61 protein-coding genes and 1 pseudogene (2 of these 62 running past the window's edge) are annotated in these 55,318 nt (G+C 54.2%); 27 read left to right on the plus strand and 35 right to left on the minus strand.

Features of this window, described 5'->3' with window-relative positions; genetic code table 11:
* Positions 1-323 carry the 5' end (the start) of a cyclopropane fatty acyl phospholipid synthase gene (gene cfa / locus H7K52_RS04415; protein ID WP_003850297.1) on the minus strand. Its footprint begins 826 nt before the window's first position, so 323 of the gene's 1,149 nt are visible here — the first part of the coding sequence; its start codon is at positions 321-323; the stop codon falls past the left edge of the window.
* Between the two features lie 309 nt (positions 324-632).
* The gene (punC, locus tag H7K52_RS04420; RefSeq protein ID WP_039660344.1) at positions 633-1,835 is read right to left on the minus strand and encodes a purine nucleoside transporter PunC; all 1,203 of its coding nucleotides are present in this window, start codon (positions 1,833-1,835) and stop codon (positions 633-635) included.
* A gap of 107 nt (positions 1,836-1,942) precedes the next feature.
* On the opposite strand from punC, the gene punR reads away from it, so the two are divergent.
* Complete coding sequence (punR, locus tag H7K52_RS04425; protein ID WP_003850292.1) at positions 1,943-2,848, plus strand: DNA-binding transcriptional activator PunR; 906 nt, start codon at positions 1,943-1,945, stop codon at positions 2,846-2,848.
* On the opposite strand, the gene purR is transcribed toward punR, so the two are convergent.
* Positions 2,845-3,870, minus strand: coding sequence for an HTH-type transcriptional repressor PurR (gene purR / locus H7K52_RS04430; RefSeq protein ID WP_003850290.1), 1,026 nt, complete (start codon positions 3,868-3,870; stop codon positions 2,845-2,847). The two genes, punR and purR, sit on opposite strands and share 4 nt — an antisense overlap.
* A 281-nt stretch (positions 3,871-4,151) precedes the next feature.
* On the opposite strand from purR, the gene cydH reads away from it, so the two are divergent.
* Positions 4,152-4,241, plus strand: coding sequence for a cytochrome bd-I oxidase subunit CydH (gene cydH, locus H7K52_RS04435; protein WP_010245592.1), 90 nt, complete (start codon positions 4,152-4,154; stop codon positions 4,239-4,241).
* 43 nt (positions 4,242-4,284) lie between these two features.
* Here cydH and H7K52_RS04440 read toward each other — a convergent pair whose 3' ends face one another.
* Complete coding sequence (locus H7K52_RS04440; RefSeq protein WP_078804509.1) at positions 4,285-5,094, minus strand: C40 family peptidase; 810 nt, start codon at positions 5,092-5,094, stop codon at positions 4,285-4,287.
* Positions 5,095-5,458: 364 nt separating this feature from the next.
* Between H7K52_RS04440 and H7K52_RS04445 the strand changes: the two genes are divergently transcribed.
* Positions 5,459-5,794 (plus strand): Grx4 family monothiol glutaredoxin, encoded by a 336-nt coding sequence (locus H7K52_RS04445; protein WP_170933470.1) that lies wholly within the window; start codon positions 5,459-5,461, stop codon positions 5,792-5,794.
* 43 nt (positions 5,795-5,837) lie between these two features.
* Here the strand turns inward: H7K52_RS04445 and rnt are convergent, their stop codons facing one another.
* The 4 genes from rnt to H7K52_RS04465 form a co-directional block, all read right to left on the minus strand.
* Positions 5,838-6,506 carry a ribonuclease T gene (rnt, locus tag H7K52_RS04450; protein ID WP_003850282.1) on the minus strand — a complete coding sequence of 223 codons (669 nt, stop codon included), beginning with the start codon at positions 6,504-6,506 and terminating at the stop codon, positions 5,838-5,840.
* A 120-nt stretch (positions 6,507-6,626) separates the two neighbouring features.
* Entirely contained in the window at positions 6,627-7,034 is a 408-nt protein-coding gene (gloA, locus tag H7K52_RS04455; protein ID WP_008926200.1) for a lactoylglutathione lyase, read from the minus strand.
* 116 nt (positions 7,035-7,150) lie between these two features.
* Complete coding sequence (nemA, locus tag H7K52_RS04460; protein ID WP_003850277.1) at positions 7,151-8,248, minus strand: alkene reductase; 1,098 nt, start codon at positions 8,246-8,248, stop codon at positions 7,151-7,153.
* A 50-nt stretch (positions 8,249-8,298) separates the two neighbouring features.
* The gene (locus H7K52_RS04465; protein ID WP_008926201.1) at positions 8,299-8,895 is read right to left on the minus strand and encodes a TetR/AcrR family transcriptional regulator; all 597 of its coding nucleotides are present in this window, start codon (positions 8,893-8,895) and stop codon (positions 8,299-8,301) included.
* 183 nt (positions 8,896-9,078) lie between these two features.
* Between H7K52_RS04465 and H7K52_RS04470 the strand changes: the two genes are divergently transcribed.
* From H7K52_RS04470 to H7K52_RS04485, 4 genes are all read left to right on the plus strand, one after another.
* Positions 9,079-9,318 carry a DUF1289 domain-containing protein gene (locus H7K52_RS04470; RefSeq protein WP_003850275.1) on the plus strand — a complete coding sequence of 80 codons (240 nt, stop codon included), beginning with the start codon at positions 9,079-9,081 and terminating at the stop codon, positions 9,316-9,318.
* A gap of 68 nt (positions 9,319-9,386) precedes the next feature.
* Positions 9,387-10,283 (plus strand): aldo/keto reductase, encoded by an 897-nt coding sequence (locus H7K52_RS04475; RefSeq protein WP_003850274.1) that lies wholly within the window; start codon positions 9,387-9,389, stop codon positions 10,281-10,283.
* Between the two features lie 84 nt (positions 10,284-10,367).
* Positions 10,368-10,886 (plus strand): superoxide dismutase family protein, encoded by a 519-nt coding sequence (gene sodC, locus H7K52_RS04480; protein ID WP_003850273.1) that lies wholly within the window; start codon positions 10,368-10,370, stop codon positions 10,884-10,886.
* Positions 10,887-11,016: 130 nt separating this feature from the next.
* Positions 11,017-11,484, plus strand: coding sequence for a hypothetical protein (locus H7K52_RS04485; RefSeq protein WP_003850272.1), 468 nt, complete (start codon positions 11,017-11,019; stop codon positions 11,482-11,484).
* On the opposite strand, the gene H7K52_RS04490 is transcribed toward H7K52_RS04485, so the two are convergent.
* Genes H7K52_RS04490 through H7K52_RS04500 form a run of 3 tightly spaced genes read right to left on the minus strand, consistent with a single transcriptional unit; the run spans position 11,485 to position 14,581 of the window.
* Complete coding sequence (locus H7K52_RS04490; RefSeq protein ID WP_039660341.1) at positions 11,485-13,485, minus strand: FUSC family protein; 2,001 nt, start codon at positions 13,483-13,485, stop codon at positions 11,485-11,487.
* A complete protein-coding gene (locus tag H7K52_RS04495; protein ID WP_003850270.1) occupies positions 13,482-14,339 on the minus strand; it encodes an efflux RND transporter periplasmic adaptor subunit in 858 nt (285 codons plus the stop codon). The genes H7K52_RS04490 and H7K52_RS04495 overlap by 4 nt, the downstream gene beginning before the upstream one ends.
* Before the next feature lie 5 nt (positions 14,340-14,344).
* Positions 14,345-14,581 carry a DUF1656 domain-containing protein gene (locus H7K52_RS04500; RefSeq protein ID WP_003850269.1) on the minus strand — a complete coding sequence of 79 codons (237 nt, stop codon included), beginning with the start codon at positions 14,579-14,581 and terminating at the stop codon, positions 14,345-14,347.
* Positions 14,582-14,731: 150 nt separating this feature from the next.
* Between H7K52_RS04500 and slyA the strand changes: the two genes are divergently transcribed.
* Positions 14,732-15,169: a transcriptional regulator SlyA gene (slyA, locus tag H7K52_RS04505; protein ID WP_003850268.1), complete on the plus strand. Its 438-nt coding sequence runs from the start codon at positions 14,732-14,734 to the stop codon at positions 15,167-15,169.
* 40 nt (positions 15,170-15,209) lie between these two features.
* Here slyA and slyB read toward each other — a convergent pair whose 3' ends face one another.
* Positions 15,210-15,677, minus strand: coding sequence for an outer membrane lipoprotein SlyB (gene slyB, locus H7K52_RS04510; RefSeq protein ID WP_003850267.1), 468 nt, complete (start codon positions 15,675-15,677; stop codon positions 15,210-15,212).
* A gap of 282 nt (positions 15,678-15,959) precedes the next feature.
* Here slyB and anmK point away from each other — a divergent pair, with 282 nt between their 5' ends.
* Positions 15,960-17,081: an anhydro-N-acetylmuramic acid kinase gene (gene anmK, locus H7K52_RS04515; protein ID WP_003850265.1), complete on the plus strand. Its 1,122-nt coding sequence runs from the start codon at positions 15,960-15,962 to the stop codon at positions 17,079-17,081.
* 47 nt (positions 17,082-17,128) lie between these two features.
* On the opposite strand, the gene H7K52_RS04520 is transcribed toward anmK, so the two are convergent.
* From H7K52_RS04520 to H7K52_RS04530, 3 genes are all read right to left on the minus strand, one after another.
* Complete coding sequence (locus tag H7K52_RS04520; RefSeq protein ID WP_003850264.1) at positions 17,129-17,362, minus strand: DUF4060 family protein; 234 nt, start codon at positions 17,360-17,362, stop codon at positions 17,129-17,131.
* A 228-nt stretch (positions 17,363-17,590) separates the two neighbouring features.
* A complete protein-coding gene (locus H7K52_RS04525; RefSeq protein ID WP_003850263.1) occupies positions 17,591-18,802 on the minus strand; it encodes a diguanylate phosphodiesterase in 1,212 nt (403 codons plus the stop codon).
* Between the two features lie 98 nt (positions 18,803-18,900).
* A complete protein-coding gene (locus tag H7K52_RS04530) occupies positions 18,901-19,425 on the minus strand; it encodes a GNAT family N-acetyltransferase (RefSeq protein ID WP_182629758.1) in 525 nt (174 codons plus the stop codon).
* Between the two features lie 288 nt (positions 19,426-19,713).
* On the opposite strand from H7K52_RS04530, the gene H7K52_RS04535 reads away from it, so the two are divergent.
* On the plus strand, positions 19,714-19,947 hold the full coding sequence (locus tag H7K52_RS04535) for a hypothetical protein (protein ID WP_003850261.1): 234 nt from the start codon (positions 19,714-19,716) through the stop codon (positions 19,945-19,947).
* Positions 19,948-20,101: 154 nt separating this feature from the next.
* Here the strand turns inward: H7K52_RS04535 and H7K52_RS04540 are convergent, their stop codons facing one another.
* Positions 20,102-21,250 carry an MFS transporter gene (locus H7K52_RS04540; protein ID WP_182629759.1) on the minus strand — a complete coding sequence of 383 codons (1,149 nt, stop codon included), beginning with the start codon at positions 21,248-21,250 and terminating at the stop codon, positions 20,102-20,104.
* Positions 21,247-21,789, minus strand: a complete 543-nt coding sequence (locus tag H7K52_RS04545; RefSeq protein WP_003850258.1) for a TetR/AcrR family transcriptional regulator — start codon at positions 21,787-21,789, stop codon at positions 21,247-21,249. Before H7K52_RS04545 ends, H7K52_RS04540 begins: the two co-directional genes overlap by 4 nt.
* A 542-nt stretch (positions 21,790-22,331) precedes the next feature.
* Between H7K52_RS04545 and H7K52_RS04550 the strand changes: the two genes are divergently transcribed.
* Positions 22,332-22,607 (plus strand): hypothetical protein, encoded by a 276-nt coding sequence (locus H7K52_RS04550; protein ID WP_003850257.1) that lies wholly within the window; start codon positions 22,332-22,334, stop codon positions 22,605-22,607.
* A gap of 100 nt (positions 22,608-22,707) precedes the next feature.
* Here the strand turns inward: H7K52_RS04550 and budC are convergent, their stop codons facing one another.
* The 4 genes from budC to treZ form a co-directional block, all read right to left on the minus strand.
* Positions 22,708-23,472 carry a meso-2,3-butanediol dehydrogenase gene (gene budC, locus H7K52_RS04555; RefSeq protein ID WP_182629873.1) on the minus strand — a complete coding sequence of 255 codons (765 nt, stop codon included), beginning with the start codon at positions 23,470-23,472 and terminating at the stop codon, positions 22,708-22,710.
* 127 nt (positions 23,473-23,599) lie between these two features.
* Positions 23,600-25,675 carry a glycogen debranching protein GlgX gene (glgX, locus tag H7K52_RS04560; protein WP_003850253.1) on the minus strand — a complete coding sequence of 692 codons (2,076 nt, stop codon included), beginning with the start codon at positions 25,673-25,675 and terminating at the stop codon, positions 23,600-23,602.
* Between the two features lie 56 nt (positions 25,676-25,731).
* Entirely contained in the window at positions 25,732-28,260 is a 2,529-nt protein-coding gene (gene treY / locus H7K52_RS04565) for a malto-oligosyltrehalose synthase (RefSeq protein ID WP_182629760.1), read from the minus strand.
* Complete coding sequence (gene treZ, locus H7K52_RS04570; RefSeq protein WP_182629761.1) at positions 28,257-30,041, minus strand: malto-oligosyltrehalose trehalohydrolase; 1,785 nt, start codon at positions 30,039-30,041, stop codon at positions 28,257-28,259. The genes treY and treZ overlap by 4 nt, the downstream gene beginning before the upstream one ends.
* A gap of 426 nt (positions 30,042-30,467) precedes the next feature.
* On the opposite strand from treZ, the gene H7K52_RS04575 reads away from it, so the two are divergent.
* Positions 30,468-30,761 carry a hypothetical protein gene (locus tag H7K52_RS04575; RefSeq protein ID WP_003850246.1) on the plus strand — a complete coding sequence of 98 codons (294 nt, stop codon included), beginning with the start codon at positions 30,468-30,470 and terminating at the stop codon, positions 30,759-30,761.
* Positions 30,762-30,816: 55 nt separating this feature from the next.
* On the opposite strand, the gene H7K52_RS04580 is transcribed toward H7K52_RS04575, so the two are convergent.
* A complete protein-coding gene (locus H7K52_RS04580; RefSeq protein ID WP_003850244.1) occupies positions 30,817-32,073 on the minus strand; it encodes a mechanosensitive ion channel family protein in 1,257 nt (418 codons plus the stop codon).
* Positions 32,074-32,295: 222 nt separating this feature from the next.
* On the opposite strand from H7K52_RS04580, the gene H7K52_RS04585 reads away from it, so the two are divergent.
* Positions 32,296-33,954, plus strand: a complete 1,659-nt coding sequence (locus H7K52_RS04585) for a methyl-accepting chemotaxis protein (protein WP_003850242.1) — start codon at positions 32,296-32,298, stop codon at positions 33,952-33,954.
* Positions 33,955-34,051: 97 nt separating this feature from the next.
* Here H7K52_RS04585 and katE read toward each other — a convergent pair whose 3' ends face one another.
* Entirely contained in the window at positions 34,052-36,316 is a 2,265-nt protein-coding gene (katE, locus tag H7K52_RS04590) for a catalase HPII (protein WP_003848945.1), read from the minus strand.
* Between the two features lie 392 nt (positions 36,317-36,708).
* On the opposite strand from katE, the gene zinT reads away from it, so the two are divergent.
* On the plus strand, positions 36,709-37,359 hold the full coding sequence (zinT, locus tag H7K52_RS04595) for a metal-binding protein ZinT (protein ID WP_143756070.1): 651 nt from the start codon (positions 36,709-36,711) through the stop codon (positions 37,357-37,359).
* Positions 37,360-37,425: 66 nt separating this feature from the next.
* Here the strand turns inward: zinT and H7K52_RS04600 are convergent, their stop codons facing one another.
* A complete protein-coding gene (locus H7K52_RS04600; protein WP_008926210.1) occupies positions 37,426-37,791 on the minus strand; it encodes an MmcQ/YjbR family DNA-binding protein in 366 nt (121 codons plus the stop codon).
* 102 nt (positions 37,792-37,893) lie between these two features.
* Here H7K52_RS04600 and H7K52_RS04605 point away from each other — a divergent pair, with 102 nt between their 5' ends.
* Positions 37,894-38,904: an apurinic/apyrimidinic endonuclease family protein gene (locus H7K52_RS04605; protein WP_182629763.1), complete on the plus strand. Its 1,011-nt coding sequence runs from the start codon at positions 37,894-37,896 to the stop codon at positions 38,902-38,904.
* Here H7K52_RS04605 and H7K52_RS04610 read toward each other — a convergent pair.
* From H7K52_RS04610 to H7K52_RS04620, 3 genes are all read right to left on the minus strand, one after another.
* Positions 38,897-39,760: a glucose 1-dehydrogenase gene (locus H7K52_RS04610; protein WP_140033483.1), complete on the minus strand. Its 864-nt coding sequence runs from the start codon at positions 39,758-39,760 to the stop codon at positions 38,897-38,899. The two genes, H7K52_RS04605 and H7K52_RS04610, sit on opposite strands and share 8 nt — an antisense overlap.
* Positions 39,761-39,822: 62 nt before the next feature.
* The gene (locus H7K52_RS04615) at positions 39,823-40,671 is read right to left on the minus strand and encodes a manganese catalase family protein (protein ID WP_003848955.1); all 849 of its coding nucleotides are present in this window, start codon (positions 40,669-40,671) and stop codon (positions 39,823-39,825) included.
* 279 nt (positions 40,672-40,950) lie between these two features.
* Positions 40,951-41,145: a biofilm development regulator YmgB/AriR family protein gene (locus H7K52_RS04620; protein ID WP_223296455.1), complete on the minus strand. Its 195-nt coding sequence runs from the start codon at positions 41,143-41,145 to the stop codon at positions 40,951-40,953.
* 607 nt (positions 41,146-41,752) lie between these two features.
* Here H7K52_RS04620 and H7K52_RS04625 point away from each other — a divergent pair.
* A complete protein-coding gene (locus tag H7K52_RS04625; RefSeq protein WP_003848959.1) occupies positions 41,753-41,977 on the plus strand; it encodes a hypothetical protein in 225 nt (74 codons plus the stop codon).
* Between the two features lie 107 nt (positions 41,978-42,084).
* Here H7K52_RS04625 and H7K52_RS04630 read toward each other — a convergent pair whose 3' ends face one another.
* Positions 42,085-42,336: a hypothetical protein gene (locus H7K52_RS04630; protein ID WP_003848961.1), complete on the minus strand. Its 252-nt coding sequence runs from the start codon at positions 42,334-42,336 to the stop codon at positions 42,085-42,087.
* 337 nt (positions 42,337-42,673) lie between these two features.
* Between H7K52_RS04630 and umuD the strand changes: the two genes are divergently transcribed.
* Both umuD and umuC read left to right on the plus strand, forming a co-directional pair.
* A complete protein-coding gene (gene umuD / locus H7K52_RS04635) occupies positions 42,674-43,093 on the plus strand; it encodes a translesion error-prone DNA polymerase V autoproteolytic subunit (RefSeq protein WP_003848963.1) in 420 nt (139 codons plus the stop codon).
* Between the two features lie 2 nt (positions 43,094-43,095).
* Positions 43,096-44,364 carry a translesion error-prone DNA polymerase V subunit UmuC gene (gene umuC / locus H7K52_RS04640; protein WP_003848965.1) on the plus strand — a complete coding sequence of 423 codons (1,269 nt, stop codon included), beginning with the start codon at positions 43,096-43,098 and terminating at the stop codon, positions 44,362-44,364.
* A gap of 40 nt (positions 44,365-44,404) precedes the next feature.
* Here the strand turns inward: umuC and H7K52_RS04645 are convergent, their stop codons facing one another.
* On the minus strand, positions 44,405-45,289 hold the full coding sequence (locus tag H7K52_RS04645; protein ID WP_008926215.1) for a LysR family transcriptional regulator: 885 nt from the start codon (positions 45,287-45,289) through the stop codon (positions 44,405-44,407).
* Between the two features lie 281 nt (positions 45,290-45,570).
* Between H7K52_RS04645 and H7K52_RS04650 the strand changes: the two genes are divergently transcribed.
* The 5 genes and pseudogenes from H7K52_RS04650 (at position 45,571) to H7K52_RS04670 (ending at position 48,906) form a co-directional block, all read left to right on the plus strand.
* Positions 45,571-45,783, plus strand: coding sequence for a hypothetical protein (locus H7K52_RS04650; RefSeq protein WP_008926216.1), 213 nt, complete (start codon positions 45,571-45,573; stop codon positions 45,781-45,783).
* Positions 45,784-46,040: 257 nt separating this feature from the next.
* Positions 46,041-47,291, plus strand: coding sequence for an MFS transporter (locus tag H7K52_RS04655; protein WP_110411462.1), 1,251 nt, complete (start codon positions 46,041-46,043; stop codon positions 47,289-47,291).
* A gap of 147 nt (positions 47,292-47,438) precedes the next feature.
* Positions 47,439-47,594: pseudogene (locus tag H7K52_RS04660) on the plus strand (DUF4113 domain-containing protein); the annotation flags it as partial.
* Between the two features lie 402 nt (positions 47,595-47,996).
* Complete coding sequence (locus H7K52_RS04665) at positions 47,997-48,611, plus strand: TetR/AcrR family transcriptional regulator (RefSeq protein ID WP_008926218.1); 615 nt, start codon at positions 47,997-47,999, stop codon at positions 48,609-48,611.
* A 154-nt stretch (positions 48,612-48,765) separates the two neighbouring features.
* Positions 48,766-48,906 carry a hypothetical protein gene (locus H7K52_RS04670; RefSeq protein WP_223296456.1) on the plus strand — a complete coding sequence of 47 codons (141 nt, stop codon included), beginning with the start codon at positions 48,766-48,768 and terminating at the stop codon, positions 48,904-48,906.
* A 22-nt stretch (positions 48,907-48,928) separates the two neighbouring features.
* Here H7K52_RS04670 and ycgZ read toward each other — a convergent pair whose 3' ends face one another.
* The 5 genes from ycgZ to H7K52_RS04695 form a co-directional block, all read right to left on the minus strand.
* Positions 48,929-49,168, minus strand: coding sequence for a regulatory protein YcgZ (gene ycgZ / locus H7K52_RS04675; protein WP_003848978.1), 240 nt, complete (start codon positions 49,166-49,168; stop codon positions 48,929-48,931).
* 229 nt (positions 49,169-49,397) lie between these two features.
* Positions 49,398-49,670: a hypothetical protein gene (locus H7K52_RS04680; RefSeq protein WP_008926219.1), complete on the minus strand. Its 273-nt coding sequence runs from the start codon at positions 49,668-49,670 to the stop codon at positions 49,398-49,400.
* Between the two features lie 464 nt (positions 49,671-50,134).
* Complete coding sequence (locus H7K52_RS04685; RefSeq protein WP_003848985.1) at positions 50,135-50,365, minus strand: YgdI/YgdR family lipoprotein; 231 nt, start codon at positions 50,363-50,365, stop codon at positions 50,135-50,137.
* A 15-nt stretch (positions 50,366-50,380) separates the two neighbouring features.
* Positions 50,381-50,614 carry a YgdI/YgdR family lipoprotein gene (locus H7K52_RS04690; protein WP_003848987.1) on the minus strand — a complete coding sequence of 78 codons (234 nt, stop codon included), beginning with the start codon at positions 50,612-50,614 and terminating at the stop codon, positions 50,381-50,383.
* Between the two features lie 352 nt (positions 50,615-50,966).
* Positions 50,967-51,170, minus strand: coding sequence for a hypothetical protein (locus H7K52_RS04695; protein WP_003848989.1), 204 nt, complete (start codon positions 51,168-51,170; stop codon positions 50,967-50,969).
* A 189-nt stretch (positions 51,171-51,359) separates the two neighbouring features.
* On the opposite strand from H7K52_RS04695, the gene H7K52_RS04700 reads away from it, so the two are divergent.
* The 4 genes from H7K52_RS04700 to pdxY all read left to right on the plus strand — a co-directional run bounded on the left by H7K52_RS04700 (position 51,360) and on the right by pdxY (position 54,688).
* On the plus strand, positions 51,360-51,674 hold the full coding sequence (locus tag H7K52_RS04700; protein WP_003848990.1) for an MliC family protein: 315 nt from the start codon (positions 51,360-51,362) through the stop codon (positions 51,672-51,674).
* Between the two features lie 26 nt (positions 51,675-51,700).
* Positions 51,701-52,357: a pyridoxamine 5'-phosphate oxidase gene (gene pdxH, locus H7K52_RS04705; protein ID WP_003848991.1), complete on the plus strand. Its 657-nt coding sequence runs from the start codon at positions 51,701-51,703 to the stop codon at positions 52,355-52,357.
* Positions 52,358-52,497: 140 nt separating this feature from the next.
* Positions 52,498-53,772: a tyrosine--tRNA ligase gene (gene tyrS, locus H7K52_RS04710; protein ID WP_008926220.1), complete on the plus strand. Its 1,275-nt coding sequence runs from the start codon at positions 52,498-52,500 to the stop codon at positions 53,770-53,772.
* Positions 53,773-53,827: 55 nt separating this feature from the next.
* The gene (gene pdxY / locus H7K52_RS04715) at positions 53,828-54,688 is read left to right on the plus strand and encodes a pyridoxal kinase PdxY (RefSeq protein WP_003848993.1); all 861 of its coding nucleotides are present in this window, start codon (positions 53,828-53,830) and stop codon (positions 54,686-54,688) included.
* 32 nt (positions 54,689-54,720) lie between these two features.
* Here the strand turns inward: pdxY and gstA are convergent, their stop codons facing one another.
* A protein-coding gene (gstA, locus tag H7K52_RS04720; RefSeq protein WP_003848994.1) for a glutathione transferase GstA crosses the window boundary here: on the minus strand, positions 54,721-55,318 show its 3' portion. Its footprint extends 8 nt past the window's final position; 598 of the gene's 606 nt are visible here — the last part of the coding sequence; its start codon lies off the right edge, out of view; the stop codon is at positions 54,721-54,723.

Raw genomic sequence — 55,318 nt, forward strand, 5'->3', positions numbered from 1 at the left:
GATTGCAGATTCGTTAAGCGAGCGGCGGCAATGCGCAACGTATCTTTAAAGTGGTGAGGCAATTGCTGATCGAGTTTATGTTTAAGTACGTGGTGAAAGAACATATCCAGCCGGTCACACTCCCACCATCCATCCATATAGCTCTCACCGAGCCCAAGTGAACCCTCCTGCAGAACACGTTTAAAAAAACCTGGATGCGTAACATGAATATCCCATGGACGTGAACCATTGATTTCGACATCCGCTGATTCCAGCAGTTCATGAACGATGCGATACCAATGGTTCTCTTCCGGGCTCACTACTTCAGCATAAGATGAACTCATAGCTTTTCCACCACCTGTCCAATCTGAACCTGAACAAAGAGTAGCCAATTTCGTCAGGCATTGAGAAACGTTACGGATGACTCCGCACACCGGTTATTGTGTGATACAGAGGACTGGAATAGCCTGCAGCTGGACGGGCAAGATGAGAATAACGCGCGCGAATACCGTCCCGGCAACAGGGTGCCAATCAGATTATTACGTTATTATATTGTTGATTTATTACAGATTTGTTGACCCGAATGAGTATATTCTCACGCGGGTCAATATTCAATGACTTATTGTTAGGATGCTAACTAAGAAGTCAGTGTGTCAGTGATTATCCTGGCAGGCAGGTTGCGCTGAGGCAACAACACTTTGTGCGCTGGCGGCACGCTGCATGGCGAAGCCGAACAGCGCGAGCACAATGGTCGCCGTCATCGTGAGTGTGGTGGTAAACAGCGCCTGAGTTAATCCGGCTGATACTGCCAGGCTTGCGGCGAAGCACAGACCTAACTGCAGTGTGTTCTGCAATGCGGCCGCTTTGCCGGTAGCATTCGGGAAGGGCATTAATGCACTGGAGACCACAATCGGATAGATCGCGCCGTTCGCCAGCGCCATGCCGCAGAATGGAACCATCAGGCTAACCAGCGTGCTGTTGCCGGCAAGCGCAACAGCAAACAGCGCCAGAATGCTCAGGCTGTAGATACCCAGTAACCAGGGCAGCAACTGTGAACCGTTAAAGCGGTTGAGCAGGGCGCGACAGCCGAAGCCACCTATCAAAAAGGCGAGGGTCTGTGGCACATAACTCAGGCCGATGTCGGCAGGCGAGAGACCTAAATCTGCCAGAATAAACGGCGAACCCGTCAGCCAGGCAAAGAAGCTGGCAGAACAGGCTGAGTAGATCAGCACGTTGCCGCTATAAACCCGCGATTTGAGCAGGGTAAAGAAACCTGGCTGTGCCTTTTTTTCACCTGCGACTTTGCGAACAGTGGGCAGACGCAACGTGGTCAGAATCAGCGCTACCGCAATCAGGGTCAGCACCAGGAAGATTGAACGCCAGTGGAAATGACCAATCAGCCAGGCGCCCAGCAACGGGGCCAGTGCCGGAGAGAGTGCAACCAGCGGCATAATGGTGGCAAAGACTTTGTTTGCACGTGCGGCAGGGTAGCGATCCACGACCAGTGCCTGCCAGCTAACAGCAGCAGCACAGACGCCAATCGCCTGAACAAAACGCAGCGCCAGCATCAGATAGATATCATTGACCCACAGCATGCCTGCACAACCGACCCCAAACATGGCCAGCCCGGTCAGCAGCACAGGTTTACGGCCGATGCGATCGGAGAGGGGTCCCCAGAAGAGCTGACCCACAGCGAAGCCTCCCAGAAAGAGACTCATACTGGCGCTGATCAGGCCGGGTGAGGTGTTAAACGTTTGCTGCATCGCGCCGAAGGCGGGCAGGTACATATCGGTGGCTAAAAAGCCGAGCATGCTCAGCAGGGCAAGGTAAGGCATAAATCCTTTATTCGACAACATCTCATTCTCATTTTTGCAGGATAAACGCGGCAGAGTGTAAAAGGTGCGTTTGCTGCTGTGAAACGGTAATATTTGCCGCTTGCTGTTAAAAATTTTGAAGGCAGATTATGTGGTCAGAATATGCATTAGAAGTGGTTGACGCAGTCGCCCGTGGCGGCAGCTTTAGCGCTGCTGCGCAGGAGTTACATCGGGTGCCCTCTGCCATCAGTTACACGGTGCGGCAGCTGGAGAGCTGGCTGGCGGTGCCGCTGTTTGAGCGTCAGCACCGTGAAGTGGTACTGACTCCGGCAGGCGAGCATTTTGTCCGTGAAGGGCGCAGCGTCATCAAAAAAATGCTAGCCACACGACGACAGTGTCAGCAGCTGGCCAACGGCTGGCGCGGTCAGCTCAGCATCGCGGTTGACCGTATCGCTAAACCTCAGCGCACCCGGCAACTGGTTAAAGATTTCTATCGCCATTTCCCCGACATGGAGCTGATCATCAGTTATGAAGTTTTTAACGGCGTCTGGGATGCGCTGGCCGATGGCCGGGTAGAAGTGGCCATTGGGGCCACCCAGGCGATTCCGGTGGGCGGACGTTTTGCGTTTCGCGATATGGGCACACTCAACTGGCGCTGCGTGGTCGCGCCCGATCATCCCCTGACGCAGGCGAGCCAGATCGATGACGACACGCTGCGTAGCTGGCCGTCACTGGTGCTGGAAGATACTTCACGCGCACTGCCGCGCCGAATGACATGGACGCTGGATAACCAGCGCAGGCTGGTGGTGCCGGAATGGCAAACCGGGCTGGAGTGCGTGCAGGCGGGATTGTGTGTGGCGATGGTGCCCGGTCATCTTGCCAGGCCACTGCTCGACAGCGGCGATCTGGTTGAACTGACTCTGCCGGTGGCGTTTCCGGACAGTCCCTGCTGTGTCAGCTGGGCTGAGGATCGTGCATCACCGGCGACTGGCTGGTTGCTCAGCTACCTGGGTGATGCGCAAACGCTTAATCAGGAGTGGTTAAGCGAGGATTAACGGCGATAGTCGCGGAATGGACCGTCGGCCACCGAGCGGCGCTCAATCAGCGTAGGGTGTACTTCAATCGTCTGTGACACTTCACGCTTACTGGTGATGCGGTCCAGCAGCATATCCAGCGCTTTTTCACCTAACTGAGCTTTAGGCTGATGCACGGTGGTCAGGGCCGGTGCGAAATAGCGGGCGTTGCGCACATTATCATAACCGATCACCGAAATATCCTGCGGTACGCGCAAACCCATTTCGTCGGCGGCGCAAATTGCACCCATTGCCATGATATCACCACCGCAGAACACCGCCGTCGGGCGCTGTTTCTGTGACAGGATCTGCTGCATCGCCTGATAGCCCGACTCCGGCTCAAAGTCACCCTGGACAATCCACTCGGCGCGCGGCTGAATGCTGGCTTCTTCCAGCGCCTTCAGGAAACCGGCATGACGTCCGCCACCGGTATTACGCTCCATCTGACCGGGGATAGCACCAATGTCGCGGTGACCGCGTTCAATCAGATAGCGTCCTGCCAGATAGCCGCCCTGGAACGCGTTATCCAGAACCGTGTCGGTGAAGTCGGCGCGCGATTCGCCCCAGTCCATTACCACCATCGGGATGTTACGGTTCTCTTCCAGCATCTGCAGCAGGTCGTCTGGATATTCTGAGCACATCACCAGCAGACCATCGACACGCTTCTGCGCCATCATGCTGAGATAGGCGCGCTGTTTTTGCAGATCGTTATGCGAATTCCCCAGAATCAGCGTATAGCCTTTGTCAAAACAGTGATTCTCAATCGCTTCAATAATCTCTGCGAAATAGGGGGCTTCGCTGGAGGTCGCCAGCAGGCCCAGCGTTCTGGTGTGATTCACTTTCAGGCTGCGCGCCACGGCGCTTGGCGAATAGTGCAGTTCTTTTATCGCCTGCCAGACCGCGTTGCGCGTCTCTTCTGCGACAAAGCGGGTTTTATTGATGACGTGCGAAACCGTCGTCGTTGAGACGCCAGCGCGTTTCGCCACATCTTTAATTGTTGCCATGAAAATCGGACTCCAGTGCTTATCTAACTCTATGATAAGCGTAGTGTTAAACGTTTGCGTCTGCTCAGGGTTTTTTCCGCAAAAATGCCGCGTTTTTGGCCGGTTTACAGGCCGCTGGCGAAAATAAAACGCCTGAAAACCGGCGCAAACGGAATCAGGATTGCGCGCGTTGCGCAACAAAGGCGGGATTCTAACAAGGCTGAACGGATAAAACGAGATTTTTACCGGGCCCTGTGGGAAAATGCGATATCCCCACAAATTGTGTGACTAAGGAGCAAACAATGAGTACCGATCTTAAACTGGCTTTAATGACGACTGCGGGCTGTCTGCTGATGATTGTAGCCTTTAGTTTTACCGCCATTCTGCACTAAAAAAAAGCCGGGAATCTCCCGGCTTTTTACGACTGTTTTCTGGTTAGCGTATGGTTTTCGGCGTCATCACACGGCGGGCACCAATGTAATGACGCTGCCAGTAATCTTCCCCTAATGCGCTAATCTGAATGTCTTTTCCGGTACGCGGTGACTGGATAAACTTGCCATCTCCCAGGTACACGCCAACGTGATCCGCTGTACCGCGACCATTAATACGGAAGAAGACCAGATCGCCTTTCTCCAGCGACTCACGCTTGATGGGTGCGGCGTCACGCAGGTGATACATCTCATTAGCGGTACGCGGAATCTTAAACTTCACCAGATCTTTATAGGCGTACCAGACCAGGCCGCTGCAATCGAAGCCGGTATGCGGCGAAGTGCCGCCCCACTGGTAGGGTTTACCCAGCTGGCCCATCAGTTTGGTCATCGCGGTTTCGCGAGCCTTCTGATAACGCTGACGGTGGGATTTGCTCATTTTAATCGTGCCCGGCTCGCTGGTGGTGACCTCAGCGGTTTTTAGCAGGCGCTGATGGCCATAGCGTTTCTTCTCTTTGTTCTTTTGCTGGCTTTTGCTTATACGGGCGGTTTTAAGCGAGGTCTTCTTAGCAGGCGTCTGTTTGGCAGTGAGTTCAACTTTTTTCTGTTTTTTCGTTTTAAGTTTTTGAACAGGGCTGAGGCGAGTCTTTTTCGTCACCGTTTTTACCTGGCGACGTTTGCGGCGTTCATCGTCGCGCGCACTCTTTTTTTCTGCTTTATGCGTACTGACGTTCACCGGCGTGTGCGGTGAAGCAGCAGCGACGTTGAAAAACAGTTGCGCAATGGCCAGCATGAAAAGCGTAATGATTAAACGCATAGTCCGTTGATTAGTTAAGTTGTCAGGGCCACTACGCACCGCGACAAAGTTGAGATTAATCTGATCCAGGATCAGGGCCCAGGCCATTCTAGTCCAGTTCGTTTAAAAACTGTAATGCCTTTTAATATTAATCTGTGCAACCCACGTAATCGCGCTGAAAATGAACATTTTCAGCGTCTTATATCAGCGAAATTATTACGAATTATTAAACTGTTACCCGCTGTTAATAATCAGAGGGTCGTGCATCCCGCTGCAGGACTTAACAATGATGGCGGTATAATCGGTAGCGGACAAAATCTCGTTTTCAGTCACGCTGCGAAGTCGCTACAATAAACAAACACGAAGTCACGATTTAAGGAAGGCAATTATGAGTACTGTAGAAAAAATTCAGCGCCAGATCGCAGAAAATCCGATCCTGCTGTACATGAAAGGTTCCCCGAAACTGCCTAGCTGCGGTTTCTCTGCACAGGCGGTACAGGCGCTGTCAGCCTGTGGTGAGCGTTTTGCTTACGTGGATATTCTGCAGAACCCGGACATTCGTGCCGAGATGCCGAAATTCGCTAACTGGCCAACCTTCCCGCAGTTGTGGGTTGATGGCGAGCTGGTCGGTGGCTGCGACATCATCGTTGAGATGTTACAGCGTGGTGAACTGCAGACGCTGATCAAAGAGACTGCAGAAAAATTTAAAGAAGCAGAATAAAAAAAGGCCGACATCACGTCGGCCTTTTCCATTGCAGCATCCCTTATGCGGATGCACTGGCTTCTGCATCGCCTTCCGCGAAAGGCAGTGGCCAGCCGCCTAAGCGTTTCCAGCGGTTCACCAGCTCGCAGAACAGTGTTGCTGTCTGCTGCGTGTCATAAAGCGCCGAATGCGCCTGGGTACTGTCAAACTCCATTCCCGCCGCAATACAGGCTTTCGCCAGAACCGTCTGACCCAGCACCAGTCCGCTGAGTGCCGCGGTGTCAAAGGTGGCAAAGGGGTGAAACGGATTGCGCTTCAGGCTGGCACGCTCTGCCGCTGCTGACATAAAGTTCAGGTCAAAAGTGGCATTGTGCGCCACCATAATGGCGCGATTGCAGCCACTGTCCTTAATCCCCTTGCGCACCATTTTGAAAATGGCATGCAGCGCTTCATATTCACTGACTGCTCCGCGCAGCGGATTGCTGGGATCGATACCGGTAAACGCCAGCGCTTCAGGATGCAGCAGCGAACCGACAAACGGTTCGACGTTGAAATGCAGCGTCTGGTCAATCTGAATCCAGCCCTCTTCATCCATTTTCAGCGTGATGGCAGCAATCTCCAGTAACGCATCGGTTTGCGCGTTGAAACCTGCGGTTTCAACGTCGATCACCACCGGATAGAAGCCACGGAAACGTTGATTGAGTGCATTAGGGGAATTCGATTCAGACATCAGGATCTCGTTGCAGAAAAAGGGCAGCGCGTATTATGGCAAAAAACGGGGCCGGGTGCAGCAGATGAAGCGCAGAGAAGGGGATTCAGCCCACCCGAACGGGCAGGCTGAGGGGCAGGTTTAGTTGCCCAGGCCGTTGCCGGCATCTTTGTTTTCGATCAGCTCGATTTTGTAACCATCGGGATCTTCAACAAAGGCAATAATGGTAGAGCCGCCTTTGACCGGGCCAGCCTCACGCGTCACGTTGCCGCCATCTTTACGGATGCGTTCGCAGGCAGCTGCCGCGTCATCCACGCCCAGTGCAATGTGACCATACGCATTACCGAGGTCATACTTATCGACGCCCCAGTTATAGGTCAGTTCGATTACCGCACCTTCGCTCTCGTCGGTGTAGCCCACAAAGGCCAGGGTATATTTATATTCGGTGTTTTCGCTCTGACGCAGCACGCGCATGCCGAGCACACGAGTGTAGAAATCGATTGAACGTTGCAGATCGCCAACGCGCAGCATGGTATGAAGTAAACGCATAACATCCTCTTTTAAATAAAACGCCATCGCCGGATGACCCAAGCGATAAGTATAGCGATGAAAATCGCCATTGAATAATGGCTGCCGTCATCGTCCCGGACGGCAGCCCAAAACGATTACAGCGTCGGGTAGTCGATATACCCTTCAGCGCCGCCGCCGTAGAAGCTTTCCGGGCGCTGTGGATTGAGCGGCGCATCCTGCTGCAGACGCTCAACCAGGTCCGGGTTAGCTATGTAATCGCGACCAAAGGCAACGGCATCGATCAGACCACGACCAATCAGGTCATCGGCTTTCTCAACGGTGTAGGCACCCGCACCGATGATGGCACCCGGGAAGAGATCACGCACTTTCTGGCGGAAAGCGTCGGTGTAAGGCTGACCACCGGCCCAGTCTGGCTCAGAGAGGTGCAGATAGGCGATATTGCGTTTTGCCAGCTCGCCGATGTACCACAACGCCGCTTCTTCTTCGTCCGGACCGTTATCCAGATTCTGGAAGCTACCGATAGGTGATACGCGAATACCAATGCGATCGGCAGACCAGTTAGCAATGACCGCATCAACTACTTCAAGCGCAAAGCGACCGCGTTTTTCAATGCTGCCACCGTATTCATCGGTACGCTGGTTGGAGTCTGGTGCCAGGAACTGGTGAATCAGATAACCGTGCGCCGAGTGCAGCTCAAGCAGATCAAAGTCCGCTTCACGTGCGTTGGCCGCAGCCTGACCGAAATCGGCCACGATCTGCTTGATCTCCGGCACGGTCAGTTCACGCGGTGTTGAGGTATCTTCGCGATAAACGCTGCCATCTTCCGCACGCAGTGAAGTACGGGTGCCTGCAGCAATCGCCGAGGGAGCCACCGGTGCTTTACCTTCCGGCTGCACGCTGTTATGAGAGATACGACCGGTATGCCAAAGCTGCACGGCGGTGTGGCCGCCAGCCTGATGCACGCCTTCGTTAATCGCTTTCCACGCTGCAATCTGTGGCTGCGTATGTAAGCCTGGTGCACCAGCATAGCCTTTCGCCTGGAAAGAGATCTGGGTTGCTTCAGTGATGATCAGACCGGCGCTGGCGCGCTGACGGTAATATTCCGCCATCATCGGGGTAGGGATGTCGCCAGGCTCGATGCTGCGCAGACGGGTCAGCGGTGCCATGAATACGCGGTTTGGGACGGTAATTGCGCCGACTTTCAGCGGATTAAACAGCTGGGTACTCGCCATAATAGCTCCTGATTAGTAGACCAGTCGTCTACAAATGCGTTTTTTAAAAATCAGTGGCTCTTAAGCCACTGTTCGATGGTACTCAATGCCAGGCGCAGTGGCTGCGCCTCGCGGGAAATTTTGCTCTGCAGGCTGGCGCCAAGCCACAGCAACGACAGTAATTCCGCCATCTGCGCGGGAGGCTGTGGCAGGTTCATCGACTCCTGCTGTTCTGCAGCGATCAGCGTCCGGGCGTAGAGGGCCGTGATTTTCGCTGCGCCCTGCTGCAGTGCGTCACGCATTGGCTCAGAAAGATCGCATACCTCAGCGGAGATCTTAACGCCCAGACAACCCATAATGTGACCCTGCTGCACAAACAGCTCAACGGCCGCACGAAAGTGGTTCAGCAGACGCTCACGCGGGGTGCCGCTGGTCTGGTTGAGCTGCAGCTCGACATCCTGCAGGAAACGCGCAAAGTAACGTTCCAGTAACGCCACGCCAAACGCTTCTTTAGAGCGGAAATAGTAGTAGAAGGAGCCTTTCGGCACCGCCGCCTGCGTCAGCAGCTCACTGAGGCCCATTCCGGCAAAGCCGCGCTGAAGACAGAGTGTCTCCCCTGTCTGGAGCAGGTGTTCACGGGTTTCATTACGTTGCAGCGTCTTATTCATGGCTCTGAGATTAGTAGACCAGTCGGTCTAACGCAACTCAGTCTGTTGCATTTGGCACAGAGTGTTCACCCCAGAGAGAAAGAAAAGGATAATTCTGACCGGTCAGGATTTTCTTCCTGCGCAACCAGGCTACGCTTTTGAGTGGACTGATTTTGCTTTTTATTTAATGAATCTGGAGTCGTGGTGGCCGAGCAGCTTGAGTTTTTTCCGGTTCCCAGCCCCTGTCGCGGCATCTGCCAGACGGATGCACGCGGTTACTGCCTGGGATGTTTACGCAGCCGCGATGAGCGGTTCAACTGGCTGCGCTTTAGTGATGCGCAAAAGCGTGAGGTGATACGCCTTTGTCAGCAGCGTCGACAGCGTCTGCAGCGTCAACAGAAAGGCGACGAGCCACCCGAGCCACAACAGCCAGAGTTATTCTGACGACTTTGCGCTTTCCGTTATACTCTCTGACACATTAATTACAGCCCACGCGCAACAGGGAGAACGTCATGTTAGAACCGCAAGCCATCGCTTCACAGGGGCCAGAATTTTCACCGCTGGTTATGGGGTACTGGCGCCTGATGGAGTGGGGCATGTCACCTCAGGAGCGCGTCGCGTTTATTGAGCACCATCTGCGGCTTGGCATTACCACCGTTGACCATGCCGACATCTACGGTGACTACCAGTGTGAAGCGGCATTTGGCGAGGCGCTGAAACTGGCACCCGGACTGCGCGACCAGCTGCAGATTGTGACCAAATGCGGTATTGCTACCCGCGCCCGGCCTGAGCATCAGATTGGCCACTACATCACCGATAAAAACCATATCCTGCAGAGCGCTGAAAACTCGCTGCGCCATCTCCACACCGATCGCCTTGATTTGCTCCTGATCCATCGCCCCGATCCGCTGATGGCGGCTGACGACGTGGCTGAAGCCTTTATGGCATTGCATCAGAGCGGCAAGGTTCTGCATTTTGGCGTCTCAAACTTCACACCCTCTCAGTTCTCCCTGCTGCAATCCCGCTTGCCGTTCTCGCTGGTCACCAATCAGCTGGAGATTTCACCGGTTCAGCAAAGCGTGCTGCTGGATGGATCGCTGGATCAATGCCAGCAACTGCGCATTCGTCCGATGGCCTGGTCCTGTCTGGGAGGAGGCCGCCTGTTTAACGATCCGCACTATCAGCCACTGCGTAACGAACTGGAAGCTGTGCGGCAGGAAACCGGCGCCACCAGCCTGGATCAGGTCGTTTATGCCTGGATACTGATGCTGCCGTCGCGCCCACTGCCCATTATCGGTTCAGGTAAAACATCCCGGGTCAGCGAAGCCGCTGGTGCACTGAATGTCATGCTGACACGTCAGCAGTGGTTCCGCATTCGTAAGGCGGCGCTGGGTTTTGATGTGCCCTGAAGCGTAAAAGTGCGTCAATCTTCAGCAAAATAGCGCAACAGCGACCAGACTTACCTCAATCCCTGGGATGAAAAAGGAGTCATCATGAAAATGAAAGCTGTTGCGCTATTCGCCCTGATCGCCTGCGGTGCAGCACAGGCTGCCAGCGAGCAGGTTACGGTCCATCAGGTTACCGCTGAAGGCATCGGAAAATCGGTTGGTACGGTAAAAATTGACGAGACACAGTATGGTCTGCAGTTCACGCCCGATCTGAAAGGCCTTCAGCCAGGCATTCATGGTTTCCATGTCCATGCTAAAGGCAGCTGTGAGCCGGGCGAGTCTGAAGGCAAAGTGGTCGCCGCCGGTGCTGCGGGCGGTCACCTTGATCCTGCCAACAGTGGCAAACATCTGGGGCCTTACGCTGAGGGACATCTCGGGGATTTGCCTGCGATTTATGTCGATGACAAAGGCAATGCAACCTATCCGGTGCTGGCACCTCGTCTGAAATCCTTAAACGAGATCAAAGGAAAAGCGCTGATGGTGCATGCTGGCGGGGATAACCACGCCGATCATCCTAAACCGCTGGGCGGCGGCGGGGCGCGTTATGCCTGCGGTGTAATCTGAGTGTCAGGGCGGCAGATAATGGCCGCCCGATTTTCTCCTGACTGTTTATGAAATGTTGTACCATCCCTGACATTTCCCCCCTATGATGTTGATTCAGGTAAGAAAGCGTGATGGGGAAAGGAGCAGGATAATGAAATTCAAGGGCGCATTACTGCTATGTCTGCTGCTGGTGGGATGCGATAAACCCAATGATACGCAGCTGGTGACCGAAACCGGTCGGGAACTTCAGCGCACCATTGATACCAGCCCGATGCGTGCCACCTGTGAAAAGATTGCTCAGGGTCGTGAATGGCTGAGTCGCAGCAGGGTGCGTAAGCTGGAGGCACAGGGTTGTGATCAGGTTTTTCGTAGCGCAACCGAAACCAATTTCACGGATACCACCATCTATCGTCGCACCATGACGATGGTGTGTGGTGGCATCCACGGTCAAAGTTTTACCGGCACTGAACTGACACGCCGGTTCATCTTTTCACCCGACGAGAAAGCGCTGGTCATTGAACCGATGACCGAGATGGATAAAACCCGCTTTGAAGGTCATAAAACGCTGCAGCAGTTGCAGGAAGATTTTAACCGGCAGCAACAGCAATATTGCCAGTAATCACGCCGGCACCGCCTGTTTCAGTTGTGCGAGCGAACAGCGCAGACGCCAGATTATGCCAGCCAGTTCGCTGGCTTCGTTGTTTTCCAGCGCCAGTAATGCGGTGATACTCTCCTCCAGTTCCCTTAGCATCTGATCCAGCGAGGTGTGGCGCACGCCACGGCTGCTGATGATCTGCTGCAGATTGTGCAGACTGCTATCACGAAACCCTGTCAGGGCCGCCGAACCGGCGCGCCATTCACGCAGTTGCCAGACAATATGTGAGCAGTTGAGTAGCACTACGCCCCAGCGAAGTAGCCAGGTGCGCGCCTGCTCATCCCGGCTATGGCTGAGCTGGCTGATGCGGTGGTAAATCTGCGATTCGAAGCGACTCTCACTGAGTCGGGGCCGCTGCCGCAGCTGATCGAGAAATGCCAGCCGCAGCGCGCGGATATGGCGTCGGCTGCGCCGCGCATCAGAGCTGGGCCGCAGAATCTGGAACGCCAGCCAGGCGAGCAGCACCCCGCAGACTTTGGCAATGTTATCGTTGAAAAAGTCCTGATAATCCCAGGTCGGTGGGTTTGTCACTGCGATAAACGAGCCCATAAAGACGATGAACTGTCCCCACATCCCGGCGCGCTGTTTCTGCTGCAGCTTGAAGAGTTGTAACGTCACCAGCAGCGGAAAGAGAAACAGTAAAAACGGCCACAGCTGACTGATCTGCACCATCAGGCCAAACTTCATCACAAAACTGAACGCAAACAGCCACAGCAGGGTTTTCAGCAGCAACGTGACGCTGCCGCCGGGTGAGGGCACGGAGGCGTAAAGCACGCAGGCAATAGCGGTCAGGGTGAGCGCGGAAGCGCCGGAAGACCATTGTGTATTGATCCAGAAGGCGCAGCCCAGCACGATCACGCAGAAGGTGCGCAGGGCGCTCCAGCCCGCTTCGGCACTGTCACTGTCGCGCGCCAGCGCCGGAACCGGCGGGGGTTGAAAGCGGGTATCGGCATCGGCACGATCCAGCAGACGAATCCAGCGCAGTACGTTGAGGTACATCCAGCAGAAGTAGCGCAGCCGCTGACAAAACGCGCGCTGCCGGTAGTCGCCGTCTGCGCCAGGCGTCACGCTGCGCAGGATTTGCGCAAGACGATATTTATCACACGCCGGTTTCGCCAGCTCAGCCAGCAGGCGCTGCAAGGCTTCAAACAGCGGCTCTGGCGCATCGGGCCAGTTCAGCAACATGCGCCGCAGGCTCGAAAGCACGCTGGTGAGTCGCAGCTGCTGATGCAGCACATAGTTCAGGACGTTGTTCTGTCGGCGAAAGCGGTAGTGGCTCCAGAACGCCTGAATCCGCAGCAGATTCATGGTCAGGATCTGGCTGATGACGTTTTCATGCGCGACACGAATGGTATCACTGGCCGAGGGCTGCAGCAGTAACACCGCATGCTCCAGCAAACGGGCATGCATCTGCTTCAGTGAGGTAATCAGCGCCTCGCCATCCGAGGTACTCGGCAGCACCATCATCATCAATCCGGCGCAGAGAATGCCGGAGATCACCTCGCAGACGCGTGCCTGCGCAATCGTCCACAGCGTGGTGATATCGGTGATATTCACGCTGCTGAAAGCGATGATGGCAGCGGTGTAACCCGCCAGTGAAAACGCGTAAGCGACGTTGTTCTGGTAGTGGTTCGAAATGCCGGTGCAGAGCGCCAGCCAGCCGGCAATGGCAAAGGTAAACAGCCAGGGCTCGTTCAGGGTGTGGCCGGCGATCAGCAGTGCGGCGGTGGCCCCCAGCAGGCTGCCGACAATGCGGCCAAGACTTTTGCTGATCGCGCCGCCAACGGTGGGAAAGCTGATCACGGCGGCAGAGGTCATCGCCCAGTAGGGTTCATCGAGATCCAGTCCATAGGCGATGCTCAGTGCCAGACACATGGCGATCGCGTTACGTAACGCATAGCGCCACTGGCCTCTGTTCGCTTTAATCCAGGGCAGTTGATCCCAGGCCAGCCACTGAACATTCATGGCTGGATGGTGATGGTGCAGCTGGTGCCGGCCACCAGATCAGCATTGGCCGGAAGCGAATCGAGACGAATGCGTACCGGTACCCGCTGCGCCAGCCGCACCCAGGGCACGTTTGGCTTGATATCGGGCACCAGGCCGCTGTCAGTCTCAATGCTCTGGTCATAGATGGCGCGGCCAATGCTGTCTACCTTGCCCTGCAGCCGCATGCTACTGCTGTAGAGCACCACCTGTGCCGTTGCGCCTGGATGAATATGGCGCAGCTTGGTCTCTTCGAAATAGCCCATGACGTAGTAAGAGTGGCTGTCGACCAGGGCAAACAGAGGCGAACCCGCAGTGGCATAGCTGCCGGGCCGAAGCGTGAGATTAGTGATCCAGCCATCCGCCGGTGCGGTCAGCGTTGTCTGTTGCAGATTCCAGCGCGCCCGTTCCCACTCCGCCTGCGCGGCTTTAGTGCTGGCAGCCGCAGCTCCGGCGCTTAAGCGTGCCGCATCGAGATCCTCGGCAGAGATGATGTTGCGCGGCAGGCTGCTGCGCCGGTTAAACTCGTGCTGCGCTTTCGCCAGGTCCGCCTGCGCTTTGCTGAGCTGAGCGGCGGCGTTGTCGAGCGCAATCTGCCACGGCACCGTGTCCAGCGTGACCAGCAGCTCGCCCTTGTGCACAAATTGATTGTCTTTGACCTTCAGTTCCGTAACCCGGCCCGAGACCTGAGGCGTGATATCCACCAGCTCTGCCCGCACTTTCCCGTCACGGGTCCAGGGCGACTGCATGTAGTAGTTCCACAGCCAGCCGCCGGCCAGTAACGCCAGTGCAAAGACAATGAGCGTTGAAAAATATTTTACCGCGTTAAATTTCATATCGATTATCCATGACCGATGAGCCAGAGAGCGGCGGTGACGCACAGCACAAACAGCGAGAGATCAAACAGGGTGGGATGCCAGATATCACCGGAGTAGATCCAGCCGCGAACCAGCGGGTGAATCAGCAGCCAGAAAAAGAAACCGAGGATCACCGCCTTGAACATCGGCGGGAAAAAGAGTGAGGCGCCAACCACCAGATCGGTCAGCGGGTTCTCACCTGAAAAAGCAGGAGTGAGCACGTGATAACATCCTTCGTTAACCCAAACAGCAGACGGGATGCGCTGCCGCGTTATCGTGGCCTGGCCCGGGATTTGTAATTTGTCCTGTAAACTCGCAGAATAGTGTAAAATCTGGCTTGATAGCTAGCAAGCTAATTATAAGGAGATGAAATGGATACGCCCCTCGGAACGGATTTATCTCGCCTGGTGCGCATCTGGCGCGCGTTGATTGATCAGCGGCTGAAACCGCTTGAGCTGACTCAGACACACTGGGTGACGTTGCACAATATTCATCAACTGCCGCCAGAACAGTCGCAGATTCAGTTAGCCAAAGCAATTGGGATTGAACAACCTTCGCTGGTGCGCACGCTGGATCAGCTGGAAGAGAAAGGACTTATAACCCGTTCGACCTGCGCTAACGATCGTCGTGCCAAGCGCATTAAGCTGACGCAGCAGGCTGAGCCGATTATCGAACAGGTTGAGACGGTAATTGATGAGACGCGGGATGACATTCTTTCCGGCATCAGCCAGGAAGAGATCCGTCAGATGGTGACGCTGATCGCCCGGCTTGAGAAAAATATTCTCGAACTTCAGAACAAAGAGAAATAAAAAAACCGACGCCCAGGCGTCGGTTTTTTGTTTCACAACATCAGCGAGGTGAAACCGTCACCTGGCTGCCGTTGGATGCCATTGCAACACGCTGGCCAACAGAATAGCGCGAGGCGGCCTGCTTCTGAACCACCATGATGGTGTTGCCATCATCCTTACGGATTTCCAGCTCTACGCCATCCGTTTTATTCACTGCGCCCTGAACGCCCTGACCCGCAACGCCACCCAGAACGGCACCACCGGCTGTCGCCAGGCTACGTCCGGTGCCGCCACCAATGGTATTACCCAGGAAGCCACCTAACACCGCACCACCAATGGCACCGATGACGTTGCTCTCATCGCCGCCCTGGATCTTCACAGGACGAACGGAGACTAAGGTACCGTACGAAACGCTCTGGATTTGCTTTGCTTCACTGGCACTGTAGGTATCACCCGACAGCGTACTGGTATTGCTACAACCTGCGAGCATAGCACCGGTCAGAGCGACCACAATTACACGCTTAATCATTTGAAACTCCTTTAGTCGAGAAGGCGCCACGTTTACCGCTGTATCCTGCACACAGTATAAGACACAAACCTGGCAAATTAATCCCTGTCCGAATAAAACACGGTTGAACGAAGCATAGACTATGCAGGATTAACAATAATTCAATCGTGGTCTAAAAATAGTCCCATAACGTTATCAGTGAGCACGATTGGATAAAAACAATTTAATCATAGAATTAGCGATCATTATTTGTCAGGCTAGCCGCAGACGAATTGCACTTCCTGCCGGAAGTAAGGAATAGCTATGAAATCAGGACGCTATATCGGTGTGATGTCAGGCACCAGCCTGGATGGGGTGGATGTGGTGCTGGCTGCCATTGATGAAAATATGGTGGCACAGCAGGCAAGCTACTGCCATCCGATGCCAGCCGCGCTGCGTCAGGCGATTCTGGGAGTGTGTCAGGGGCAAACTCTGACGCTGTCGCAGCTTGGCCAGCTTGATACCCGCCTCGGCCAGCTCTTTGCTGAAGCCGTGGTGACATTGATGAAGCGTGAAGCGCTGGAGGCCAGTGACATCACGGCGATTGGCTGTCATGGTCAGACCGTCTGGCATGAGCCCCAGAGTGACGCACCTAATACGCTGCAGATAGGTGACAATAATCAGATTGTCGCGGCGACCGGCGTGACGGTGGTGGGTGACTTCCGCCGCCGTGACATGGCGCTGGGTGGGCAGGGTGCGCCGCTGGTGCCTGCCTTTCATCAGGCGCTGCTGATGGATGCCACTGAACGCCGCATGGTGCTGAATATTGGTGGCATTGCCAATCTCTCGCTGCTCATCCCGGGTCAGCCAGTGCGCGGCTTTGATACCGGCCCGGGGAATATGCTGCTGGATGCCTGGATCTGGCGCAATCAGGGGCAGCCGTATGACAAAGATGCACAGTGGGCGCGCAGCGGAACCGTGATTCAGCCACTGCTGGAGGCGCTGTTGCGTGAGCCATGGTTTGCGTTGCCGCCGCCGAAAAGTACCGGGCGCGAACACTTCAATCTTGGCTGGCTTGAACAGCATCTGCGCTATTTCCCGGGGCTGGCCCCACAGGATGTGCAGGCCACACTGGTTGAGCTGAGCGCCATCACTATCACGCAGCAGGTGTTACTCAATGATGGCTGCGACCGTCTGCTGGTGTGTGGCGGCGGGAGTCGTAATCCCCAGCTGATGGCGCGCCTGGCGGCGCATCTTCCTGGAACGGAAGTCACCCCTACTGATGCGGCGGGAATCAGTGGCGATGACATGGAAGCGCTGGCATTTGCGTGGCTGGCGTTTCGCACACTCTCCGGCCTGCCGGGCAATCTGCCTGCGGTAACGGGCGCACGGGAAAAGAGTGTGATTGGCGCAATCTATCCGGCCAATTCTCTCTATCGCCGTTAAGCGGGGATGGCGGGGGCACTTTGCCCCCGCGCTATGACAAGCGGCCGTCAGGCGGCGCCGGAGAGGTGCGTCAGATTGCGGACTCCGGTAATGACCGTAGCAACCATGGTTTCGCGTCGGGTAATCACCTCAACCTGGTAAAACCGGCTGCGGTAGGCGATAGAATAGATAATGGGATGGTACTTATTACCTTCTCCGTAGCGTGAGTAGTGCGCTTCAAGCGCACGGGTCGCTGCCAGGATATGGGAGGGCTCTTTATCACCGCGGATGATTTGCTTCATTCAGTTCCTCAAATGCTGTCCCTGGAGTCACGTCGCACGCATGGCGCGTAGCGCTGGCCTAAACACTGAACATCTGACTGCTAAACATTTAATCACTGACTGGGTAAGGTCTGACTGTGATGCGGGAAGATGACAGAAAGATGATCCCCCGGCGCTGTTAATTATTTAGCAGCCGCCGGGAAATCCAGCAAGGCAGGGGATTGAAAATTCATCCAAATCGCAGTGGAATTAAACCAGCTCGGGCCAGGCGACGGCTGCAAGGCCATTAAGTTGCGGTTGTGAGAACAGGAAACCCTGGAACTGAGTCACGCCTGCCGCTTCAAGCCACATCCACTCTTCTGGCTTTTCAATGCCCTCGGCGATAACGCCGATCTCCAGCGAGGAGCAGCATTTCAGAATGGCATGAATGATCGCCTGCTTGGGCCCGCTTTTATGCACATCCGAAATGATGGCACGATCAATCTTAATCTTGTCGGGCTGAATGCGGGTCAGCAGCGAAAGCCCGGCAAAGCCGGCACCAAAATCATCCAGCGCCAGGCTGATGCCGGCGGCTTTCAGCTGCCTGATAGCGGCTTCAAATGCCTCAGGTTGCGAGATGATTTCATTCTCGGTGAATTCCACCATAATCTGCTCCGGTACCAGCCCCTGGGCAGCAATCTCAGCCAGCAAAAACGGCACCGCGTCGGGCATTTCCACCAGAGTCATCGGCAGCAGATTGATCGACAAGGTCATCCCCTCGATCCCCAACTGCTTTGCCTGGGCAAACGCGACCTTTTTAGAGGTCAGATCAACCTGATAGAGCTGCTCCCGAGACAATCGGGAAAAATAGGCCAGCGGGGATTCACCCTGTGGGCCACGCAGCAGGGCCTCCAGCGAGACAATTTCGCAGGCAAAAGGATCGACGATAGGCTGAAAAGCAAAGCTGACGGCATTCTCAGCCAACAGTGCCGCGTCGCCTTCGCGCTGTTCTGATTCGTTACGGATAAACGTCCAGCCGCTGGCGGCTGGAATTTCAAAATAGTTCTCTTTTTCCCGCGCTTCGACAAAAGTTCGCAGGAACTGCAGGGCACGATCAGCGTAGGTCAGCTGATATTTCGTGGTGCATTTTGCCAGCACCGCTTCCAGCACCGTCTCTTTATCATGCAGCCGCAGATCGAACAGCTCCATTCCGACGTGACCAAAACGACGCGCTGGGGCGTAGTCACGCAGCAGTTCGACCAGATTATGATGGCGCGGGTCCTGGCAAATCCGGCTGTAGACCGCCTTAACCGCCGCCTCTGGACCTTCGAGCAGTTGGAAAAAGTGCGTGCCATTGAACAGCAAAATTCCGGTGACATTGGATGATTTATTGATTTTATTCGCTTTTAACGCCAGATCATTCAGGGTTTTCAGCGGCACATTCTCTGTAATGTGGCTGCGATAAATGATTGTCGACAACATAAAGTTTTCCGGAATTTTTAATTTTTGTTAACACACTTTACCAGAAGGTTCTCTACGGGAGAACGTGGGGCCGTGTGCCTTTCTCGCCAGCGCAATATTTAGTCTTTACTCGGTAACGCTGAATCGCCCTGTCCCAGAGTACGCTGCATAAAAACGGTATCCAGCCAGCGGCCCTGTTTAAAACCCACCGATCGCAGAATGCCGGTCATTTCAAAGCCCGCGGCGCGATGCAGGGCAATCGAACCCTGATTCTCGCTGTCACCAATGTTAGCGATCAACTGGCGATATCCTGCCTGCTCAGCCCACCTGATGGCATGTGCTAACAGATGTGAACCGGCTCCACGCTTTTGAAATCCGGGATCGATATAAATAGAGTCTTCCAGCGTATGCCTGTAGGCATGCCGTGGACGATAGGGGGCCAGATAGCAAAATCCACGGACGTCACCTTCACTGACAGCGACGAACCACGGCAGGCCCGCCTGCTGAATCTTACCTATACGCTCGCCAATCGCGTCAGCGTCGGGCGGCACGGTCTCAAAGGAGCCGGTTCCGTTAATGACATGCCAGGCGTAGATTTGCTGAATCGCTGTGATGTGGCGCTCATCAGCCTCAAAAAATTCCATTATCTGGTTTTACCCCAAAAATCTGCACCTGGTGAAAAAACAACGGTATAGCGAGAGGTAAGAGGTCGCAATATAAATATTTCGCCTTTCAATGATTTTTTATAGCGCCGTTCTCCAGGAAAAGTCCTGGCAGGTATAGTTAAATAAAACAGGTGGATTTAGTGCCACGACTCAATGGCGGTTAAGCCTATTCTGAAAACGGTGTTCGTCAGATGATCCGGGCCAGAGTTAACGTTATTATCTTTGCAATCAGGGCAGGGGCGATTATTTATCTGGAGGCGTGGCGTGATGCGATTTGTGGATTTTCTGAATAGTAAGCAGGGGCTGCATGCAGCCAGAAATCACTGCTTTGAATTAAATGGCGTGGTGCTGGGCCATTTCACGGCGCTATTTCTGCACGACAATCAGATTATTTTCACTAAAGACGGTAAGCAGTGCGCTGTGCCTTATTACCTGGGTCCTGAAGACGATTTACTCCAGCAGCAAATTAATCCTCGCATTAAAAATATCCGCGCTATCTGATTCGCGCGGGTGATTGTTATCACGCGATAGAGTCCGCCGCGTAAAATTATTACGCCTCATTCTCCGGATACCTATTTTCGGGCTGTCTGGCATGGCACGTTAGCGACTATTAATTACGTTTGCCGGCGCTTTTATTTCTTTCATCTCCGCCTGTTTATTTAACCGCCTCACCGCTGTTCTCTGCCGGTAAAACAAACAGCAACAGCAGAGCAACGATCACAAAGAGCGTTAAGGCCGTAGTGGCACCCCAGCAGGCGTAGAGCTGGCCAAACAGCAGCGATCCCACAACCTGACCTACCGCCAGCATAAAAAACAGGATGCCGACGCCAGTCGCCGGGTCTTCGGCGGTGGCGCGAGCGCCCCAGACCAACAGCACGCCCGACAGGGTAACGTAACCTGCGCCGCAACAGGCAACCGCGATACCTAAGCCGATAGATTCACCCTGACTCAACGCCAGCACAAGCAGCGGCAGTGCCATACCACACAATGACAGCCGGTAAACGCCATTTAGCCCTATACGGGCAGCGACCAGGCCGGTTGCCGCACCCACAATGCCTGCACTTCCCGCAATCAGCCAGAGTAAGCGGGCGGTATCTGCATCAACACCGACATGCTGACGCAGAAGCGCCGACCCAAAGCTCCACCAGGCTGCACTGACCAGGCCCGACGTCAGCGCGATACCCATCAGCTGACGCATAGCGCGGCGATACAATCGCTGCTGCCAGTGACGCACTCTGGAGGTACGTTCCGCCGCTTGATCCTTTAACACGCGTATTACCGGCAGCACACAGAACAGTGATAGCAGGGCAAACAGCAGGCAGGCCGCGCGCCAGCCGCCTGGCAGCATGCTCAGGATCACTACCGTCAGGATAATGCCCGCGCTGGTACCTGCATTAATCAGCGTATTTATGCGCAGCTGACGTGCTGCAGGAATTCTGTGACTGACTGCCGCGGCCAGTGCGGGTGAAGCCAGACCAGAACTCAATCCGGCGATAAACAGTCCGGCCGCCAGCATCAGTACTGACGAGGCACTGGCGAGCAGAAGCAGACCTGCCGTTGCACTGAGTGAGGCCAGCAGCGCGGTCACGCGTGTGCCATAGCGATCTGTCAGCGCGGCTGAAGTGAGAATAGTGAAGCAGTAAGCCGCAAAGCTGCATGCCGACAGCAACCCCGCCTGCTGTGGGGTAAACGGGATATCTGACGAGATAGCGGGCAGCATCAATCCCCATGAGAAGCGGGCCATGCCATAAGTCGCGGCGATCAGACTGAAGCCGGTGAGTGCCAGGGCGGTAGACGATCTCATCCGGTCACGCCGTTTTGACGCAGTAGCTGACGGGCGACCTGAGCCGCCTGTCGGGCTGCGGCGGGACCGGTGAGCAGCGCCGTAGTAATCGCGCCTTCGAAGAGTATCCAGATGGCATCACTCAGTTGCCGATCTTCAGCACCGTACAGATGCGTCACACACTGTGTTATGTAGTGGCGCATTGTGGCACGGAAGGCCAGTGCCTGAGCGGCCAGCTCACTGTCACGCTCAGCGTATTCCCCCCAGGCTTTCAGGAAGAAGCAGCCGTGGGCACCGTTCGCCCTGGTCCAGTCGCCCAGCACCACAAACAGCTGCTCTATCGCCTCTGGCTGTTGCGGTGGCAGCAGTTCAGCCATAAAACGCTGCTCGCGCGCACTCAGCACGGCAGAGGTCAGTGCTTCGCGTGAAGCGAAATGATGATAAAACGTACGCGTAGAGACGCCGGCTTCCCGACAGAGTTGATCGGTGCTGGTGGCGTGAAAGCCATGTGTGTAGAAGAGCCGCTCGGCAGCCTGAATGATATCGTTTCTCTTTTTCATGACTCAAAAGTAAACCGATCGTTTTACTTTTTCAAGCCCATTCCTATTCTTTGCACACGGCGGTATTGATAAATCCCCGACGGCGGGCACACTGGCGCTTCGCTTAAAGGGGCGCTGGAGGCTGCTTTTTTTCTTTTTCAGTCTCTGTTTATCAATACTCATACTTACCCCGGCGGGGGTTAATTTTGTTAGTTGTGACTCTAATCATAACGGAGGGTACTTACAGGGAATGCTTGCCGGTTTAATCATTAGACTGTTGTTTTTAATGCATTATTTTAAGTTTTGCTGATTTATTGATGCATTAGCATTACAAATACAATCGGGGGTGTAAAACGGGTGGGAATGTTTCAGTGCGTCGAATGCCTGAAGCGATGTAAACGGCAAAAAAGGGTATATTCTCAAAGTCAGTTTGAGTTACGCAATAAAGTGGTTTTAGGGATAATTCTCAGTTAGTTTAATAACACTTCAGATTACAACAAAAACCTCTTACGAATTTTGGTTCGTTTTTTAAGATACATACAGCAACTATCAGGATGACTACCATGCTTAAAGCCAGCTATTATTATCTGTGCCCGCGCCCCATGGGTGGGTGGATTTTACACAAAGAAGGTTGCGTTAATCTGTCAAAGAACGACAAACGCATTTTTATTGGTTCACTTTATACCCGCCAGCAGGCGCTGGCCGTGGCAAAAGTTCATCACGCAAATGCTATGCTCTGTAATGCCTGCCTGAGCACGTTTATTTGCCCGACCAGTAGCAGTACGGCCATTAAAACGGCGCGTGCGGCAACGCCAACCCGTCATACGCCAAGACATTAATGTATTCACATTAATTTGCTGTATAAAAAAGAGAATAAAGCGAATTAATCAGGACAGGTGCTCAGAATATACAGGCAGCGTAATAACGCTGCCCTGATATTTATGCCTGCTTAGGCTGACCATTTGATGCGGTAATTCCGCCATCGACCGGCAAATTAACACCTGTAATATAACTGGCTTCTTCGCTGGCAATAAACAGAATGGCATGGGCGATATCATCGGCTTTCCCGGCGCGCTGCAGCGGAATACGATCGTAAAAGCGCTCCATCAACTCCTGGTCCTGACTGGCATCTTCAGTCAGATCGGTTAAGGTAAAGCCAGGACAGATAGCATTGACCCTTACGCCATCTGCGCCGTAGTCCATAGCCAGCGCACGGGTGAAGTTGGTAATCGCCCCTTTGGCTGCATTATAAATGCTCATGCCCCAGTCGCCGCCTAAGCCGGAAACGGAAGAGATGTTGATCACGTTGCCTTTGCTTTTTAGCAGGGCAGGCATGAAATAGTGCACACCATGGAAAACGCCATCAAGGTCGGTTTTCATCAGGGTTTTCCATGCGTCGAGTCCGACTTCATGAACGCGGCCCTGCACGATAACACCTGCATTATTCACCAGCACGTCAACACGGCCATATTTCTTCAGCACGGTTTCTGACAACTGCTTAACCTGTTCGGCTTCTGAGACGTCGCATGCTGCCACCAGGTGGTCGCCCGGTGTCATCCCAGCCAGCGTCTCTTCCAGTTTCTGTGCGGTACGTCCCACCAGCACCACTGATGCCCCTTCTTCAGCGAAGCGCTTCGCGCTGGCTTCGCCAATGCCGGACCCGGCACCTGTCACAACCACAACTTTCTGCGTAAATCTGGACATCATGCCTCCTTATCAGCATCAATTCTTACTATTAACAACCGGTTAAGCCTGGCACCCATTGGCAGAAACACAAGCGCAGCGCGAAATGCGCTGCGCCAGATGACGGCTTTTTAACCGGAGTTAACGGCTAGGGACGTCTGAAAAGGGCGAAACTGCGTCCTTCCAGTTCGAAATCCTTCTCTTTGGTGATCACCAGACCGCGCTTCGCGGTGTCGCTGGTGGTCAGCTCCAGCACCCAGCCACCTTCACCGAACTGCGGAATGCGGAACGGCACATTGCCTTCAAACGGGTTAAGCAGCATCAGTACGTCATGCCAGATGCCTTCCTCGGTCTGCAGATCCGGCCGGCCGATATAAACCCCCAGCGTTGAGCCTTCATCCCACTGCTCAGACTGCTGGAAGCCGCCACCGGCGTTAAACCATTTGATATCCATACCGTCGCGCCAGTTTTCGCGGCGCAGCAACGGCTGTTGAGCACGCAGCGTCAGGATCTGACGAGTGAACTCGCGCAGTGCCTCAGCAGACTCGGGCAGGTTATCCCAGTGTACCCAGGAGATTTCGCTGTCCTGACAGTAGCCGTTGTTGTTGCCCATCTGGCTGCGGCCAAATTCGTCGCCTGCCAGCAGCATCGGCGTGCCGTGAGAGAAGATCAGCGTTGCAAGGAAGTTACGTTTCTGACGCTCACGCACCGCGTTAATGCCTTCGTCATCGGTCGGGCCTTCAACGCCGTAGTTGTATGAGCGGTTGTCGTTGTGACCGTCGTTATTATCTTCGCCATTCTCATCGTTATGTTTGTCGTTGTACGACACCAGATCGTTGAGGGTGAAGCCATCGTGTGCGGTAATGAAATTGACGCTGGCCCACGGACGACGGCCGTGCTGATCGTAAAGGTCGCCAGACCCCAGCAGGCGGGCGGCAAAGTCGGTAGAGACGTTGTTGCCTTTCCAGTAATCACGCACGGTATCGCGGTACTGATCGTTCCATTCTGCCCAGCCAGGCGGGAAGCTGCCCACCTGGTAGCCGCCCGGACCGATATCCCAGGGTTCGCCAATCAGCTTTTTCTGCGACAGGATTGGGTCCTGCATGATGGCATCGAAGAAGCCGCCGCGCGGGTCGAATCCATCGGGCTCACGACCGAGAATGGTGCCGAGGTCAAAACGGAAACCGTCGATATGCATCGACTCTGACCAGTAACGCAGGGAGTCGAGCACCATCTGCAGCACGCGCGGATGTGAGGTGTTGACGGTATTGCCGGTGCCGGTGTCGTTGATGTAGTAACGATGCTGGTCTGGCATCGTACGGTAATAGGAAAAGTTATCGATGCCCTTAAACGACAGCGTCGGGCCCAGCTCATTGCCCTCGGCGGTGTGGTTGTAGACCACGTCGAGGATCACTTCGATACCGGCATCATGGAATGCGCGCACCATGTCACGGAAGCCCTGAATGCCGCGCGGCCCGAAATAGCGGGTCGCGGGCGCAAAGAAGCCCAGCGTGTTGTAACCCCAGAAGTTTTTCAGCCCTTTATCCAGCAGATGCTGATCATCCGGGAACCAGTGCACCGGCAGCAGTTCAACCGAGGTAATGCCCAGGCTTTTAATGTAGTTGACGGTCGATTTATGGCTCATGCCGTCAAAGGTGCCGCGCATCTCCGGTGGCAGTGCCGTGTTGAGCTGCGTGAAGCCTTTGACGTGGGTTTCATAGATGACGGTTTTCGGCCATGGCACGTTCGGGCGGTTTTGATCGTGCCAGTCGAATTCATTAGGATCGATAACCCGGCACTTTGGTGTAAACGGTGCGCTGTCGCGGGTGTCGAACGTCAGATCTTTATCGTCGTGGTAGAGATCGTACGCGAAGTGTGCCTCGTTCCAGGCGATATCACCTGCCAGTTCACGCGCGTACGGGTCGAGCAGTAACTTGTTCGGGTTAAAGCGATGACCATTTTCCGGATCATAAGGGCCATAGACGCGATAGCCATAGAGCGCGCCGGGTTTCAGCCCCGGAATGTAGCCGTGCCACACTTCATGGGTATATTCCGGCAGTTCCAGACGGGCAATTTCCGTTTTGCCGCTGGGATCGTACAGACAGAGTTCAACCCGCTCGGCGTGGGCGCTGAACAGGGCGAAGTTCACGCCCTGACCATCAAAGTTTGCCCCCAGTAAATGGCTGTAACCCGCCGTAATTTCAAAACGCTGACTGTTTGACATTTATGCCTCGTTATTCAATGAACAGATTGACGCGTATAAAACATTAATGCCGGTTTTCATTTTGCGACCAGCACAGCGCACCACTGTGCCGCCAGCGCTGTAAGCGGCAACTGGTCGCCTGCATCAAGCGTTTTACCGCTCAGGACATCCTGATACTCACGCTGGCCCAGTGCCGCAGGCAGGGCGATAACCGTATCAGCCCAGCGCGCGGCGGGTGGCTGATCGAGATTCTCTGGCAGCGCGTTAAACACCCGGCGTGACACAATCACAATCACCGCCTGATCCTGAAGCGTGCGGGCAAAAGCCAGCACCTTATCCTGCTGCTCGCCCTCCGCCGACAGCGCCAGATAGTCGCCGCGACGGAACAGCTCAGGCTGCTGCTGACGCAACGCCAGCAGCTTCACAATTGCCTGCTGATTGACCTGACCACGCAGCCAGTGCGCTTCGCTGCCGTCGTGCTGTGGCGCGGTAAGCATCGCCGCCAGGGCATCGAAATCAGGCTCGCGGCGGTTATCGGGATCGACCAGGCTGAAGTCCAGCGCCTCGCTGCCCTGGTAAATATCGGGTACGCCAGGTGCGGTAAGTTTCACCACGGTCTGGGTCAGACTGTTAACCAGTCCGGCACGCATAAAGGGTTGAAGCGACTGGCAGAAGTCATTGAGGAATGCGCTGTTAGCGGGCGCGAGCAGGTGACGGGCATAACCCAGCACCGCCTCTTCATAGGCGTCGTTGTTATCGGCCCAGTCGGTGCGGAGTTTGGCTTCACGCAGCGCTTTCTCCACATAGACCACAAAGCGGGCTTCCAGCGCCGCCAGGCCGTCAGCATCCTGCGGCTGAAGCGTCGTAGGCCAGACCCCGGCCAGTGCTTCATACAGCATCCACTCGACGGCCGGCTCCGGTGCCGGACCATCTTTCAGGCGAACGACATGATCCTGATTGATCTCCCGCCAGCGGCTGACGCACTCGGCCCAGCGCTGCGGCGCTTCGGTCAGCGTATAGAGACGCGCACGGGCATCTTCACCGCGCTTGGTATCGTGCGTTGAGGTGCCTGACAGCGCATCGGGCTGATGTTCGCGCCGCGCCTGCATCTCGGCATGAAACTGATCCAGCGAGAAGTGACGTGCCAGCGGTTCAGCGCCGACTTCATTCAGCGCCAGCGCCATATGCTGACGGAAGAAGAGGGTGTCCTCGACTGATTTCGCCATCAACGGCCCGGTCAGCTGCTGGAAGCGGGTGCGGAAGTGCGTGGCATCGTCGCGAGCAGCGTCGGCAACGTCAGCGCGCAGAATACGCGTCAGGAAGTCGAGCGCCTGGGTGTCTGGCGCGTGGTCGCTGGCTTTGACCTCGCTGACCACCTGTTGCAGCAGCGCGGTGTCGGCGGGTGTCAGGCCTTCTGGCGTGCCATAGGTGCGATAAACCGGAAAGGCAACCAGCAGTTCCCGCAGCGCATTTTTCAGTTCCGCCTCCGGCTGTGGTTTGCCGTCTGCATCGGCAATCTTCAGTGCCAGTTGTTGTAACCGGTTAAATTCACCGGCGAAATTGCGGTTCGCCATCAGCAGTTTGGCGGCACGCAGCTCTGCTTTCATGTCAACGGTTTTGCCGATAACGGCCTGATACGCCTTGCGCAGGCCGCTCAGGCGGTCGCTGTCGACCAGCAGATTGGCGAGAGCAGCCATAAACTCATACCCGGTGGTGCCGGAAACCGGCCACTCGTCAGGCAGCTGTTCATTGTCGCCGAGGATTTTCTCCACGGTAAGATAGCAGTCGGGACCGGCAGCCTGGCGTAACTGCTCCAGATAGCCGCGCGGGTCGGCCAGACCATCCACGTGGTCAACGCGCAATCCCTGCACCGCGCCGCTGTGGACCAGTTCGAGGATCAGCTGATGTGCGGCATCAAAGACCGTTTTATCTTCCACACGCACGCCCACCAGACCGGTCACTTCGAAGAAGCGACGGTAGGAGAGATTGTTGGGCGCATCGCGCCAGGAGATCAGTTGCCACGGCTGCTGGTCATGCAGTTCAGCAATCTGTGCGGCATCACGCAGGGCCAGTACGGCCTCTTCCCGATCCTGCCAGGTCTCCGGCTTCAGCGGATAGAAATTATCGAAGTAGGCCAGCGCCGGCTTGCCGGTTTGCGGATCCCGCTGCACGCTGATTTCACCTTTTTCCAGCACCGCCTCAAAAGTGTCACCGAGGAACGGCAGCGTCAGGCGGCGTGACCAGTCGATATCGAAATAATGGGCATAGCGACTCTGTTCGCCATGCTCAATAACGTCGCGCCACCAGGTGTTCTCCAGCGAGGCGGCCATATGGTTAGGGACGATATCGAGAATCAGCCCCAGACCGGCGGCTTTCAGTGCGCCAGCCATGCGATCAAAGCCTTCACGGCCGCCAATCGACGGCTCGATCTGGTTAACGTCGGTCACGTCATAGCCGTGAGTCGACTCTGCGGTCGCGCTGAAGATCGGCGACGCATAGAGGTGGCTGATACCCAGCTGTTTCAGGTAGGGCACCAGCGCCGCCGCACGGTCAAAGGTCATGCCGTTGCGGAACTGAATGCGGTACGTTGCGGTTGGAATATTCATTCTGCTTCTCTCTTTTCCAGACGCACGACAATCGCGTTGGGAATCAGTTCGGTGGCGGTCTGCGGCCAGGCAAACAGGGTTTCGCCCGGTAAATCCGGGATCGGCTGCGTGCTGTCGCCGACGTTCAGCGCCAGTGACAGTGTGCCCAGCGGGAAGTCCCAGCGAACGGCCAGGAAACCTTCTGACGTTTTCACTATCTGACCGGCATCACCCCCGGCCGTCTGCAGCAGCGGCACAATATGTTCCTGACGCAGTGCCAGCAGATGACGCGTCAGCGCCAGCCACTGCTGACCTTCCGGCGTTTCTGTGCGCGGCCAGTTAAGCTTCGACTGTTCAAAGGTGGTGACATCATTGGGATCCGGCACCGTTTCACCGTGACCGGCATGGCCTTCAAACTCGCGGGCGCGACCTTCACGCACAGCTTTCGCCAGATCGCCGTGGAAATCGGTAAAGAACAGGAACGGCCGGGTTTCACCATACTCTTCACCCATAAACAGCAGCGGGATGTGCGGCGAGACCAGTAACATGGCCAGCAGCACCTGCGTCCGCTCTGCACCTGCCAGCGAGACCAGCCTTTCGCCCTGTGCACGGTTACCCGTCTGATCATGGTTCTGGATAAAGTCGACAAAGGCGACAGGTGGCTGACGGCTGCTTTTCACGCCGCGTGGCTCACCCGACTGCGGTGAAACCTCGCCCTGATAGACAAAGCCTTCGGCCAGCGCCCGCGCGACCCGCTGTTCCGGCTGGTCGGCGAAATCCTGGTAGTAAGCGTGCGTTTCACCGGTTGCCAGCACATGCACGGCGTTATGGAAGTCATCGTTCCATTCGCCGGTGAACAGCGGCGCTTCTCCGTTTTCATCACGCGGATGCAGGAAGGTGACGTTACGGCAGTCTTCGGTAGTGAGATGAACAGGGCGGTCGGTAATGGTGGCGCGGATGCGCTCAGCAATCTCAATCAGCACATGTTTTTCGCTCGGGTCATCAATCTGATCGATGGCGTCAAAGCGCAGGCCATCCAGATTAAACTCCTGCAGCCAGTAGAGCGGCGCTTCCACGATATAGCGGCGTACCGCATCCACGTCATAGGCGATACCCGCGCCCCACGGCGTCTGGCGCTCTTTGTGGAAGAAGTCTGGCGCCAGCAGCGGCAGATAGTTGCCCTCCGGGCCGAAGTGGTTCAGCACGATATCCAGCACAACAGACAGACCATGGCCGTGCGCCGCATCGATAAAGGCTTTGAAATCATCGGGCGAACCGTAGGCAGCATGGGGTGCATAGAGCAGCACGCCATCGTAGCCCCAGCCGCGATTACCGCCAAACTGCGACACCGGCAGCACTTCAATCATGGTGATGCCGGTTTCAGCCAGCATCGGCAGTTTTTCAATTGCCGCCCGGAAGGTGCCTTCAGGCGTAAAGGTGCCGATGTGCAGTTCATACACTACCGACTCCTGCCACGGACGGCCCTTCCAGCCTGTGTTTTGCCACTGATACGCATCAGGATCGATCACCAGCGACGGGCCGTTAACCTCCGCTTTCTGAGCGCGGGCGGCGGGATCGGGCACGGTCGTGCCATCCGCCAGCACAAAATCATATTCGGCATTTGCTGCCACACCCGCGACCTGGGTTTCAAACCAGCCATCCGCCTGCGGTGTCATTTCAATGTCTTTACCGGAGAGCCGCAGCGTCACGCGTTGCTGACCGGTTGCCCAGAGGCGGAAACGCACCTCATCACTGGCAACCCGTTCAGCGCCCCAACTTTTAAAAAAAGATTTGGATTCCATTCAGTTGCCTCATTTAGCCTGGAAATACGCGATGGCGGCCACCGCGTGAAAAGGATGTCGATGACGTAAGCGTCAGAAATCATAAACCGTGCAGCGAGACCAGGATGCCAGGTGGGCTGGCGCGTCTCTTCAGCCAGAACGCAGGACTGATGTTCAGCGTTATGCGGCGGGAAGGGGGGAGTGAGACCGCTTCCACGCGGCATACAGAAAGTAATCATAGACTAAGATGTTGCAATCGCAGGGCGGCGAGGTGTCTGGTGGCATTAATTTGCGTTAATTACCCTGAATCGGCCTCTGCCTGGGGAAAGGAGACGGTGCAGGCGCAGAAAACCCTGCCGGATAGCGAGGATTCGCTATAAGCTTAAGCGCGATCGCGCAGGTCGTACTGGATGACCTGCGGCGCTGAACACTTCAAAAGGATGTTACGTGAGGAAACGCGTTCTGTTAGCCACGCTTTTACTGCTCGCCGCCTGTTCTAATCGGGTCGGACATCGGCTGGACAACAGTAATCTGCAGCAGATTCATGCCGGTCAGACCACCAAAGCTCAGTTGATTGCGCTGTTTGGTCAGCCTGACAGTGAAACGCCTTACCCGGACGGGCAGAGGCTGCTGAAATGGACCTACAGCGAGGCGCGCACCCTGAACACCACCGAGGGGCAGACGCTGACCGTGCAGATGAAAAATGACAAAGTGCTGAACTATGCGCTCAGCAAGAGCTAAGGCTTAGCTAAGTTTACTACGGCGGTGGCAGGAGATTGCCACCGCGCATCATCGGTTACTGTATGCCGCTCTGCTGCGCATCCCGGCTCTCGGGCCGTGGCTGAGCCAGTCGGGCGAAATCGGAACCTGCCGGATGCTGGTAGATTTGCAGTTCAAACACGCGGGCTATTGCATAGATATACTCAAAAATCGCCGCCTGGGTATTTTCATAATCCGCCCAGAAAATCGATGAGGTGAAGCAGTAGATCTCCACCGGCAGCCCATCCGGCGACGGCTTCAGCGGCCGTACCACGATATACATCTCTTTCATAATGTCATCGCGTTGGGCCAGCCAGGCAGACAGGTATTTGCGGAACACCATCAGATTGGTGATGCCGTTCTCCATAAACCAGCGTTCGCCGACGGCATTGATATCGCGTCCATCCAGCAGTTCAGTGATCGTTTCACCTGCAAGGCGGATCTGGCTCATCGATTGCAGCATCTCCTGATTCACAAAGGTGATCGACTTCTGATCCAGATGAAAGCTGCGCATGATGCGGCGCGCACCCGACGAGAACATCGCCTGCCAGTTGGTGTAGGTTTCGGTCAGGAAGTTCTTGGTCGGAATACGTGAAATAGTGTTATCCCAGTTGCGGATGGTGATGGTATGCAGCGCAATGTCGATCACCTCACCGCTGATGTTTCTGTCCGGCATCTCAATCCAGTCGCCCAGTTGCAGGACATCGTTGGAGGAGAGCTGAATGTTCGCCACCAGCGACAGGAGCGTATGCTGGAAGATCAGCATCAACACCGCGGCAACCGCACCCAGCGAGGAGATAATAATGGCAGGTGACTTATTGGACATAATCGCCAGAATCATGATTGCGGCGATGATATGCACCAGGATTTTGCCAATCTGGATATAGCCCTTGATCGAGTGATTCTTGCGCTTGGATTTGCGCGTATAGGAGTTGTTAACAATCTCCAGCACTTCGTTGAAGAAGATCGACAGATAGACAAAAAACAGGATGCCGCAGATGGTCTGAATCGCCACTTTCAGGTTTTCAGGCAGGCCTGGCATAAATTGCAGAAAGTTGTAGACCACAATTACCGGCACAAAATTTGACAGCTTCTGAGAGAGGCGAATGTCCTTATCCAGTGGCACACCCTTTTTATGGCTGCTGAAAAAGACCTTCCTGATCACTTTGACGATGAAGAATTTGCAGATCAGGTGAGTGACCAGCCCGGCCACGATCAGCAGCAACAGGCTAAAGCTGATCGACAGCACTCTGTTTCCCTCTATAAAACTCATCAGACTCTGAATGTAATGCATGTTAACCACGTGCGAAAAAGTAAGGGGCGAATTCAACCACAGCACAGGGTCGGTTGTTAAGCGTCAAATGCGTTCAGGCAGAGCCGCAACTTTATTCTGTCCTGAGCGGCGCGCTGGCTGCGCCCGGCAGGTGGCGTCTTGTTAACTTCTTTGTTCGCAGACTCAGATAAATCTCAAGCCAGCCGATAACCACTCTAACTTCTCTGATATGAGCCTGCAGACATGCTTAAAAATCTTAAAATAACCCACGGTATTCTGGCGGTGCTTGCCGTCTTTATTACGTTACTGACCCTGACCGGATTTCTGTTTTACAACGGCGTCTCAAACGCCGACAAAAACTTCGTGGCAGCAGAACAGCTGACCCTGCAGCAGCAGCACCTGAGCGATGCGGTGAAAACCCTGATTAAAACCCGCGTTACCATCAACCGCGTCGCTATCCGTTTCCTGAAAAACCAGCAGGATCCTAAATCACTGGCCGCCATCGCCACGCTGCTGGAGCAGGCGGGCCAGTCTGCGGACAGAGCCGATGCCGACTTTAAAGCCTGGCAGGCGATGCCACGCAAAGAGGGGCAGAGCGAAGCGCAGTCGGCGCAGGTTCAGACCGCCTATCAGCAGATGCATGAGACCATGCTGGCCTCAATTACCTTTTTAAAGCAGGGTAATTACGCGGCCTATGGCAACCTCGAAGCACAGGCGGCGCAGGACCAGCTCGACAGTGCCTATGAGGCCTGGCGTGCGGTGAACATCCAGCTGATGAAAGATACTTCAGAACATAACCAGCGTAGTCTGACAGATGCGCTCTGGGCGCTGCTGACGATTAGCCTGATCACTGGCGTGATTGGCGTGGCGGTCTGGATGGGACTGCAAAAATTGCTGATTAGTCCGCTGGCCAGGCTGACAGGGCATATGCGCACCATTTCGGCAGGTGATTTAACCTCTGATATTCAGCACGAAGGCCGCAATGAGATGGGCCTGCTGATTCAGGAACTGCAACAGATGCGCGATGCGCTGGTGGTGACCATTACTTCGGTCGATGACGCGACCCGCTCTATTTTTACCGGTGCCGCGGAAATTTCTGCTGGCAGCACCGATCTCTCTTCCCGTACTGAACAGCAGGCTGCTGCACTGGAACAGACCGCCGCCAGCATGGAGCAGCTCACCTCAACGGTGAAGCTCAACGCAGACAATGCGCAGCAGGCGACAACGGTGTCGAAAGAGGCGTCAGCCACCGCCCTGCAGGGCGGCGAAACCGTTGCCCGCGTTATCGCCAACATGGATCAGATCAGCGAAAGCTCGAATCAGATCGCCGGTATTATCGCCATTATCGACAGCATCGCCTTCCAGACCAATATTCTGGCGCTGAACGCTGCGGTTGAAGCCGCGCGTGCCGGTGAGCAGGGGCGTGGATTCGCCGTTGTCGCAGGTGAAGTACGCTCGCTGGCCGGACGCAGCGCCAGTGCCGCGCAGGAGATTCGTGGATTGATTGACCGCTCAGCCGAGCGCATTAAAACCGGTGCCGGTCACGCTTCCCAGGCGGGCATCGCCATGGAGAGCATCGTGAAGTCGGTGAGCCGGGTGACGCAGCTGATCGAAGAGATCGCTGCCTCCTCCACTGAACAGACCCGCGGCATTGAGCAGGTCTGCATTGCGGTTTCTGAGATGGATGGTGTAACGCAGCAGAACGCCGCGCTGGTGGAGGAGTCTGCGACTGCTGCTGCCTCACTGGAAGAGCAGGCGAGCTACCTGCGTAAAACGGTATCGGTCTTTAAAACCGGCAGCATGCACGCCGCGTTCTCCGCCGCACCGGTTGCGAAGGCGATTGCCGTGCCCAAACGTCAGCCTGTCGCCGTGACAGACAATGAGAACTGGCAGACTTTCTGATAACGGAATATCTGACGGATCACTGCGCACGCGGCCGTGCTACAGTTTCAGCATAAAAAAACCGCCCCCAGGGGCGGTTTTTTATTCACTTAACGCATCAGGCAGGAACGGACTGTGCCTTCTGGCTGCGTGACCAGACGCGGTGCGCTTTCATCGCCTGCGTAAAATCAGACATCAGTGCGTCCTCCGCCGCGTCGCCCTGCACAATGCCTTCTTCCTGATCGGCATCTTCCAGACCGAACTGCGCTTTAAAGCGACGCGCGTCGCCCACCAGACCAATCACCTTGAGGTGTTTGTAGGCTTCCAGCAGGAAGTAGCGGGCATCGCCGCTTAACAGCAGGGCATCAATATTACCATTCGGCACCATCACCGCATCAAAAGTCAGAGACGGCAGGCCGGCAAAGGTGGCATCGATCGGCAGCACAGAACCGTCATCCGCGCGCACCTGGCCCATATGCGGCGCCAGCAGTTTTGTGTGCACACCTTCCGCTTTCAGCGCCTGCAGAATCGCCAGCACATCCGCCGCCTTCACACCATCGCTCAACAGCAGCGCCACCTGACGGCCTTTAATCTCACCATCCGGGATAGCGTAGAGGCTCAGGCTGTCATCTTTCGTCAGGCCATTCACCGCCGCAGGAGGCTGGATATTGCGCTGCTCATCGGTCAGGGCGAGGCCCAGATTATCCGCTACGCCCTGTGCCAGTTTAGTATCGATACGCGCCAGAAGATCCACCACGCGCTCACGGATGTAGGCACGGCCCACTTTACTCAGTTCAAATGAGTAGGCACCAATGATGTGCTGCTGTTCGACTTCTGTCTGGCTGTTCCAGAACAGGCGCGGCTGGGAATAATATTCACCAAATGAAGGGCTGCGCTCGCGCACTTTGTGGCCCTCAACCCGCTCCTGATAGCTCTCGAAACCGCCGCCTTTCGCAGCCGGTGGCGTTTCGCGCGGCCAGTTGTCGTTGATCGAGTTCGGCTCGTAGTTCGCCGGGTTGGTGTCGATGTCCTGACGATGCATGCCCTGACGCTGGAAGTTATGGTACGGGCAGGTCGGACGGTTAATCGGGATCTCATGGAAGTTCGGTCCGCCCAGACGACTGATCTGCGTGTCGGTATAGGAGAACAGACGGCCCTGCAGCAGTGGATCGTTGGAGAAATCCAGGCCCGGCACGATATGGCCCGGGTGGAACGCCACCTGCTCGGTTTCCGCAAAGAAGTTATCCGGGTTACGGTTCAGCACCATCTTGCCGACAATTTCCACCGGCACCAGCGCTTCCGGGATCAGCTTGGTGGCATCCAGAATATCGAAGTCGAATTTGAATTCATCCTCTTCCGGGATTAGCTGCAGACCCAGTTCATATTCCGGGAAATCACCGGCTTCAATCGCTTCCCACAGATCGCGGCGATGGAAGTCGGGATCGCGACCGGTCAGTTTCTGCGACTCATCCCACAGCAGCGAAGCTTTACCGGCCACCGGCTTCCAGTGGAAGCGGACAAAGGTCGCTTTGCCTTCGGCGTTGATCAGGCGGAAGGTGTGAATACCAAAACCTTCCATGGTGCGATAGCTGCGCGGAATACCCCGGTCAGACATCGCCCAGATGACGTTGTGCATGGTTTCCGGCTGAAGAGAGACGTAATCCCAGAAGGTGTCATGAGCACTCTGACCCTGCGGGATTTCATTGTGCGGTTCCGGCTTAACGGCGTGCACAAAGTCAGGGAATTTATGGGCATCCTGAATAAAGAACACCGGCGTGTTGTTACCGACCAGATCAAAGACACCCTCTTCGGTGTAGAACTTGGCGGCGAAACCGCGGATATCACGCACGGTATCCGCAGAGCCAGCGCCACCCTGAACCGTGGAGAAACGCACGAATACCGGCGTGGTCTGCTCGGGGTCGCTCAGGAACTGCGCTTTGGTCAGATCTTTCAGTGAGCGGTAAGGCTGAAAATAGCCGTGTGCGGCAGAACCACGGGCGTGAACGATACGCTCCGGGATACGCTCATGGTCAAAATGCGTGATTTTCTCACGCAGTATAAAGTCTTCCAGCAGCGTCGGACCTCGCGAACCCGCGAGCAATGAGCTTTGGTCATTGGCGATGCGCGTGCCCTGGTTCGTGGTGAGGGCCTGATGGGTGCCGTTTTTACGGCTGGCTTCAAGCTGGTCAAGTTTGGCGCTGTGTGTCTGCGGCGCTTTCAGACTGCCCGGGGCGGTGGGCTGTTTGCCTGGCGGGGTCGGTTCGGCTGGGGGCTGATGCGAACCATCTTTCGGTGCCAGCGATCCCAGACCCGGTTCTGATGATTCCGGACCGGTGGTGGGGGCGTGTTCGCTCAGGGGTTTCTTCTCTGTTTCTTTCGACATGAATCTATGCTCCAGCTGTTATTTTACTTTCGACGACACTAAATATAGAACAACCTGAACAATACTGAGGGTAAACCGGCCATTTAACCGCTGTCACTGTCCCTTTTTTGTCCGGCAGAAAAACCACGCTTACGTCTGAATGTCTGTTATCGCTTCGCTTATCCACGCCTTGTGCCGTCTGGCTTAGCGGCGTGTCAGCCCGCACCCGCTATGCTGGCTACCTGCTTTGTAACCCTGTCAGATTCGCCTCTCGCCGGACTGCGTGATATTCCGCGAGAGGGTGAAAATCTATAAATAAAATTAATAGGGAGAGGTGTCATTCCTGATTGAGTTTAGAAATGTTATATCATAACATTTCATTTCATTTTGTAATGTTGACTGAGGATCAGGCTTTGACGAATCATGCAGGTAAATGGATGGGAATCATGGGCGCGCTGCTCATCAGCCAGCAGGCGCTGGCACATAGCACGCATACACATGGCAAACCGCTATCAGTAATGGAGCAGAAAGCAGCCGAAGGGGTTTTTGCTGACAGCGACGTGAAAGATCGCCCACTCTCTGACTGGGACGGGCTGTGGCAGTCAGTTTATCCGCTGCTGCAAAGCGGCGAGCTGGATCCGGTCTGGCAGAAGAAAGCGCAGCAGGACAAGAGCAAAACGGCAGAGGAGATTAAAGCTTATTATCGCAAAGGCTACGCCACCGACGTCGATACTATCGGTATTGAAAACGGGGTAATGGAGTTCCATGTCGGTGATCGAGTCAGCGCCTGCCACTATCGCTATGCAGGCCACAAAATCCTGACCTATACCTCAGGTAAAAAAGGGGTGCGTTACCTGTTTGAGTGTCAGGACGCCAGCAGCAACGCCCCGAAATATGTGCAGTTCAGCGATCATACCATCGGCCCACGCAAGTCTGCTCACTTCCACATCTTTATGGGTAATCAGTCTCAGCAGACGTTGCTGGCTGAAATGGACAACTGGCCAACTTATTACCCTTACCAGATGACAAATCCACAGGTCGTGGAAGAGATGCTGCACCATTAAGTGAAGGGCCGGGATCGGATGGCCCGCTGATGACAGCGGGGTTTCTGTGACGCGCTGTCACTGCCTTTATCCCACCCAGGCCGGACGGCGTGAGGCGGGGATGCCGCGCACCACTCGCTGATACGACTCTTCAACCAGTTGCTGAATCAGGCCGGGTGAGAGGCCGTCACCCGGATACACCGTGATCCAGTGACGTTTATTCATATGATAACCGGCGGTGATCGAGGGATAGATCACCCTGTGCAGCTCTGCCTGCTGCGGTTCACACTTCAGGGTGATAATCGGCACGCCCCGCAGTTCCGTCAGCAGTAAAAACACTTTTCCACACACTTTATAAACCTGATGTTCCGGCCCGAAGGGATAGCCTGATTCGGCGGCGGGCAGCCGTTCAGCCGCGTCGATAGCGGTGCGCTGGATCTCGTGACCCTGCATAGTGATTCTCCCTGTCATGGTTAACCCCGATCTCTGTGGCCCGCGACTGGCTGGTCGCCAGAGGCCTGTTACACTTCTGATAAGCATAAATCAGGAGCAGACATGAAATTAGGTTTTGCATGTAAGTATCTCAATAGCGACGGTAAACAGTTTTTCCCGTTTCGCGCCACCACCCGTAAACGATTTCTGAGTTTACCTCAGGCTGAACGTCATCAGCTGATTCATGAGATTACCGTTACTAACCTTAATAATCTCTACCTGACACTGGAGCATCTGGCTACGTTACCGGCGCCACTCAGAATGATGCGCATCGGCAGCGACCTGCTGCCGCTCTATACGGTTCCCGAAGCCACGCCGCTCTTTGCGGAATTTCTGCCTGAGCTTTATCCACTCTTTGCCCGCAGTGGCGAGCTGGCGCGGACGCATCAAATCCGGCTCTCATTCCATCCGGGACAATATACGGTGCTGGCTTCCGATAATCCGGATGTGGTGACGCGCGCACTGGAAGATGTGGAGTATCACGCGCTTTGCGCCTGTCTCATGGGCTACGGTAAGACCTTCCAGGATTTTAAAATCAACATTCATATGAATGGCAGGGCGGGATTCGACGGTTTTAAACGCGCGTTTACTCAGCTCAGCCCGGAAGCGCGGCGGATGCTGACGGTTGAAAATGATGAGATTTCCTGCTCGCTGGATGATGTGCTGCAGGCGGCACCCCTCTGTCCGGTGGTGCTGGATATTCACCATCACTGGGTAAAAGAGAGTGAGTTTATTCAGCCGGATGACGCGCGTGTTGCCAGCGTCATTGACTCATGGCGGGGTGTGCGGCCGGTGCTGCACTATTCGATTTCTCAGGAGGGAATTATTCCGGAGGAGGGCTGGCCCGATCAGCAGCAGCTGGGTGTGAGCAAAAGCAAACTGCGGGCGCACTCCGACTACTTCTTTAATCCGACGCTGAATGCGTGGGCACTGTCGTTCCAGGATTTCGATATCATGTGCGAAGTGAAAATGAAGAATCTGGCGCGGGAACCGCTTTATCAGTGGGGGATCGCGCAGAAACTGATAGGAAATTCCCTGGCCGAAGAGACCAGGGAAGCGGCGAACGTTAAATAATAGCCACGCCGCCCGTAACGGCGATAGTCGCGCCGGAAATGTAGCTGGCTTCGTCACTGGCCAGCATCACGTAGGTGGGTGCCAGCTCAGCAGGTTGACCGGCACGCTGCAGCGGCACTTCACTGCCAAAGTTTTTCACCTGTTCAACCGGCATGGTCGAGGGGATTAGCGGTGTCCAGATAGGACCGGGCGCGACCACATTAGCTCGTATACCTTTCTCTGCCAGCAGGGCAGCCATGCCTCCGGAGAAGTTAATAATGGCGGCTTTAGTCGCGGAGTAGGCGAGCAGCTTCGGTTTCGGCTGGTCGGCATTGATCGAGGCGGTGTTGATGATCGATCCGCCCGCTGGCATGTGCTTTGTGGCCGCTTTAGTGATGTAGAACATCGCGTAAAGATTCGTTTTCATGGTGCGATCAAACTCGTCGTCGCTGATCTCCTCCAGCGACTCGCGTGTCATCTGATATGCCGCATTATTGACCACAATGTTAATCTCACCAAAGGCTTCAACGGCTTTATCAACCAGCGCATTACAGTGTGAGGCATCGGTGATGTCGCCTGGCACCAGCAGCGCTTTCTGACCGGCGGCCTCGACAAGCCGGGCGGTGTCCTGCGCATCCTCATGCTCATCAAGATAAGAGATCAGCACATCGGCACCTTCCCGGGCAAAGGCAATGGCCACGGCCCGGCCAATGCCAGAATCCCCGCCGGTAATAATCGCTTTTTTACCCGCCAGACGGCCGGAACCCTGATAGCTCTCTTCGCCGTGATCGGGCTGTGGCTGCATCGCGGCAGTACTGCCTGGCCACGTCTGCTGCTGCGCGGCAAAAGGGGGGAGTGGACGCTGAGTGGATGACATGACTTTTCCTCCGTAAAAAGGGATCAACCCTGTCAGGGCATTGGACCCTGACAGGCGAGGGATTAAGGTTTTGGTGGTGTGACGCCATCGATCTGTTCTGACTGTGCACCGGAACCGGGACGGGCATTGCCGAGTATCGGTTCATCACCCAGAATATCGGGCTGCTGTTTCGCGCTGAACTGACCATGACCATCGTAAGCTGGACCACTGCTCCAGCGACCTTCCGGCAGCGGTTTATCCAGCGAGGTATTCAGGCAGTAGTAAGCGTGCTCCTGCGCTTCATGTTCCTGCGGGAAGCTGTTGGGGATCGGCAGCGACGCGTTCAATCCGCCCATCTCTTCGATCACCGCCAGCCACTGCTGCTGGTGCATGGTGTCACGGGCAATCAGGAAGGAGAGGAAATCCTTCATGCCTTTGTCTTCGGTCATGTTGTAGAGGCGGGTCGCCAGAACACGACCGGTGGCTTCTGCGGTGACATTAGCCAGCATATCGGCGGCCACGTTGCCGGACGCGTAGATGTGGCTCATGTCGAACGGCATGCCGTTGGCGTTTACCGGCATCGCGGCCAGACCGGAAGAGAGAATATGGCGTGGGTTCATGCCGCCCAGAATGGCATTAACCACCGGGTCTTTGGCTGATGCTTCCTGGTAAGAGAGCGGTGCGCCTTCAAGGTTCAGCGCCACAGCGTAGCCCAGCATTTCGATATGACTCAGCTCTTCGGTGGCGGTGGAGATCAGCAGATCCCGAATCCGCGCATCACCTCGCGCGCCCATCGCCTGGAAAAAGTATTGCATCGCTACACGAATCTCACCTTCGACGCCGCCGATGGCTTGCTGTAACAGCATGGCAAACTCTGGGTCGGGCTTCTCTACACGAACCGGGAATTGAAGTTTTGATGAATGATGAAACATAGCTATTTTCCTCGCCTGTGTTTGCAGTAGATGCAGGAAAAGCCTGGACACAGATATCGGATAAATAAAGCGAAACGAGAGCAATTAATCGGAATTTACGGTAAAAAAAGCGGGGAAATAGGTCATTTTCGGAGCTATATCTGGTACGACAGGACAGGCAATATCAACGATGAGAAAGTGACATATGACTCAGTGCAGAAGAGATAAAAAAGCCCCCATTAAAAGGGGCTGATTCAGTACGGGAAAGCATCCTCACTTCCGCTATAGCTGTTTAACAATTCAGCTTTCACTGGTGGCCGTTGCACGTTGCAAAACGTGTTCCAGAGCCTGACGGTAAATATCCTGCTTAACTACGTCACGCTCGCTCTCCAGGCGATGAATCAGGCCCAGCACAATGTCTTTATCTGAGACATGGGCTTTTGAATGGGCGAGTTCAGCGTGAACCGCAGCGATAACCTGTTTTTCTGTCGTCATCGCGGCGCCAGAGTTCATAAAGTAATCAGAAATCTGAGACTCTGTATTCATTGTTGTTTGCATGTCAGGCCTCATAAAGAATTGGGGAGTGTGCGTCGGTTGATAGCCGGTTGCCGGCTGACGCAAAAAAATTGCATCTGAAGGTGGAAATCCACAACACCTTCAGATGCGGTGCAAAGCACCTCGTTACAAGTGATTTAACATCACGAGATAAAGTTATACAGCAATTTAAAAGTTGTACAAGAAACTTTGACAGAATATTTCATTTTTTTAGCCTGGTATAAGCCGTGGTAAAGTGCGCTGAATGCGATTTTTTTATTTAATTAAACTAATACAATAAGTTATGAGTTTTTTTGTCAGGCGGGTTTTTTTGAGGCGGCCGTTTCTGCGTTTTTTACCCGGATTGTCTGACGGGGTGAAAACGGTTTTTCAGGAGAATTTTAGCAAAAGCTGTACAGCTTTTTACACCACAAATGGAGAGCAGTGTCAGAGTGCGGTGGCAGGCTGCTGCAATCTTGTGCTTCTGACGGCACAGGCTGCATAATTCACTTCCCACGCCTGATGCAGAAAGCTAAGGTGGCCTCTTATTCATCACAAGGAAATGATCATGGTTCACGACTATTTCGCGATTCCGCCTGCGGGCGTGACTCAGGAACAACATAAACGTTCAGTTGCTGTGGCGGCCGCGCTGTCAGTGGCAAAGGAGTCCGTCAGCGCTTCTACGTCGGCAACCGGCTCAAAAACCTCCTGGGACCTGCAGGCTGTGGCGAATGAAATTGGTAATCTGGCCGATGCGATTCAGGATGCGCTGGAGAGTGACAGCCAGCCTTAATCTCTGACCGCTTCGCCTGAAACGGCTGCTGAAGCAGGCCGATCAGGGAAGGGCAGCGTTCAGGAGCCGATAACGTGGTCGGCAAGCGAACGTTGCCCAACGTTTGCTTATTCCATTGCGGGCGGTTCATATTTAATATATTCACGCAGGGCATCATGGATGGCCTGATTATTACCTTCCTCCAGACCGCGTTCGGCATATTCTTTCGCCAGCGCCGCCAGTACATCGTCAAACTTCCCTTTGTAATTGAGATTATTCAGTGCAATTTGCTGACCGAGTATCGCTTTTAATACCGTCGTCTCAACGGTTAACTGTGCGACTGCCTCTTCCAGATGTTTGATGCGATCGTCGTCTGCCATAACCCCTCCATGCTTTAAAAAGGCAGAATAACCAGCCCGCGCTAAATATTCAAACCTCACTCCATGCCAGAGAGTCGTTGTCGGATTTTCCTTAAGTCAAAATAATCGGCGGATTAATTTATAAGAGGCGTGACTGTAAGTAAAAAGCGAGACTATTACCGCAGTGCGGCGAAAGTAACCTGTTTCCGTTTATTCTCACACCAGTAAGAGAAAAACGGTTAAAAAAAAGTGCATTACCATCAATCTCTTCGCGTAAAAGGGGTCCACGTCACTTGATTAAAAGGGGGATTAGCTATTACTGTATTTATATACAGTAATCTGAAAAAGGAGTGAAATTGTGGAATTCATTAAACCTGCGGACGTCCGCGCCGTCATGTCTTTACCGCTTTATATCGAACGTGTGCCGTGTGGATTTCCCTCACCGGCGCAGGATTATGTCGAACAACGTATCGATCTCAATGCGCTCATGGTTCAGCATCCCAGCGCCACCTATTTTGTGCGGGTCAGCGGTGAATCAATGATTGAGGCGGGCATCAATGATGGTGACATGCTGGTCGTCGACAGCTCGCTCACCGCCTCACACGGCGATATCGTGGTCGCTGCCGTCGACGGTGAATTCACCGTTAAACGTCTTCAGCTTCATCCCTGCCTGCAACTGATGCCGATGAACACCAAATTTAAACCGATCGCTATCCAGACCGAAGATGCGCTGGAGGTGTTTGGCGTAGTGACGTTTGTGATTAAAGCGACACATTGAGCATGTTCGCGCTGGTGGATGTGAACTGCTTTTATGCGTCGTGCGAAACCGTTTTCCGGCCTGACCTTAAAGGCAAGCCCGTCGTCGTGCTATCGAACAACGACGGCTGTGTGATTGCGCGCAGCGCCGAGGCGAAGAAAGCCGGCATCAAAATGGGCGCGCCCTATTTCAAAATGCGCGAAGCGCTGACCCATCACAATGTACAGGTTTTCAGCTCAAATTACGCGCTTTACGCCGACATGAGCCTTCGGGTGATGACGATTCTGGAAGAGATGGCGCCGTCGGTGGAGATCTACTCGATCGATGAGGCCTTTATGGATCTCACCGGCGTGCAGAACTGTATGGCGCTGGAGAGCTTTGGTCACCAGGTCAGAGAGCGGATACGCAAAGAGACCCATCTGACGGTGGGCGTTGGCATTGCACAGACCAAAACGCTGGCCAAACTGGCGAATTTTGCGGCCAAAAAGTGGAGCAAAACCGGCGGCATTGTCGATCTGTCGGATCCCGAACGGCAGAAAAAGCTACTGGCACTCGTCGATGTGGCTGAGGTCTGGGGTGTCGGTCACCGTATCGGCAAGCGGCTCAACGCCATGGGCATTACGACGGCGAAAGATCTGGCCTGCCAAAGCACCGAGTCTATTCGCAAACAGTTCAGCGTAGTGCTGGAACGTACCGTCAGAGAGCTGCGTGGTGAATCCTGCCTGGAGCTGGAGTCGGTGATACCGGATAAACAGCAGATCATGTGTTCGCGTTCGTTCGGCAGCCGTATTTCCAGCTACGACCAGATGCGCGAAGCCGTCTGCGCCTATGCTGAACGTGCGGCAGAGAAACTACGTCGTGACAATCAATATTGCCGTCAGGTAGGGGTCTTTGTGCGTACCAGCCCCCATGCTACGGATGAACCCTTTTATGGTAATCAGTCTACCGGTCAGTTGCTGATCCCGACGCAGGACACGCGCGACATTGTCGGCGTTGCAATGGCGTGTCTGGATAACATCTGGATTGAGGGGCATCGCTACATGAAAGCGGGCATCGTACTGGGAGATTTTTTCAGCCATGGCGTGGCTCAGCTTGATCTGTTTGACGAACATCAGCCACGCCGCAATAGCGAAGAGCTGATGACGCTGATCGATAAGATTAACAAAAGCGGCAGCGGCAAACTCTGGTTTGCCGGGCAGGGGATCAACAAGGCCTGGGCGATGAAGCGCGAGATGCTGTCACCTGCCTATACTACGCGGGTAACGGATTTGCCGGTGGCGGCGGTTAAGTAGGTTGGGTGGTTTTCCTCAGCTACTGAAACCGCAAGGTCTGCTAAATTTCTTTTAACCTGGTTTCTTCCGCAAAGCACTGCTCCAGCGCCGTAATCACTGCCCTGATACGTGCGACTTTTTGCAGATCCGGATGGAGCACCAGCCAGATATCAACCGGGTCGCGCTTTTCAGGAAATACCGGGATTAATTGCGGATCGCAGTTAGCTAAAAATGTCGAAAGCAGGCCGATGCCAATCCCGCGTTTAATAGCGGATTGCATCAGCAGTTGTGTATTACATTCCAGCACGACTTGCTGGCTGTTTACTGCAAAGCCACACAGGTTTTGTCGATGACGAGGCACCATGTCTGCCGGAAACATGACCAGTTGATGATCAGTCAATCCGCTTTCTTGCTGCGGTTCTCCGAGCCGATCAAAATAACGCTGGCTGGCGTAAAGCCCCATATCAATGGTCGCTAGTCGTTTAACTATTAACTCTTCAGAATCGGGTCGGGCACCACGAATGGCTATATCCACACTACGGTAAGAGATATCGGAGAAGCCTATTCCGGTCAATAAGGTTACGGTGATATCCGGGTATTGTTCGCGCAGGCGCTGAATGGCAGGTATGACAAACACAGTGGCGAGTGTGTCTGTGCTGGCGATGCGAACGTTACCTGCAGGGATGCTATCGCCGCAGGCGGCTTTACGACTCATCGCCTGCATAGCGCTTTCCATAGCACTGGCTTCTGCCATCACCTGTTCGCCAAACTCGCTCAGCATAAAAGCGCGGGGCGTACGTATAAATAACCGGGAACTGAGCGCGCTTTCGAACGCGGCGATACGGCGCCCGACTGTCGCCTGATCGACGTTCAACGATTTTGAGGCACCCCGCAACGTTTTTTGTCTCGCTAATGCGAGGAAAAAGCGAACATCATCCCAGTTCATCCACTGCTCCATGTTATTTTTAACTAAACGGATATCTTCAACGTGGCTAAAAAATTATCAAAACTCATAAGCCATATCATAAACAGCACCATAAAATTATAAGTATTTCTGCATTGTTGTGAAGCATTAATGCAACTTTAAAAATTTCGAATTGTGACTATGATGGGCCGTTTTTTGGATATAGGCGCGATGTGTTTTGTTATGTGAAGCCTTTCATATAACGCACATTTTTTCCTCATTACTTCTGATTATCTTTATTTTTATTCTAATGGATTTAGAAAATGAAATTTTTTGAAGATGATTTTTTTAACACTACCTGCCCGGCGTTTACCTCAGATAAAGTTGTTGGAAGAGAAACTATCAAAGCAGATGTTGCTTTGAATTATGCCGAGGCCCTTATTGCTCAATTACAGAATAAGCAAATCAGTCACATTTATACGAGTGGTTATCTATCCTTCCATATGTTTGAGCTTATGGGGATCGAAAAGCGGTAGTTATAAATGATTAATAGCAGCGCTAATTAATCATTTTTCATGGGCAGGCCTTATTAGCGATTTGCATTGCTATAACCCGTATCCAGCGTAACACGACACATTCAGTGCGGATTATCAAGCTGCATAAATGAATGCTTGTGATGCAATCTTGTCTCTACCATAGGGAATAAGCAGGTTTTATCATCACTTTGTTTGCTGCTCTGTGGTATTCGCATTCGCTGCACAGAGTTGATTTATCTACAGCTCAGGAAATAAAAATGTCAGAAGTGTTAACTATTGATAGTCGTCCGACAGACAAAAAGAATTCTGCTTCCAAAAAGAGCGTTTTATTCTTTCTTACACTGGCGCTAGTCGCTGCCTTATTGAACAGCAGTGCACCAACGCCGCTTTATCCCCTCTATCAACAGCAGTTGGGCTTAACCGCCGTCAGCCTGACAATCATTTATGGCGCGTATGCGGCAGGTGTTTTGATTGCGTTGTTCAGTGTAGGAAATCTTGCAGGGAAAGTTGCTGACCTGCGCAGCCTGATGATGCCTGCACTACTGGCCGTCTTCGCAGGTGCATTGCTGTTTTCACTCGCCGATTCGTTTGCCTGTCTGTTTATGGCACGCCTGCTGGCGGGCGTAGGAACCGGGGCATTAACCGGCGCAGCTAATATTGCCCTTTTGCGTTTTGGCCCTAAAGATGGCGGTAAAGCTGCAGCTCTGCTCGCAACGCTTTCTTTCACCACCGGTCTGGCACTGGGGCCAGTTTTTAGCGGCGTGGCGATTCAGACAAATTTCCACAGCCAGACGTTGCCGTTTCTGCTGATTATGATCACGGCTGCGATTGCCCTGATCGGATTACGTTTTAGCTGGCCAGCGCGTCATCACGACCAACCCAAGGCTGCGCCATCCTCGTCTGCCATTTCAGCGGGTACGACACTTAAAGCCGGACTGAAAGCGACTGGCATACGTTTTTTCCTGTGCGCTGGCGCTCTGTTTATGAGCTGGGCGTTTGCCGCCAGTATTTTGTCGATTGGACCGGCAGTATCGGAGCATCTGCTCGGCATTCATAGTCAGGGCGTTTATGGCTATGTGATTGCGGTATACTTAATGGTGGCCGGTATCAGTCAGATTTTGAGCCGCCGGATTAGCGCTCGCACATCTCTTGCTGCCGGCTGTCTTACTCAGGCCATTTCGATTGTGTTTTTTACCTGGGCTATTAGCACCCACTCTTTAGTATGGGCATGCACAGGACTGCTTGTGGCTGGATATTCCTATGGCGCCATCTTTGTGGGAAGTGCGACCCTGCTAAATATGATCTCTCCTGCAGCCAGTCACGCAAAACTGATTTCATTGTTCTACGTCATTGCCTATATCGCTAACTGGGTGCCCGTGCTGTTAGGTGCGGTGGTGGATCATGCCAGCCTGAATCTGGCTGTTGATTTGCTGTTCAGCGTCGGTGCTGTTATCTGTCTACTGCTGAGCATCGCGGTATTTTGGATAAAGATGGAAAAACGCGACTAATTCAGAATCAGACCGTGCCTGATTCCTCCCAGGCCGGTCTGAGGACCAGCGAATGGACGCTTAAAATCACATCAACTGACTGACTGTCTCGGTCAGCAAAGCCGTGCTTCGCATCATTTTGCTATTGAGGAATACACCACTCGTCGTCTGATGCCGCTGATTAATAAAATTAACAAACCTGGCAGCAGAAAACTCTGGTTTGCCGGGCAGGGGATCAACAAGGCCTGGGCGATGAAGCGCGAGATGCTGTCACCTGCCTATACCACGCGGGTAACGGATTTGCCGGTGGTTGTGCTGAAGTAGATGCTGGTCCGCCATCATCATGAATATGAGCTTTACGCGGTCGACGATAACAGCGATATAAAAAACCGACTCTTTTTATATGTTGCTGACAATGAGAACCACGCCAGGCTGTTAATTAAGCCGCTCAGATTATGGCTGACCATAATAAACACACAGCAACGGGCTGATTGCCGCAAAAAAAACGCGTTACTACCTGAGTGAATCATGAGCGGTTTGTCCTGTAACCTGAGCCGGATTGCAGGTCACAACCGGTTAAACCCCCTCTGCCATTCAGCGACAGGAACAGAGATCTGTCCGAATGTATGCTGCGGGCTGATCGCCGCCAGCTATACTTGTTACCCGAGCCTGGGATAGAATCCCTGTTGATTCTGACAGGAACGCACTTCTTCAGGCCGGTAATTAATGAGCACGACAGCGACAGCGCATAAAAACAAAGAGCGGGGACGGCCCAGGGAGTTCGACATTGAACAGGCTCTGGATCGTGCCATGATCGTTTTCCGGCAAAAAGGCTATCACGCGGCATCAATAGGCGATCTGGGGGAGGCGATGAACCTCTCCGCAGGCAGCATCTATAAAGCGTTTAAAGACAAACGCTCCCTCTTTCTGCTGGTGTTCGAACGTTATCTGTTGCTGAGAAATACCGAACTGCGCCGCCGTCTGGCACCCTGTGTCAGCGGACGGGATAAAATCACGGAGTTGTTACAGTTCTACCTGGATTCGGCGCGTGCCATTGAGGGGCGATGCGGCTGTCTGGTGGTGTCCAGCGCCATTGCGCTGCAGACGATGGATGAAGATCTTGCGCAGCGCATTGATGATGTCATCAAGCGTAGTCAGCGCTTCTTGGTTTCATTGCTGGAGTTGGGACAACAGGATGGCTCTATCAATCGCACGCTGGACAGTGAAGCGGCAGCCGGTTTAATTCTCTGCATCGCATACGGTATGCGCGTGTCGGGCAAAGTCAGTGATGTGATCCATGAAGAGCAGACGCTGGCGCTGGCATTGAAAATACTGGGATAAGTGTTCTGAGTGGGGACAGCAGCATCCGTAAACAGGCGCTTCTCTGATATACGCTTTCCGGACAGAGAAATTCTTCCGCTTCCTTTCCCCGGGTCTGATTATGTGCCAGGCTTTTACGCTTTATTCTATTGCGTGGAAAATTAAGGCCCGTTTCGTGAAAACTTCAATCTTACTGACACTCGTGGCAGCCATTGGCTGTTCTGTTTTTGCCGCCCGTGGTGGGTTTGAAACCCAGACAGCGAAACATCCTCAGGCACAGCGGGTGACGGAGAGTGGGGAGCCACTGACGCGCTGACCGGGGCGAAGCGTGGCGATGATTAACGACCAAACAGCAGGCTGATGAGCGCGCGATAGTGGCGCTCTTCTTCCTCAGTGGACGCTGTTTCGAGGCGACGCAGGAGTTTGGTACAGATCGACTTACGGTTCACATTCCCGCCGGCATGCAAAATTTCCACGACTACCTGTCCCAGTGTCTCCTGCTGTGAGGGCAGGCTTGCCGCATTGAAATAACGGGCGATATCGTCTGCCGTCCGCGGCAGTCTCGGGTTCGGGTACATGGTGCGTTTCCTGGCTGTTGATGTAAAAACGATCGAATAGCCGCGAAGTTATACGCAAAAAGTGAATCTGTACAGTTATTTCAGCGTAATGATGAATGACGTTTTTTGGTCAGGATGCCGGGCAGCGAGAGAGCGGCCGTAAAGAGAAGCAAAGGGACAGCAGTATGAAGCGCATGAGAGCCAGAAGGGCGTCCGGCTCTCATGAGAAATGAACGTCGAAGCCTTATGACTACCGATAATCTTTCAGGGAAACCGGTGCCTGCCCGGTCTCGACCAGCCAGTTTAATTCGGCGCGGTCACGAGGCGAATCTTCAATGAAACCTTTGAGCCAGTGTCGTGCATCAGCAATCTGCTCTACACGTTCATCGCTGCACTCCTTTTCGGCCATTTCGCCCAACTGACGAATCAGCGATACCAGCGTAATATCCTGTTCTTCAAATGCCAGATTAATTGCTGCTTCACCAAGAATCATATGACCAGTCGTTGTATCGTGATAAATCATTTATAGCCTCCTGATTGATAGCGATATAAATAGTCTAGTTAAAGAGGCGCTGGACTAAAAGGTCATAAGTTACAGACGGCACCAGATAATTTTGTTAAAAATAAAGGGAACCTTTGTGTCATGATATAACTTCATGATAGTAAATAATAAAAAACAATAGATTATTTTTGAAGTGAACAGGTTGAACTATTGTTCTGGTTAAAGAAGCAGACGTTTGCCTGAAATTCAGATAAGTGATGTGGCCTGTGCGCAACAGCATTTTCCAGTCGGTTTTTTACGCCTGTATAAACGATAAATTGCACAGTTCCTTATAATGCTCTGCAATATTATTGCCATATCGCATCGGATGTTTCTGCTTTAAAAAAGCCCGCTCTGAGAGTGGGGCTATATCAGGTAAAAGGCGAAAAAAGGCAAAAATAAAGCCGCTCTTAAGCGGCTTTATTAACGCGAGAACAGCATTGCGATTATTTGTGCGGAACTTCAGAGACGGCTTTAACGTCTGCTTTATTAATCTGCTGCTTCACACCATTGGCATCGGTATAGGCCAGCAGGCCAGCGTCCGATTCAGAAGGCTTGCCATCACTAATAATGGTGCGTCCATCGTTAGTCTGAATCGCATAACTGGTACGGGTGCAGCCAGTTAATACGGTCATACCAATCAATGCGGCGAGAGGTAAAATCAGCGCTTTTTTCATCGTCTTCACCTTATATTAGTTGTCGAGTTCGCTCATATTACTGATTTCATTACGATTGATCTGCTCAGTTTTTCCTGTCTGAGCATCACGGTAAGAAACAAGACCGGTATCTGAATCAATCTGCGGTTTGCCGTCAGTCACAATCGTGCGGCCATCGGTCGTCTTAATAGACTGATTCGAGGCGCAACCTGCAAGCGTACCTAAAGAGAGTGCCAGCAGCGCGATGGCTGACAGGGTTTTCATTTTCATTTTTCTGCTCCATGAAGTATATCCAGACGTTTACAGCATAGACGGCTTTATAAATTTTGCTGGCTCTGTCGCGCGTCGATGCCTGTTTTTTATACAAAAACAGAGTGTATTGCGTTAATTAGCAGGCATGGCGCCGGCGAATAGCATTTATTGCAAATGCATGCGGCTGTTTATGCGTTTCAGCTGAGCCCTGACCGCATCGAAATAAAAAACGGAGCAAAAGCGGGAAATAGAGAGCGCAGATAATTCCGTTAACGCGGAAGAATCGCATGCAGGATGCCACATCGATGGCGGCACCTGGCGCTATTCGCGGGTCCGACGCCTGAAGGGCTATCGGACCCGTGAAAAAGGATCAGAGAATAGAGTCTTCGCCCGCTTTGGCGGCCGCTTTTTCCGCTTTCATGGCGCTGACCGGGTCAGATGCGCTCAGCCAGCGGTCAAACTTCTGGTAGGTGTCGATAAAGGTTTTAAAGTAGCTGCTGGCGATGGTGGCATTCTCTTTATGGTTCATAAACGCCACGGCCAGCTTAAATGCATCTTCGTTATCAAATTTCATGTTTGTCTTCCTCGCTTAAGATCTATAGAGCGTAGCCTGATAACACGGCCTGTGCATTCAGACAACCGTCTGAAAAGGCGCAATAATTCAGCCTGGCTGACAGCATCCTCCAGATTGGCGCGGATTCCCACTTACTTCGCGACAAATCCTTCTTATAATGCCAGCTTCACTCGTGAAGGAGACCCGCTTATGTTGAAAGGATTAACCGTTGTCGCGGTGCTGCTATTGTCAGGCTGTAGCCTGATGCATAAACAGCCGGCATCGCCACAGACCCTGCATTATCGCTGCGGAACAATGCCCCTGACCGTGACGCTGGACGAGGCGCAGGAGCAGGTAAGTTTCATTATGGATGGCAAGCCTTTAACGTTGAAGCAGACCGTCTCCGCCTCCGGCGCGCGCTACAGCGATGACACCTATGTTTTCTGGTCCAAAGGAAACGGCGCATTTATCGAACGTAACGATAAAATTGTCGTGAATGATTGTGAGCTGCAACCTGCCAGCTGACTTTATCTCTGAATAGGCGAGCATTAATGAGCGACAGCGAAACGCTACACACCATTGCCCATCTGCGGCGTGAATATACCCGCGGCGGATTGCGTCGCAAGGATCTGCCGGACAATCCGATCGCGCTGTTTGAACAGTGGCTGAGCCAGGCCTGTGAGGCAAAACTGCCCGATCCTACTGCCATGACCGTGGCCACCGTGGATGAGCAGGGTCAGCCGTGGCAGCGTATTGTGCTGCTGAAACACTTTGATGCGCAGGGCATGGTGTTTTACACCAACCTCGGCAGCCGTAAGGCGTTACAGCTGGCGCACAATCCGCGCATTTGCCTGCACTTCCCGTGGCACTTTCTGGAACGTCAGGTGATGGTGCTGGGCGAAGTGGAAAAACTGTCGCCGCTGGAGGTGCTGAAATATTTCCACAGCCGCCCGCGTGACAGTCAGATTGGTGCCTGGGTATCGAAGCAGTCGAGCCGGATTTCGGCGCGCGGGATTCTGGAAGGGAAGTTCCTTGAGCTTAAACAGAAGTTTCAGCAGGGCGAGGTGCCGCTGCCCAGCTTCTGGGGCGGTTACCGGGTGAAATTTCACACAATGGAGTTCTGGCAGGGGGGCGAACATCGTCTGCACGATCGTTTCATCTACCAGCGTGACAATGACGGCTGGAAAATCGACCGTCTGGCTCCCTGAATCTGCACGATTTCTCCCTATCAGCGCTGGCACAGAAAGCGCCAGCGCTTTATGCTATAGCCCTGATTTTTTTCGATTCCGCAAGTCAGCGGAAAGCTGTGTACCAGCATAGGTGCAGTCTGATCAATTTGGAGTCAGTAATGACCAGCAGTAACCTGATACAACAATTGCAGGAGAGGGGCCTTATCGCCCAGGTGACGGATGAAGCCGCGTTAACAGAGAAACTGGCACAGGGGCCAATTTCGCTCTATTGCGGCTTCGACCCCACTGCTGACAGCTTGCATTTGGGTCATCTGGTACCGCTGCTCTGCCTGAAGCGTTTTCAGGATGCCGGCCACAAGCCGGTAGCCCTGGTCGGGGGTGCAACCGGCCTGATTGGCGATCCAAGCTTTAAAGCCGCAGAGCGTAAACTTAATACCAGTGACACCGTCAACGAATGGGTTGAAAAGATCCGCCAGCAGGTGGCGCCATTCCTCGACTTCGATTGCGGCAGCAACAGCGCCATCGCCGCCAACAACTACGACTGGTTCGGCAGCATGAACGTGCTGACCTTCCTGCGTGATATCGGCAAGCACTTCTCTGTTAACCAGATGATTAACAAAGAAGCAGTGAAGCAGCGTCTGAACCGTGACGATCAGGGCATCTCCTTTACCGAGTTCTCCTACAATCTGCTGCAGGGTTATGACTTTGCCTGCCTGAATGAACTGCACGGCGTATCGCTGCAGATCGGCGGCTCCGATCAGTGGGGTAACATCACCTCTGGTATCGATCTGACCCGTCGTCTGCATCAGAACCAGGTCTTTGGCCTGACCGTTCCGCTGATCACCAAGTCTGACGGCACCAAATTCGGTAAAACGGAAGGCGGCGCAGTCTGGCTGGATGCGAAGAAAACCAGTCCGTACAAGTTCTATCAGTTCTGGATCAACACCGCGGATGCTGACGTCTATCGTTTCCTGAAGTTCTTCACCTTCCTGAGCATAGAAGAGATCAACGCGCTGGAAGAAGAGGACAAAAACAGCGGTACCGCGCCACGCGCGCAGTATGTGCTGGCTGAGCAGGTCACGCGTCTGGTGCATGGCGAAGCGGGCCTGACGGCGGCGAAACGCATCACCGCCAGCCTCTTCTCCGGTTCGGTAAGCGAAATGACGGAAGCTGACTTTGAGCAACTGGCGCAGGATGGTATGCCAACTATCGCGCTGGGCGCAGACGATGACCTGCAGCAGGCGCTGGTGAAAGCGGAGCTCGTGCCGTCTCGCGGCCAGGCTCGCACCATGATCGGTTCGAATGCCGTCTCACTGAACGGTGAAAAACAGTCCGATGCGGAATACCGCTTCAGCGACAGCGACAAACTGTTTAACCGCTACACGCTGCTGCGTCGCGGTAAGAAACATTACTGCCTGATTAACTGGCAGTAAGATTTAGGGCCGGTTTCCGGCCCTTTTTTATGGCAAGGCAGGACAGGGCAAACTAGTGAAAAATATCTTAGCGATTCAGTCGCACGTTGTATTTGGTCATGCAGGTAACGCGGCAGCTGAATTTCCGATGCGTCGCCTGGGTGCAAACGTCTGGCCGCTGAACACCGTGCAGTTTTCCAACCATACGCAGTATGGCCACTGGACCGGCACGGTCATGCCTGCAACGCATTTAACCGACATCGTTAAAGGCATTGCGGATATCGACCGCCTGAAGACCTGTGACGCGGTGCTGAGCGGTTATCTGGGCTCGGCGGAGCAGGGCGAGCAGATTCTGCAGATTGTTCGTCAGGTCAAAGCGGCTAACCCACAGGCCTGGTATTTCTGCGACCCGGTGATGGGTCATCCGGAAAAAGGCTGCATCGTGGCACCGGGTGTGGCGGAGTTCCACTGCAAGATGGCGATGCCAGCCAGCGACATTATCGCCCCGAACCTGCTTGAGCTGGAGATGCTAAGTGAACGTACAATCACTGACGTCGACGCGGCGGTAGACGCTGCGCGGGCACTGATTGCCCAGGGACCACGTGTGGTGCTGGTGAAGCATCTGGCACGCGCAGGGCGTCGCAGCGACCGTTTTGAGATGCTGCTGGTAACAGCAGAAGACGCGTGGCACATCAGCCGTCCGCTGGTCGATTTCGGTGTCCGTCAGCCCGTCGGCGTGGGCGATCTTACCAGTGGTTTGCTGCTGGTTAATCTGCTGCACGGCAAATCACTGCAGGATGCGCTGGAGCACGTCACTGCAGCGGTGTATGAGGTGATGCTGAAAACTCATGAGATGGGCGAGTATGAGCTGCAGCTGGTGGCGGCACAGGATGCCATTGCCCGTCCGACGCAGCACTTCACGGCAGAAAAGCTGTAACGCATCAGGGCCGGTTAACCGGCCCTGTTCTCTCAGGCTAAGCCTTCCGCTTTCAGCGCCGCCTGCACCGCAGGACGTTCCGCGACACGATCAAACCATGCCCCAAGTGCCGTAAAGCCGGACAAATCCAGCCCCAGCGCTTTTGCCCAGCGCGTCACCACAAACAGATAAGCATCCGCGACGCTGAAATGCATCCCCATCAGCCACTGCCTGTCACGTAATGACTCATCGACATAGCGGAATTTCGCTTCCAGCTGGTTGCGGGTCTGCGCTTTCACCTCATCGGAGTATCCGGGGCGAAACAGCGGCCCAAAGCTTTTGTGCAGCTCGCTGCCGATGTAGCTCAGCCACTCCAGAGTGTGATAACGCGTCAGGCTGCCAACCGGCGCCAGAAGATGGCGATCGGGTTTGAGGTCTGCCAGATACTGTACAATCGCGGCGCCTTCCGTCAGCACGGTACCATCGCTGAGCTGCAGCGCGGGCACCTGACCTTTAGGGTTGATTTGGCGAAAATCGTCGCCCCGTTCGGTGAGTTTGGTTGCCAGATCAACATTCACCTGCGTGAAGTCCAGCCCGCATTCGCGCATAACAATGTGGGGAGAGAGAGAGCAGGCTCCTGCTTTGCAAAAC

The organism is Pantoea hericii, from assembly GCF_014155795.1.
GTDB classification, from domain to species: domain Bacteria; phylum Pseudomonadota; class Gammaproteobacteria; order Enterobacterales; family Enterobacteriaceae; genus Pantoea; species Pantoea eucalypti.

Bases quoted from the DNA above. Each gene is read 5' to 3' on its own strand.
- punC (WP_039660344.1), bottom strand. From the start codon at position 1,835: ATGTTGTCGAATAAAGGATTTATGCCTTACCTTGCCCTGCTGAGCATG.
- punR (WP_003850292.1), top strand. From the start codon at position 1,943: ATGTGGTCAGAATATGCATTAGAAGTGGTTGACGCAGTCGCCCGTGGC.
- purR (WP_003850290.1), bottom strand. From the start codon at position 3,870: ATGGCAACAATTAAAGATGTGGCGAAACGCGCTGGCGTCTCAACGACG.
- cydH (WP_010245592.1), top strand. From the start codon at position 4,152: ATGAGTACCGATCTTAAACTGGCTTTAATGACGACTGCGGGCTGTCTG.
- H7K52_RS04440 (WP_078804509.1), bottom strand. From the start codon at position 5,094: ATGCGTTTAATCATTACGCTTTTCATGCTGGCCATTGCGCAACTGTTT.
- rnt (WP_003850282.1), bottom strand. From the start codon at position 6,506: ATGTCTGAATCGAATTCCCCTAATGCACTCAATCAACGTTTCCGTGGC.
- gloA (WP_008926200.1), bottom strand. From the start codon at position 7,034: ATGCGTTTACTTCATACCATGCTGCGCGTTGGCGATCTGCAACGTTCA.
- nemA (WP_003850277.1), bottom strand. From the start codon at position 8,248: ATGGCGAGTACCCAGCTGTTTAATCCGCTGAAAGTCGGCGCAATTACC.
- H7K52_RS04465 (WP_008926201.1), bottom strand. From the start codon at position 8,895: ATGAATAAGACGCTGCAACGTAATGAAACCCGTGAACACCTGCTCCAG.
- H7K52_RS04475 (WP_003850274.1), top strand. From the start codon at position 9,387: ATGTTAGAACCGCAAGCCATCGCTTCACAGGGGCCAGAATTTTCACCG.
- sodC (WP_003850273.1), top strand. From the start codon at position 10,368: ATGAAAATGAAAGCTGTTGCGCTATTCGCCCTGATCGCCTGCGGTGCA.
- H7K52_RS04485 (WP_003850272.1), top strand. From the start codon at position 11,017: ATGAAATTCAAGGGCGCATTACTGCTATGTCTGCTGCTGGTGGGATGC.
- H7K52_RS04490 (WP_039660341.1), bottom strand. From the start codon at position 13,485: ATGAATGTTCAGTGGCTGGCCTGGGATCAACTGCCCTGGATTAAAGCG.
- H7K52_RS04495 (WP_003850270.1), bottom strand. From the start codon at position 14,339: ATGAAATTTAACGCGGTAAAATATTTTTCAACGCTCATTGTCTTTGCA.
- slyA (WP_003850268.1), top strand. From the start codon at position 14,732: ATGGATACGCCCCTCGGAACGGATTTATCTCGCCTGGTGCGCATCTGG.
- slyB (WP_003850267.1), bottom strand. From the start codon at position 15,677: ATGATTAAGCGTGTAATTGTGGTCGCTCTGACCGGTGCTATGCTCGCA.
- anmK (WP_003850265.1), top strand. From the start codon at position 15,960: ATGAAATCAGGACGCTATATCGGTGTGATGTCAGGCACCAGCCTGGAT.
- H7K52_RS04520 (WP_003850264.1), bottom strand. From the start codon at position 17,362: ATGAAGCAAATCATCCGCGGTGATAAAGAGCCCTCCCATATCCTGGCA.
- H7K52_RS04525 (WP_003850263.1), bottom strand. From the start codon at position 18,802: ATGTTGTCGACAATCATTTATCGCAGCCACATTACAGAGAATGTGCCG.
- H7K52_RS04530 (WP_182629758.1), bottom strand. From the start codon at position 19,425: ATGGAATTTTTTGAGGCTGATGAGCGCCACATCACAGCGATTCAGCAA.
- H7K52_RS04535 (WP_003850261.1), top strand. From the start codon at position 19,714: ATGCGATTTGTGGATTTTCTGAATAGTAAGCAGGGGCTGCATGCAGCC.
- H7K52_RS04540 (WP_182629759.1), bottom strand. From the start codon at position 21,250: ATGAGATCGTCTACCGCCCTGGCACTCACCGGCTTCAGTCTGATCGCC.
- H7K52_RS04545 (WP_003850258.1), bottom strand. From the start codon at position 21,789: ATGAAAAAGAGAAACGATATCATTCAGGCTGCCGAGCGGCTCTTCTAC.
- H7K52_RS04550 (WP_003850257.1), top strand. From the start codon at position 22,332: ATGCTTAAAGCCAGCTATTATTATCTGTGCCCGCGCCCCATGGGTGGG.
- budC (WP_182629873.1), bottom strand. From the start codon at position 23,472: ATGTCCAGATTTACGCAGAAAGTTGTGGTTGTGACAGGTGCCGGGTCC.
- glgX (WP_003850253.1), bottom strand. From the start codon at position 25,675: ATGTCAAACAGTCAGCGTTTTGAAATTACGGCGGGTTACAGCCATTTA.
- treY (WP_182629760.1), bottom strand. From the start codon at position 28,260: ATGAATATTCCAACCGCAACGTACCGCATTCAGTTCCGCAACGGCATG.
- treZ (WP_182629761.1), bottom strand. From the start codon at position 30,041: ATGGAATCCAAATCTTTTTTTAAAAGTTGGGGCGCTGAACGGGTTGCC.
- H7K52_RS04580 (WP_003850244.1), bottom strand. From the start codon at position 32,073: ATGCATTACATTCAGAGTCTGATGAGTTTTATAGAGGGAAACAGAGTG.
- H7K52_RS04585 (WP_003850242.1), top strand. From the start codon at position 32,296: ATGCTTAAAAATCTTAAAATAACCCACGGTATTCTGGCGGTGCTTGCC.
- katE (WP_003848945.1), bottom strand. From the start codon at position 36,316: ATGTCGAAAGAAACAGAGAAGAAACCCCTGAGCGAACACGCCCCCACC.
- H7K52_RS04600 (WP_008926210.1), bottom strand. From the start codon at position 37,791: ATGCAGGGTCACGAGATCCAGCGCACCGCTATCGACGCGGCTGAACGG.
- H7K52_RS04605 (WP_182629763.1), top strand. From the start codon at position 37,894: ATGAAATTAGGTTTTGCATGTAAGTATCTCAATAGCGACGGTAAACAG.
- H7K52_RS04610 (WP_140033483.1), bottom strand. From the start codon at position 39,760: ATGTCATCCACTCAGCGTCCACTCCCCCCTTTTGCCGCGCAGCAGCAG.
- H7K52_RS04615 (WP_003848955.1), bottom strand. From the start codon at position 40,671: ATGTTTCATCATTCATCAAAACTTCAATTCCCGGTTCGTGTAGAGAAG.
- H7K52_RS04620 (WP_223296455.1), bottom strand. From the start codon at position 41,145: ATGACGACAGAAAAACAGGTTATCGCTGCGGTTCACGCTGAACTCGCC.
- H7K52_RS04625 (WP_003848959.1), top strand. From the start codon at position 41,753: ATGGTTCACGACTATTTCGCGATTCCGCCTGCGGGCGTGACTCAGGAA.
- H7K52_RS04630 (WP_003848961.1), bottom strand. From the start codon at position 42,336: ATGGCAGACGACGATCGCATCAAACATCTGGAAGAGGCAGTCGCACAG.
- umuC (WP_003848965.1), top strand. From the start codon at position 43,096: ATGTTCGCGCTGGTGGATGTGAACTGCTTTTATGCGTCGTGCGAAACC.
- H7K52_RS04645 (WP_008926215.1), bottom strand. From the start codon at position 45,289: ATGAACTGGGATGATGTTCGCTTTTTCCTCGCATTAGCGAGACAAAAA.
- H7K52_RS04650 (WP_008926216.1), top strand. From the start codon at position 45,571: ATGAAATTTTTTGAAGATGATTTTTTTAACACTACCTGCCCGGCGTTT.
- H7K52_RS04655 (WP_110411462.1), top strand. From the start codon at position 46,041: ATGTCAGAAGTGTTAACTATTGATAGTCGTCCGACAGACAAAAAGAAT.
- H7K52_RS04665 (WP_008926218.1), top strand. From the start codon at position 47,997: ATGAGCACGACAGCGACAGCGCATAAAAACAAAGAGCGGGGACGGCCC.
- ycgZ (WP_003848978.1), bottom strand. From the start codon at position 49,168: ATGTACCCGAACCCGAGACTGCCGCGGACGGCAGACGATATCGCCCGT.
- H7K52_RS04680 (WP_008926219.1), bottom strand. From the start codon at position 49,670: ATGATTTATCACGATACAACGACTGGTCATATGATTCTTGGTGAAGCA.
- H7K52_RS04685 (WP_003848985.1), bottom strand. From the start codon at position 50,365: ATGAAAAAAGCGCTGATTTTACCTCTCGCCGCATTGATTGGTATGACC.
- H7K52_RS04690 (WP_003848987.1), bottom strand. From the start codon at position 50,614: ATGAAAATGAAAACCCTGTCAGCCATCGCGCTGCTGGCACTCTCTTTA.
- H7K52_RS04695 (WP_003848989.1), bottom strand. From the start codon at position 51,170: ATGAAATTTGATAACGAAGATGCATTTAAGCTGGCCGTGGCGTTTATG.
- H7K52_RS04700 (WP_003848990.1), top strand. From the start codon at position 51,360: ATGTTGAAAGGATTAACCGTTGTCGCGGTGCTGCTATTGTCAGGCTGT.
- pdxH (WP_003848991.1), top strand. From the start codon at position 51,701: ATGAGCGACAGCGAAACGCTACACACCATTGCCCATCTGCGGCGTGAA.
- tyrS (WP_008926220.1), top strand. From the start codon at position 52,498: ATGACCAGCAGTAACCTGATACAACAATTGCAGGAGAGGGGCCTTATC.